The sequence below is a fragment of the Metabacillus idriensis genome, from assembly GCF_050483325.1.
GTDB lineage: Bacteria > Bacillota > Bacilli > Bacillales > Bacillaceae > Bacillus_P > Bacillus_P idriensis_A.
Map to the genome: position 1 here is coordinate 228,315 of NZ_JBCMYF010000032.1, position 48,741 is coordinate 277,055.

The 48,741-nt window shown below is 40.7% G+C and carries 32 protein-coding genes (1 of these 32 cut by a window edge); 5 read left to right on the forward strand and 27 right to left on the reverse strand.

The window, feature by feature from the left end; genetic code table 11:
* Together ABEQ24_RS19070 and ABEQ24_RS19075 are read left to right on the forward strand one after the other, a co-directional pair.
* Positions 1–569 carry the 3' portion of a YigZ family protein gene (locus ABEQ24_RS19070; protein ID WP_430008271.1) on the forward strand. The gene continues 67 nt to the left of window position 1, outside the view, so only the last 569 of its 636 coding nucleotides appear in the window; the start codon falls outside the window, past its left edge; the stop codon is at positions 567–569.
* Between the two features lie 19 nt (positions 570–588).
* Entirely contained in the window at positions 589–1,590 is a 1,002-nt protein-coding gene (locus tag ABEQ24_RS19075; RefSeq protein WP_430008272.1) for an LCP family protein, read from the forward strand.
* A gap of 115 nt (positions 1,591–1,705) precedes the next feature.
* On the opposite strand, the gene ABEQ24_RS19080 is transcribed toward ABEQ24_RS19075, so the two are convergent.
* Entirely contained in the window at positions 1,706–2,788 is a 1,083-nt protein-coding gene (locus tag ABEQ24_RS19080) for a glycosyltransferase family 4 protein (protein WP_430008273.1), read from the reverse strand.
* Positions 2,789–2,923: 135 nt separating this feature from the next.
* On the reverse strand, positions 2,924–4,048 hold the full coding sequence (locus ABEQ24_RS19085; RefSeq protein ID WP_430008274.1) for a glycosyltransferase family 4 protein: 1,125 nt from the start codon (positions 4,046–4,048) through the stop codon (positions 2,924–2,926).
* A gap of 170 nt (positions 4,049–4,218) precedes the next feature.
* On the opposite strand from ABEQ24_RS19085, the gene ABEQ24_RS19090 reads away from it, so the two are divergent.
* Complete coding sequence (locus tag ABEQ24_RS19090; protein ID WP_430008275.1) at positions 4,219–5,451, forward strand: glycosyltransferase family 4 protein; 1,233 nt, start codon at positions 4,219–4,221, stop codon at positions 5,449–5,451.
* A 29-nt stretch (positions 5,452–5,480) separates the two neighbouring features.
* Here the strand turns inward: ABEQ24_RS19090 and wecB are convergent, their stop codons facing one another.
* From wecB to ABEQ24_RS19140, 10 genes are all read right to left on the reverse strand, one after another.
* Complete coding sequence (gene wecB / locus ABEQ24_RS19095) at positions 5,481–6,626, reverse strand: non-hydrolyzing UDP-N-acetylglucosamine 2-epimerase (RefSeq protein ID WP_430008276.1); 1,146 nt, start codon at positions 6,624–6,626, stop codon at positions 5,481–5,483.
* A gap of 280 nt (positions 6,627–6,906) precedes the next feature.
* Positions 6,907–8,124 (reverse strand): glycosyltransferase, encoded by a 1,218-nt coding sequence (locus tag ABEQ24_RS19100; protein WP_430008277.1) that lies wholly within the window; start codon positions 8,122–8,124, stop codon positions 6,907–6,909.
* Positions 8,121–8,855: an ABC transporter ATP-binding protein gene (locus ABEQ24_RS19105; RefSeq protein ID WP_430008278.1), complete on the reverse strand. Its 735-nt coding sequence runs from the start codon at positions 8,853–8,855 to the stop codon at positions 8,121–8,123. The genes ABEQ24_RS19100 and ABEQ24_RS19105 overlap by 4 nt, the downstream gene beginning before the upstream one ends.
* Entirely contained in the window at positions 8,856–9,635 is a 780-nt protein-coding gene (locus ABEQ24_RS19110) for an ABC transporter permease (RefSeq protein ID WP_430008279.1), read from the reverse strand.
* A 455-nt stretch (positions 9,636–10,090) separates the two neighbouring features.
* The gene (locus tag ABEQ24_RS19115; RefSeq protein ID WP_430008280.1) at positions 10,091–11,350 is read right to left on the reverse strand and encodes a nucleotide sugar dehydrogenase; all 1,260 of its coding nucleotides are present in this window, start codon (positions 11,348–11,350) and stop codon (positions 10,091–10,093) included.
* Positions 11,351–11,441: 91 nt separating this feature from the next.
* Positions 11,442–13,070 (reverse strand): glycosyltransferase family 4 protein, encoded by a 1,629-nt coding sequence (locus tag ABEQ24_RS19120; RefSeq protein WP_430008281.1) that lies wholly within the window; start codon positions 13,068–13,070, stop codon positions 11,442–11,444.
* Between the two features lie 26 nt (positions 13,071–13,096).
* Entirely contained in the window at positions 13,097–13,459 is a 363-nt protein-coding gene (locus ABEQ24_RS19125) for a hypothetical protein (RefSeq protein WP_430008282.1), read from the reverse strand.
* Positions 13,460–13,706: 247 nt separating this feature from the next.
* Positions 13,707–15,911 (reverse strand): glycosyltransferase family 2 protein, encoded by a 2,205-nt coding sequence (locus tag ABEQ24_RS19130; RefSeq protein ID WP_430008283.1) that lies wholly within the window; start codon positions 15,909–15,911, stop codon positions 13,707–13,709.
* Positions 15,911–16,918 carry a methyltransferase domain-containing protein gene (locus tag ABEQ24_RS19135; RefSeq protein WP_430008284.1) on the reverse strand — a complete coding sequence of 336 codons (1,008 nt, stop codon included), beginning with the start codon at positions 16,916–16,918 and terminating at the stop codon, positions 15,911–15,913. Before ABEQ24_RS19135 ends, ABEQ24_RS19130 begins: the two co-directional genes overlap by 1 nt.
* Before the next feature lie 183 nt (positions 16,919–17,101).
* Positions 17,102–18,814, reverse strand: a complete 1,713-nt coding sequence (locus tag ABEQ24_RS19140) for an N-acetylmuramoyl-L-alanine amidase (RefSeq protein WP_430008285.1) — start codon at positions 18,812–18,814, stop codon at positions 17,102–17,104.
* Positions 18,815–18,931: 117 nt separating this feature from the next.
* On the opposite strand from ABEQ24_RS19140, the gene ABEQ24_RS19145 reads away from it, so the two are divergent.
* Positions 18,932–19,111, forward strand: coding sequence for a hypothetical protein (locus ABEQ24_RS19145; RefSeq protein WP_430008286.1), 180 nt, complete (start codon positions 18,932–18,934; stop codon positions 19,109–19,111).
* On the opposite strand, the gene ABEQ24_RS19150 is transcribed toward ABEQ24_RS19145, so the two are convergent.
* The 10 genes from ABEQ24_RS19150 to ABEQ24_RS19195 all read right to left on the reverse strand — a co-directional run bounded on the left by ABEQ24_RS19150 (position 19,108) and on the right by ABEQ24_RS19195 (position 40,907).
* Positions 19,108–20,421 carry a UDP-glucose dehydrogenase family protein gene (locus ABEQ24_RS19150; protein ID WP_430008287.1) on the reverse strand — a complete coding sequence of 438 codons (1,314 nt, stop codon included), beginning with the start codon at positions 20,419–20,421 and terminating at the stop codon, positions 19,108–19,110. The genes ABEQ24_RS19145 and ABEQ24_RS19150 overlap by 4 nt on opposite strands.
* A gap of 22 nt (positions 20,422–20,443) precedes the next feature.
* A complete protein-coding gene (galU, locus tag ABEQ24_RS19155) occupies positions 20,444–21,322 on the reverse strand; it encodes a UTP--glucose-1-phosphate uridylyltransferase GalU (RefSeq protein ID WP_430008288.1) in 879 nt (292 codons plus the stop codon).
* Positions 21,323–21,658: 336 nt separating this feature from the next.
* Positions 21,659–23,893 (reverse strand): SpoIID/LytB domain-containing protein, encoded by a 2,235-nt coding sequence (locus ABEQ24_RS19160; RefSeq protein WP_430008289.1) that lies wholly within the window; start codon positions 23,891–23,893, stop codon positions 21,659–21,661.
* 48 nt (positions 23,894–23,941) lie between these two features.
* The gene (locus ABEQ24_RS19165; protein ID WP_430008290.1) at positions 23,942–24,715 is read right to left on the reverse strand and encodes a hypothetical protein; all 774 of its coding nucleotides are present in this window, start codon (positions 24,713–24,715) and stop codon (positions 23,942–23,944) included.
* Positions 24,716–24,775: 60 nt separating this feature from the next.
* Positions 24,776–26,884: a cell wall-binding repeat-containing protein gene (locus ABEQ24_RS19170; RefSeq protein ID WP_430008291.1), complete on the reverse strand. Its 2,109-nt coding sequence runs from the start codon at positions 26,882–26,884 to the stop codon at positions 24,776–24,778.
* A 197-nt stretch (positions 26,885–27,081) separates the two neighbouring features.
* Positions 27,082–31,713, reverse strand: coding sequence for a cell wall-binding repeat-containing protein (locus tag ABEQ24_RS19175; RefSeq protein ID WP_430008292.1), 4,632 nt, complete (start codon positions 31,711–31,713; stop codon positions 27,082–27,084).
* Between the two features lie 457 nt (positions 31,714–32,170).
* Entirely contained in the window at positions 32,171–34,057 is a 1,887-nt protein-coding gene (locus ABEQ24_RS19180; RefSeq protein ID WP_430008293.1) for a cell wall-binding repeat-containing protein, read from the reverse strand.
* Between the two features lie 109 nt (positions 34,058–34,166).
* On the reverse strand, positions 34,167–34,949 hold the full coding sequence (locus tag ABEQ24_RS19185) for an SGNH/GDSL hydrolase family protein (protein ID WP_430008294.1): 783 nt from the start codon (positions 34,947–34,949) through the stop codon (positions 34,167–34,169).
* Positions 34,950–35,098: 149 nt separating this feature from the next.
* On the reverse strand, positions 35,099–36,415 hold the full coding sequence (locus ABEQ24_RS19190) for a cell wall-binding repeat-containing protein (protein ID WP_430008295.1): 1,317 nt from the start codon (positions 36,413–36,415) through the stop codon (positions 35,099–35,101).
* A 142-nt stretch (positions 36,416–36,557) separates the two neighbouring features.
* Positions 36,558–40,907, reverse strand: a complete 4,350-nt coding sequence (locus ABEQ24_RS19195; protein WP_430008296.1) for a fibronectin type III domain-containing protein — start codon at positions 40,905–40,907, stop codon at positions 36,558–36,560.
* A 234-nt stretch (positions 40,908–41,141) separates the two neighbouring features.
* Here ABEQ24_RS19195 and ABEQ24_RS19200 point away from each other — a divergent pair, with 234 nt between their 5' ends.
* A complete protein-coding gene (locus ABEQ24_RS19200; RefSeq protein ID WP_430008297.1) occupies positions 41,142–42,089 on the forward strand; it encodes a LytR family transcriptional regulator in 948 nt (315 codons plus the stop codon).
* A gap of 72 nt (positions 42,090–42,161) precedes the next feature.
* On the opposite strand, the gene ABEQ24_RS19205 is transcribed toward ABEQ24_RS19200, so the two are convergent.
* From ABEQ24_RS19205 to ABEQ24_RS19225, 5 genes are all read right to left on the reverse strand, one after another.
* Positions 42,162–43,937, reverse strand: coding sequence for an SEC-C metal-binding domain-containing protein (locus ABEQ24_RS19205; RefSeq protein ID WP_430008298.1), 1,776 nt, complete (start codon positions 43,935–43,937; stop codon positions 42,162–42,164).
* A 132-nt stretch (positions 43,938–44,069) separates the two neighbouring features.
* The gene (locus ABEQ24_RS19210) at positions 44,070–46,418 is read right to left on the reverse strand and encodes a cell wall-binding repeat-containing protein (protein WP_430008299.1); all 2,349 of its coding nucleotides are present in this window, start codon (positions 46,416–46,418) and stop codon (positions 44,070–44,072) included.
* A gap of 198 nt (positions 46,419–46,616) precedes the next feature.
* Positions 46,617–47,408: a metallophosphoesterase gene (locus ABEQ24_RS19215; RefSeq protein ID WP_430008300.1), complete on the reverse strand. Its 792-nt coding sequence runs from the start codon at positions 47,406–47,408 to the stop codon at positions 46,617–46,619.
* A 102-nt stretch (positions 47,409–47,510) separates the two neighbouring features.
* Positions 47,511–48,032 (reverse strand): competence protein ComK, encoded by a 522-nt coding sequence (locus ABEQ24_RS19220; protein ID WP_430008301.1) that lies wholly within the window; start codon positions 48,030–48,032, stop codon positions 47,511–47,513.
* A gap of 162 nt (positions 48,033–48,194) precedes the next feature.
* On the reverse strand, positions 48,195–48,647 hold the full coding sequence (locus ABEQ24_RS19225) for a hypothetical protein (RefSeq protein WP_430008302.1): 453 nt from the start codon (positions 48,645–48,647) through the stop codon (positions 48,195–48,197).
* Between the last annotated feature and the right edge of the window lie 94 nt (positions 48,648–48,741).

The window sequence follows — 48,741 nt, forward strand, 5'->3', positions numbered from 1 at the left end:
TTATTTGTTATATAAACCGCGCAGAAACCGAAGAAGAGGCGCAGGCCTTCATTCAGCAGATAAAAAAGAAGCATTGGGATGCGACACATAACTGCTCAGCCTATTTAATCGGCGAACACGATCTGATTCAAAAAGCAAATGATGACGGAGAACCAAGCGGAACCGCAGGAGTGCCGATCCTTGAAGTACTTAAAAAGAGACAGCTGAAAGATACCGCAGCCGTTGTCACCCGTTATTTCGGCGGCATAAAGCTTGGTGCAGGCGGACTGATCCGCGCATACGGCAGCTCAACCTCTGAAGCTCTAAACGCAATCGGCATCGTCGAGCGTAAGTTAACGCGCGTGATGCATACTAAGATTGATTATACATGGCTTGGAAAAGTGGAAAATGAACTGAGAAATTCACACTATCAGCTTAAAGAAATTCATTATCTTGATAGCGTTGAAGTTGAAACGTTTGTTGAAGAAGGTCAGAAGGATCATTTCATAGAATGGATGACGGAGCTGACAAATGGCCAGGGCGTAATCAGTGAAGGTGCTCAAATTTATTTGGAACAGCCAAAAATTTAAATGTACAGAGGAGTAACTTATGAATAGGCAGGAAGTTAAAAAAATAAAGAAAAAAAAGAAGAAAAGTGTCTTTAAACGAATTTTATTTTTGTTCTTCATACTATTTTTATTAGTCGGCGGATACGCCGGATATGTTTTTTATCAAACCTATCAGGCAGCAAACAATTCATTTGACGATTTAGGAAGAGATAAATCGAAACTTCGCGATGAGGCGGTCACTATCTCCAACGATCCCGTTTCAATCCTGTTAATGGGTGTTGAAAACTATTCGAGCGGCGGATCTGGAGGACGGGCTGATACACTTATGGTTGCTACCTTCAACCCAAAGGATCAAACGATGAAATTGCTGAGTCTCCCGCGTGATACCCGCGTAGAAATCCCAGGGAAAGAAACAAAGCGAAAAATCAATTCAGCCTATTCAACAGGCGGAAAAGAATTGACGATTGAAACAGTCGAAGGATTTTTGGAAATTCCGATCGATTACTATGCAACTGTTAACTTTGAGGGCTTCAAAAACATCATCGATATCGTTGGCGGCATTACTGTGGATGTTCCTTTTGATTTCACTCAAAACAGTGATGATCCAAAAGCCGAAAAACTCGAGTTCACAGAAGGCCCTATGAAAATGGACGGAAGATACGCACTGGCCTATGCAAGAATGAGGCTGCAGGATCCTAACAATGACATCGGACGCAACGAACGACAGCAGCAGGTTGTAAAAGAAGTGATCAATGAAATTGTATCAGCAGGCACTCTGCTGAAGGTTGACCAGCTGACAAATGAAGTTGGCAAAAACGTTGAAACCAACATGAGAATGTCCGAGCTATTAGGCTTTTACAAAAAGTACAACAACTTTAACACCGATAAGATCGATACAGTTAAGCTAGAAGGCGTCGGTGAATACATCGGCAATGCCGCTTACTGGATTCCGGATGATACAAGCCTGGAAGAAGTCAAAGCTGAACTGAAAGAGCATTTAGAGCTTCAAACATCTCAGAATGATACGTTAGAGAGCAATTAATAAAGAGAATCCCCAGCCATCATTGGCTGGGGATTCTTTCTTTTTACTTTGGTCCAACCCGCAGCCCTTCAGATAGAAAACATAAAAAAACCGCACAGCAGCATGCTATGCGGAATTAATTATCTTTTTGAGGCTTAGGCTTAGCCAGAAGCTTTCTGAATGCATTGATAAGCGGTTTATGGCCTTCCCCGATTAATCCGACGAGTTCAGCTGTAATCTGGATGAAAAACAGCAGGATCATCATTATCAAGAGAGCCATCCACATCGTTGCATTTGAGAAAAGAATAGCCGACAGTCCAAAGCATGCACTGAAGAAGTAAATAAGCAGCACGGATTTTCTGTGGCTGAATCCCATGTCCACTAAACAATAGTGCAAATGCAGCTTATCAGGTGCAGCGATATTCTGTCTGTTCACAAGTCTTCGCACAATCGCAAAGAGTGTGTCGAAAATAGGTATAGCCAAAACAATGATCGGTATAATAAAACCGAACAAAGTGATGTTCTTAAATAATCCCATTGTCGAAAGGATCGCGATGGAGTATCCGAGAAACAGCGCTCCGGTGTCTCCCATAAAAATCTTCGCCGGGTAGAAATTGTGGATCAGGAATCCGAGTGTGCTTCCGATCAGAATGATACACAGCGATACAACCGCAAACTGAAAATTCGTAAACGCCATGATCAGAATGCTTGTCATTGCAATAGACGAAACGCCAGCTGCCAGTCCGTCTAATCCATCAATCAGGTTGATGGCATTTGTGACGCCGACAATCCAGAGGATGGTTACAGGATAGCTCCAGTAATCAAGGTAAATCAATCCGAAAAACGGAAGGGTAATCTTGTTAATGAGCAAGCCGGATGAGACAACGACTGCAGCTGCAGCCAGCTGGCCTGCAAGCTTATACTTTGCCGAAAGAGTAAAGCGGTCATCAAGAATACCAATAATGATAATGATGAAAGCACCGATTATAATCTCTTTCATATACATTGATTCAGGACGCAGGTACAGGTAACCTGCCACAACGCCGATAAATATGGCAAGACCGCCAAGCCTCGGCATTAGGCCCTGATGAATTTTTCTGCTGTTGGGCTTATCTACCGCCCCGATTTTAATCGCAAGTTTTTTTATAAGTGGTGTAATAGATACAGCCACTATAAAAGATACTATAAAAGCTATAATATAATTAGAATAATCTAACATGCTTACACCAACTTGTGTGAGATATTTTCACTTCCTCCATCATAGCAAAAATATATAAACTTGCAATTATTATTTTGTTAAGATTCTGTGCGCTTTATTCTAAGTATGAACTCTTTTTGAACAAAATAATGATGGCTATTGCTGCTTCAGCAATTTTTTATAAAACGATACTAACTTTCTTTCTTCTGTTTCCCAATTATAGGTCGTCTCGAAACTCTTTCTTCCATTTATACCAAATTCTTTTGTCATTTTAGGGTTATCAAGCAGTTCATTCAATGCACCTGCAATGGATTCAGGCTTCTCAGGATCAATTAAAAGGCCGCTGTCCGAATTCTCCACCACTCTCCGGTAATGAGGGAAATCTGAAGCCAAAATGGCAACACCCGCTGCCATGTATTCAAACAATTTATTAGGCAGACAGACCAAATGATTGGGCTCAGGCAAATAAGGAATAATTCCTATTGAAGCTTTTGAGAGATAGGTTTCGATCTCTGAATAAGGCACACTCCCCATAAATTCCACACGGTCGGCAAAACCTGAAGCTTTAACCTTTTCTTTGATTTTCCGCTCAAAGGCTTCGGACTCAAACCTTCCAACAAAAAGAAATCTCGCATTCGGATGCTTGTCCGCCGCTAAGGAAAAGGCCTCTGTTAATTGTTCAATCCCTCTGATAGGGGTAATTCCGCCAAGATAAAGAACCATATTAGGGTCTTTCAGGGCAGAATGATTCAGCGTAAACATTTCCGTCAGAGGATAATTTTCAATCTTGCAGGAGTGATAGCGCTGATATCTCTCCCCTACTTCATCCGTTGTGTAAATTACGCCTGATAAAATTGGAAGACAGATTCTTTCAATTGCCTCGTAGATGAGACGAACAGGTTTTTTCATCCAGCTTTTCAAGTATTTTTTGCTCATAATGGCATTCGGATAATGCTCATGAGCATCAAAAATGACAGGTTTCCCGGTGAAAATACGAAGCAGCACGCCTGCCGGGATAAGCTCTGGATCATGAAAATGATAGAGGTCTGCATTTGTTTTTCTGGCAGCCTTAAAAACCGTAAACGTATGTAAAAAGCGCTTCAATTCCTGCTTTGGCTTTTCAATTGGAATAAGCTTGATTGAATCGTCCAACATTATATCAGGCTTCGGTGCGACAAGAGAAACATCATACCCCGCCTTTACCAGAGACTTGCATTGCTTATGATAAATCCGGCCGTCATATGTGTTATGAACAGACGTGATTACACAGATTTTCTTCATTATATCCATTCCTTTATTAAAGTTATAGCTAACTTCAGCGCCCAGCTTTTCGGTCAGAGCGGATCTAACCAAGGCACTTCCGCTTTTCTCAACTCAAAGTTGTAACTTTCCCAATTATACTTTACACTATTATATTGACATATCCTAATTTTTAATGGAAAGGGATCACTATGAAAATCGTTTATATAACACAGCACTTTCCGCCTGAAATCGGTGCAGCACAAGGCCGTGCCTTTGATATGAGCACGAATCTTTCAAACCTGGGGCATGATCTGCATGTGCTGACGGCCTTTCCAAATCATGAATCAACTTCTAAATTGTACAGTAAAGAGGAGATAAACAAGCTATCCGTTTACCGCTCTTTTCGCATACGTGATACTAAAAAAAGCTCAATCCGCCGTTTAGCCAACTACTTGTCGTTTATGTGCTCAAGCATCATAAGCGGCATGCTCGTTAAAAAGCCGGACATTGTTTATGCAACCTCCCCTCAGCTTTTTCAAGGGGTGACCGGGTACGTGCTGAGCCGCATTCATAGAACAAAGTTCGTTTTTGAAGTCCGTGATTTATGGGTCGACTTCGCAGAAATTTTAGGTCAGTTTAAAAACAAAAAATTACTGAATCTTGCCCGAAAACTTGAAAATTTCATCTATAAGAAAGCCGATCTGATTGTTGTCGTCACACACGGCTACAAAGATCGTCTGATAGACCTGGGTATTTCAGCAGAGAAGATCATTGTCATTCCAAATGGCGTGAATCCAAGTGCCTTAAAACCTGTAATAAAAAGGAACGATGTGAAAAAGGACTACGGGATTGAAGATAAATTCCTCGTCCTTTATACAGGCAATATTGGCGCAGCGCAAGGTCTTCAGACCATCATTTCGGCTGCGGTAAAGCTGAAAAATGACCCTTCTGTCTGCTTTATGTTCATAGGTGACGGCGTTGAAAAAGAAGCTTTAATGGAACAAGTAAAAGCAAATCATTTAACCAATGTGCTTTTTCTGGACAGCAAAAGAAAGGAAGAATTGGCTTCCTACTATGACAGCGCCGATCTTGGCATTGTCAGTTTAAAAAAGCATCCGTTATTTGAAATCACGATTCCTTCCAAAGTGTTTGATTATATGGCTGTATCACTGCCGGTTCTGATCGGAGTTGAAGGTGAAGCAAGGGAGATCGTCGAAAAAAATCATGCCGGCTTCACATTTGAACCTGAGAATCCGGAAGACTTTATCCGCGCACTCAAGCTCGCTCAAAGCCAGCCTGAAACACTTAAAGACATGAAGAAAAACCTGCGTCACCATCTCCTGCAATCATTTAACAGAGAAACACAGGCAGCAGAGCTTTCGGAAGCCCTGCAGAACTGTAAAGAATCTCATAGCATGAACCATATAAAAAAGACGACCTGATGTCAGAATCAGGTCGTCTTTTTTGTCCATCATACCTCAAAAGGCACAGGCTTTTCATCACGCTTTTTAAAATAATGCAGAATCGCTTCCACAATACGTCTTGAAGCTTCTCCGTCTCCGTATGGATTAGAGGCTTTCGACATCTCTTCATAGCGTTCTTTATTGTTAAGCAGCTCATAAGCAAGCTTATAAATGGTTTCTTCATCTGTTCCTGCAAGCTTCAATGTACCTGCTTCAATTCCTTCAGGGCGCTCAGTTGTGTCGCGCAGAACAAGTACCGGCACTCCAAGAGATGGCGCTTCTTCCTGTACGCCGCCCGAATCGGTAAGAATGATGTGCGCTTTAGAAGCGAAGTTATGGAAATCATAAACGCCAAGCGGCTCGATCAAATGAATTCTAGGATCGTTTCCGAGAATTTCATCTGCCACTTCACGAACAGCCGGATTTAAATGAACCGGATACACGACCTGCACATCATCATGCTCTGTGATCAGACGCTTAATCGCACGGAACATGTTGCGCATTGGCTCTCCTAAATTCTCGCGGCGATGCGCTGTTAATAGAATCATGCGGTCTGATCCTACTTTTTCAAGCACTTCATGAGTATAAGTTTCCTTAACAGTTGTTTTTAAAGCATCAATGGCCGTATTGCCTGTTATGTAAATCGTCTCGCCTTTTTTATTCTCCTGAAGCAGATTTGCCTCTGCTTTGTTCGTTGGAGCAAAATGAAGATCAGCGATGACACCTGTAATTTGACGGTTCACTTCTTCAGGGAATGGAGAGTATTTATTCCACGTTCTGAGTCCTGCTTCTACATGGCCGACAGCAATTTGATTGTAAAATGCAGCCAGGCTTGCTACAAATGTTGTCGTTGTATCACCATGAACTAGTACAAGATCAGGCTTCACGTCTTTCATCACTTCATCTAAGCCTTCAAGCGCCTTTGTCGTCACACCTGTCAGTGTCTGACGGTCCTTCATAATGTTCAGGTCGTGGTCTGGCGTAACTTCAAACAATTCCAGTACCTGATCAAGCATTTGACGATGCTGGGCCGTTACAGTAACGATTGAATCAATTTCATCCGGATACTTTTCAAGTTCAAGCACAAGCGGCGCCATTTTGATGGCTTCAGGTCTTGTACCGAAAATAGTCATGACTTTTAATTTACGATCCATATATACGAAACTCCTTTATAGTCCATTTTAGGCAGCTATTGTTCATTATATCACGTGCCTGAAAAGAGTATTTTTCTTTATTATTAGGATTTCATTACATTTTTATCAGAAAAGCGGAATCGCCTGTTTAGCTCCGACAGACAGATAAGGAATTGCCAGAAAAGGCGCTTTTTGCCTTTACTGGCAATTTCGTTCTGGCCGAGGAGTTAGGCGATGGAGCTAGACATCGAAGTGCAAAAAACTTTTTAAAAAAGATGTGGTGCCTAAACCCCCACATCCACTACGATAAGTCCTCATACATCTGAATCAGCTTTTTGCTTTCTGCCTCCCAAGTTAAAACCTCTCTTGCACGGAGACAGTTTTGCTGATAGGAAGCATATTGGTTCATAATCTCTAAAATGCCATTTACAATGCCTTCTGGCGTTTCGTCTGCCAGCACACCGGTTTTGTACTCATCAATAATGACAGATTTGCCGGGATGATTGGAAGAAACGGCGGGAACGCCTGCCTGCAGGTATTCAAAGATTTTATTTGGTGTTGAATAATAGTTATTTTTAGATACCTTCTCATACATCACAAGGCCGATGTCAGCTTTCATGGTGTAATGAATTAAATCCTCAGACGAAACCTGATCGTGAAAAAAGACCCTGTCTGACAGTCCAAGTGATCCAGTACGGCTGACCAGCTCATCTTTCAGTATGCCTGAACCAATCATCACCAGTTTATAGGTTTCAGGAAGCTTAGCCATTGCATCGATAATCAATTCCAGACCGCGGTACGGAGAAAATCCGCCTTGATAGAGCAGAATCGTATCCTTTTCATTGAATGGATAATCCCAGTCAATCGCTTTCTCCTCTTTAAGGTCATGCTTGTGAAAAAGAGGGATATTTTGAATGAGCACACATGGTTTTTCTCCATTTTTTTCAAACAAATAATCTCTCAGATAAGGATTTACAGTAACAAGATAATCGATTTTTTGAAAAAGCCGTTTTTCCATCGCATAACCTGCGATGCGGTCAAGCTGATTGCGCCCGGCCATCTCATTGAAGATTTCATGTGAATCATAGATAAGCTTCGCAGAGAAATCCTTTGACAGCATTTGCCCCTGCCACAGCGTATTTAAATCATGACAATGAACAGCGTCAATCGAGATGTCTTTCAAATGTGCTTTGACCTTTTTATAAAACTCATAGTAGGCCAGGTAGTCTTTAGGGATTTTGACAAGCGGCAATCTGGCCGTGCGGACGATCAGCTTCTTCACTGCCGATTGCCTTGTTTGTGCACTTGCATTCCCTTTAGACATAGTAGCTTTAATGCTTTTAACGGAAATGCCAATCCGAATTAAATGAATGTTTTTATGTAAAAAAGGATCAGGCTCCTGGAATTCCCTGACGCAGGCTAAGTATACGGCATGTCCTGCTTCAGCTAATGCCAGGGCCTCTCTTTTTACTCTCGCATCATAAGGAATATCCTTATACAGCAGCATGAGAATATTCATTTTCTTGCCAGTTTCATAAACTCATCATATTCCTTGACGATCGGACCTGTCTCGCCGACTGCCTTTTGTTCACCAAGGTGGATCCATACAACACGGTCACAGATCGCTCTTACTAGATTCGATGAGTGGGTTACAAGAATAACCGTTCTTTCTTGTTTGATTTTCTCCATAATCGCTTCACGGCATTTTTGCTGAAAAGCTGTGTCGCCTACGCCCAGAACTTCATCAATGAGAAGAATCTCAGGATCAAGTGAAATAGCCGTAGCGAATGCAAGCCTTGATTTCATCCCTGCAGAGTACGTGCGCACAGGTTTATAAATAAAATCGCCAAGCTCGGAAAATTCAATAATATCATCGATTTTTTCATCAATCGTTTTCTTATTATGACCTAAAAGCAGTCCATTCAAATAGATATTCTCAATTCCAGCAAGCTCCGGCTGAAATCCAGCTCCTAATGAAAGAAGAACCGGGTGCTCTTCGTCCATGATGCTGAATTCGCCTTTATCAGGTGAAATCAGTCCGCTGAGCAGCTTTAACAGCGTGCTTTTTCCAGAACCGTTACGTCCGATGACGCCAAGAACCTCGCCTTTTTTCACTTCGAAGTTCAGGCCTTTAAGCGCCCAGAAGCGGTCATCTTTTTTATGAAGATTCAATAGTTTTTTTAATGGTTTTTCTGTATGCTCCGGATAAGATACCCAGAGATCTTTTACTTCAATTATATTTTCACTCAATTAAATCACCTTAGCATATTCTTTTTCATTTTTGTTTAACAGGCGTATTCCCAAATACAAGATAGCAAGTGAAAGAATGGTCAAGATAAGCATCGGTAAAAATTCAGGAGGTCTGCCGTAAATCAGTACGTCTCTATAGGATTCCAAAAATGTTGTAAAAGGATTCAAATAGAGATATGGAACTAAACTAGCAGGTACGTCTTTCATTTCAAACAATACAGGTGATAGATACATTAAGACCCTTGAAATATATTGCATCATATTTTTCACATCCCTGATAAAAACGCCAAGATGGGCAAGGAAAATCATCACGCCTAATAGGCAGAATGCATTTATCAAAAAGATGAACGGGAAATAAAGAATATTCCATGAAAAGTCAATTCCGTATATCGCCAAAAATAAAATAAGCACAACGGCGCTGATTATAAATTTAATGCAGTTAACAAGTAAGCGAACGATAATAAAAATAATTTTCGGTACATATACCTGCTGCAGGATATTCCCTTTAGATGAGATGGCGTTCGTTCCATCTACAAGAGCAGCCGTTACAAATTTCAGCGGAATTAAGCCAGTAAAGATAATCACTGCATAATTCTCTCCGCCTCTATCAAGGATAACCACGACCAGCAAGTAAAAAATGGCCATATAAAAAACCGGATCCAAGATCCACCACAGAAAACCAAAGTATGTTCTTGAGTTGTTTGCTTTAAAATCAGAAGCAGTCAAGTGATAGATCAAGTCTTTGTTATTTTTTATGGCCTTTAATGTATCTAATAGCATAAGATGTTCTCCTAACTAACAAAATGTTGCACCTTAATAATAATATACTTAGTTAAATCACCTTTCAAGTTTTACAATGAAATGTAAAAGTTTTGACATGATTTGAAACAGGTGTGTGCAAAATGGTGATGGATTGAAGTTGTAATTGGGTAACCATTGGCTGCGGTTGTTTCCTCTTTCCTGCGAAAAAACCAAAATTGTGGAATCATAGCATGCGGTTGATTCCTCTTTACGGCATATGAACCCAAAATAGAGGAATCACAGCATATTGTTGATTCCTTATTCCAGCACAAAACCAAATACAGCCCCAAAGTGTCTTTTCTAGCAAAAGATCACTTTATGATTTTCTGCTTAGTACCTGTCTCCAATACCCATTAAATTCCCGCTTCAAAACCTTGCATCGAATAAAAAAAGACCATAAACGAATATGGTCCAATTTTACATTAAGATGTGTGTTACTTTACAAATTTATAAAGGTTGCCGAAGTTGATGTATGTGATCTCTTCAGGGCAATTCTTCAAAATGTTTTTCGTGTCGAAAATTCTTTTTGTTTTCATGCCTGTGAAGTCAGCTGCATCAAGTGATTTGAATTCGTTGTGATCTGTCAGTACTAAAACAAGATCAGAATTGTTTACAGCTGTTTGAATGTCTTTTTCTACCCAGTCTTTTTGAACATGAGGATCATATGCGATCACTTCGTTGGCACCAGCCATTTTCAGCTGCTGGTAGATGTCCATTGCCGGACTTTCACGGATGTCATCTACGTTTCCTTTGTATGTCAGACCGAATACTGTGATTTTTTTATCGTCTAAGCCGCCAAGCATTTTAGATACATTTTCTACGACAAATGATGGCATAGAAACGTTGATGTCACGTGCCTGGTAGATCAGCTTTGCTTGTTCAGGAGCTTCTGCAACGATGAAATAAGGGTCAACCGCTAAGCAATGTCCGCCAACGCCCGGTCCAGGGTGATGAAGGTTAACACGCGGATGCTTGTTAGCCATCTCGATTACATCAAGTGCATTGATATCAAGCTGTGTACAGATTTTCACAAGCTCGTTTGCAAGGGAAATATTCACGTCTCTGAATGTATTTTCCATTAATTTTGACATTTCAGCTGTCTTCGCATCTGTCAAAATCAGTTCGCCTTCAACAAATGTGCTGTACACTTTTGCTCCTGCTTCTTTACACGCTTCTGTCACACCGCCGATAATGCGGTTGTTGTGAATGAGCTCGTGCATGATTTGGCCAGGCAGTACGCGCTCTGGGCAATGTACTAAGAAAATATCTTCGCCGATTGTAAAGCCATGCTTCTCAAGCAAAGGTTTTACATGGTCGTCTGTTGTACGAGGCGCGATTGTTGATTCTACGATGACTGTATTGCCCTTTTCAAGGTAAGGAATCATCATTTCAGTTGCGCTTAATACATATTTTAAATCTACAGATTTATATTGATCATCTTTATTTGGAGTTGGAACAGCAATAATGAATACATCTGCTTTTTCAGGCTGTGTTGATGCTTTGAATTTGCCAGATGCCATAACCTCTTCTAGTGCATCTTGCAGGCCAGGCTCTTCAATATGAATTTTACCTTGGTTTAATGAATCTACAACATGCTGCTGAACATCTACGCCAAGCACGTCTACGCCATGCTTTGCAAACATAATAGAAGTCGGCAGTCCAATATAACCAAGACCAAGTGTTGCGATCTTCATGTGAATTCTCCTCCAGTTGATAGTTCATAAAATTCTCCTTTTACCACATTACAGTTTTGAAAACATCATGTCAATGATGAAGTCGCGGCTGCTATTGGAGAACTTTTTCGTTAGATGCTTCTGTTATTTCCTTTACTTCCGCCCGGATCATTTTGTCCTTGCCGCACTGATATCGGACGCGGTGTGCAGCTTCTTCTGATTTCTCAAGAAACGTCTTCGGATTATAGTACAGCTCTTCGATTGCCTGAGCCAAGCCCAAATAATCTTCCTTGTCTGCTAAGAATCCGCACGTCTCATCAATGAATTCAGGGATTGCATACACCTTGGTCGTTACCGGGACCAGCCCGCTCGACATCGCCTCGCCAAGAGAAACTCCCTGAGAATCCATTCTCGATGGCCCGAGGAAAATACCGTGGCTCTTATGCTGCTTCGCAATCTGTTCCTGAGACAGGAAATGGTTGTGCAGGTGAACATTTGAAAGACCGCGGACCGGCTCCACTTCCTTGTCGAACAAGGGTCCTTGTCCAAAAATATTAAATTCAAGCTCACCAAAAAATGGCTGATCTTTCAGGGCTAATATCGCTTTTACCATTAAATCATTTGCATAAGTCCTTGATGCAAATGGCCGGATCGTCAGAATTCTTTTCCTCTGTTCAGCTGACTTCGGTTCATAGCGGTATAGCTGATCGTCGATGACATTGTGAATAATGCTGTAATTTTTCACAATGGCATTTGCATCTTTTTCTGCAACATTTTCCTTATACCATTTCGAAACGAAGATGAACTTTATGGTGCTATCATTCGAACTGTATAATTTATGCATAAAATCAAGCTGGCGCTGATTGCCCGGTGCCTGATTCAGAGCAGAACGAAGGCCTTTGGAATCTTTGTAAAAGTTAAACCATCTGCGGTACCATTTTGTCGTTTCATATCCGTGAACCCAGATCAGCTTAGGTGTAGTTTTTGCATTCGATTTATGGACTGCTTCATACATCCGTTCAGTGATGAAATGAAATAAGATTTTTTTATAAGAGCGGAAATCCAATAATCGTGTCAGCTCTTCATCGCCGCTCATGTAAACAGGGATACCCTCGTATTCATAGTAGCCGATGCTCGGTGACGTATTGAGCCTGAAAATCGCTACATTGATCCCTCTTTCTTTATAGGACAAAGCTCTCCGGTGAATAAACATATTCTGATAATAATTGTTTTTTTCCGGATAAACATTTGTGATCAGCAGGTAATCAACATCCGCACGGGCAGAGAAAAGCTCTTTTTTGCTGACCAATGGAGGCTGGTTATAGGACTTTAATGCAAACTCCGATAAAACGGCTTCTCCGTCACCTGATATTCTTAAACCAACGGCATAGCTTACTGCTGATTCTGGAAACGTCACAATCATTTCGCAGCCTAAAGGGTTGTAGACACTGAAGACTTGCTTGTCATTGCTGTCAAAGCCGACGATGACCTGCTGCAGCTGAAGGCTTCCCGAAGTTTTTCCATCAAGCTTCGCAGTCATTGTAGCATCAGGCTTTAAACTATCTTTGTAGATCTTTTTGTTATCCTGATAAATGATGATGGGCGGCGCCTCTTTTTTCTGCTGAACCGACTTGATTGCAAGACCGTCTTTTTTCTGGATCGTGACAGCATAAGTTGAGTTCGTTTTTTCCGGCCATTTATCCAAATAGCTGTATACGTCAGCTGGATCGATTTTTAACACTCATTCCTCCCCCTGTCCCTCTAGTCTTATTTATTCCGCTTTCTAAGCTGCCAGTATTTCAGCTGCAGCTTGCCGAGCTTTGATTTCTCAAGCTTTGATAATCTTGCTTGCAGGTCATTGATGGCTGCTTCCTGCTGTTTGATGGTTTCTATGATCACTTCTGGCTTCATATCCATAGCCTTAAAGGATTCTAATTCCTTTTTGCCGAGGATTTCGCCAATTTTTTCTCTCATTTCTATATCATCGGTAATAGCGGACAGAATTTCTTTGAATTCTTCCTCCATTTCCTTCTTATCTTCAATAAGCCTGTTCGATAGTTGTACCAATGCATCGTACTCTTCTTTATTCACTTCAATCATATCCTGCTGCGATCTCGTTTGGCTGTTCATCTGTTCAGCTCCTCTCATCTATAACAGAAGATTTTAAATCTTTATCCCTACACACATTTAACCAAAGTTCCTGGCCTTTTAAAAGTAACAAAACCGTTACAAGACAATTATTCCAATTTTTAATGATATAGATGATACTTATATTTTCTCTTGATGTGCCCTTTTCATTCTGTTTACAGCTTCCAGTTCAGGACAAAAGAAAAAACAGAAAAATATGAAACGGACTCATACTTTTCTGTTTTCGGGATTATTTATTGAATTTTTTATGGACCATTTTTTCGTAAACTTCAGCGGCAGCCTTCGTATTGTTAAGCGGAGACAGGAATGCTGCATGCTCGCTTTGGCTGAGGACGCTGCCTTCTTCGTAAATCGCCCAAATATCAGATCCGCTGCCAATGTAGTCACTCAATTTAGAAGGCAAATATGGATTCACCTCTTTATTGTCCTTCGTAACAGCATCGTTTACGATCAATGTATCGAATTTCGTACATAAGTTAAGGAAATGATAAAAATCGACGAAATCGTTCACGATAATATTGTCTTCAAGCGGATCGTTTTCAAGCTGGCTTGCAAGCTCATCAGGTTTTGAAGTGAAAACATGAATAAGTACGCGGTCCTGCACATCAGCGCCAGCAGCTTTCAAGCCATCAAACATGTCGTTTAGATTACGTTTGCTGTAAAAATTGCCGAAGTAAGCAATATTGACGTGTTCATCTGAAATAAGCGGATATTCGAATTCGTTTAGATGATAATAGCGCTCAGACAGCGTCGGATGCGGCTCAATCACAGCTTTTTCCCTGATCATAGGTTTAATTTCTTCAATCGGGAAGGAATCAACCATATAGTTCAGCTGATTGATGTTCGTGAAAATCAATTCATCCGCAAAAACATACGGCAGATATTCACACCAGAAAAAGAGGCTGTCTTCGCTTGAACCTGGTGCTCCCGCTTTCTTCACGCTCTCTTCTATTTTCTTCAAGTAAGAAGCATCTGTGACTTCAACTTGTCTCTTTTTAGCTTCAATATCGTATAAAAGCGGATCAGAAAATTCAGCAATCCATTTCGTTTCAGGATGCTTCATTTTGAACTCATAGGCAAGAAAGTGTGAAGCAACCCACATTGCGCGGCTATAAACTTCTTTATGTACACCATTTTTGGCAACAAGTTCATCAATTTCAGCCATGCCCATATCCACAAACTTCTTAATCGAATTCCAATTTGAAAAGCTTGGAGGAGATTTTATCGGCAGACGGGTGCTGATCAAGTCATCCACCATCTGGTTCAAGGACAAGTTTTTATTTCGGACAGAGTCCATCGTATTATAAACAACATCCGAAATCTTCCCAGACACTCTCATCCGTTTAGCCATTACATTTCCTGCCGTATCATTATACGGAGGGAAGCAATAGGAAATGACCAGACGTTCCACAAGGTCCTTATTTATTAAGTGATATGGGAAATAGACCGGCTTCACATCAGATATTTCTCTGATGATGTCACTGTATTCCTCTGGATGTGCTTCATAGTATTTTACAATAAAACTGCTTTGAGCATTGATTTTCCGTTCAACGAAATCTCTTTTCGTGGCTGACAGTTCTTCCTCAGCAAGGATTTGATTCAGCTTCGCAATAACCTGCACACGCTGCTTCACGTTAAAATCAAAAGTCATTCCCTGTCTTGAAACGGAATTAGCTCTCAGTGTACGATAATAAACAACTTGTTTTGTAAGGGGTGCAAGCTCATATTTCAAGTCATTTTTAACAACTAGCTCTGTGAAAAATGCAATGTCTTCTCCGCTTTTTAATGATTCATCAAAGCGGTACTTTTGCAAATACAAAGTCGGAATTAATTTGCAGCCGTTGATTGTAAGAACGGTATGCAGCTTGTAATAGGCGTGCTGTTTGCTGACAACGGACTTCATAATTTGTCTGTTGATCACGTTTGAAGCCACCACTTTTCCGTCCGGCTCAACGTTGAAGATTTGTGAAATCACCATAGTGTCAGGCTTTGCAAGCTTGTACATTTCTTCTAAATAGTTCTTTGAGAAGTAGTCATCATCATCAAGGAATGTGCAATATTCACGGGATGCAATGGAGATTCCTTTGTTTCTCGCAAGTGATGCTCCTGCTTCTTCTAAAACAACGACGTTAATATTCGTAAGATTTCTCTCAGCAATCAGCTGATTGATGAGTTCTTCTGAACGGTCTTTTTCCCCGTTAATGATGACAATGACTTCAAATAATGAAGGATCAAGCGTTTGATCTGCCAATGACTCAAGGCACTTAACAATGACATCTTCACCTTTATAGGTAGGTAAAATAATGCTGATCCCTTTATCGTAAAGAGGCTTATCATTCTTGCGCACGATCTCCTCTTCAATGTCATACCCCAGTTTCATTGCTCGTGTTAGTCGGACTCTCTCTAAACGTTTGAGTATTTCCTCTTTAAGCATTATTTCCTACCTCTTCCAGCTATTTTTTTCTTTAATTCCCAGAACTTCAATTGAACTCTGCCGAATCTGGATTTTCTCAGAACATTATAGCGATGTTCCAGGTTTGCTGCTTTTCTGCTTAGCTCTTCAATTCTCTCTGAGCGGCTGAGGGCAGCTTTTAACGCTTCCTCTTCACGGTTCAGCAGTTCAACCGTTTCAATTTGCAGCTGACGGATATATTCATCCTTTTCACGGCTTTGCGTTTTCAGCTCTTCATATAAAATCTTCATTTTTTCAGCTGATGCTTGATTCTTCTGCAATTCCTTCATTTCTTTTTCCTCTCTTGCTGATTGTCCCATCAGCGTGCCGATGCGCTGAAGATACTCTCTTTCAAGCCAGTAAAAGCCCTGCTCCAATTTCTGCGTGCTTTCTGCCGAATAAAAAGACGAATTGGCATCTTTGGAAGCTGTGCAGATAACGCCAGTCCATTTCCCCAAATAATCAAAGGACTCCACTTTAAAATGAGCGCCCAATTGTTCTGATAGTAAAGAATAGTAATAAGTGCGTTTATGATCCAAGTAATCATTAATGCCAAATGGCACAGTTACGATCAATCTGCCGCCCGGCTTCAAATGAGACGCCGTTTTCTTTAAAAAAGAATCCGGGTCACTGATGTGTTCAAGGACTTCGGTCAATAAAATGGTATCATAGTCATTTTCTATATCATGATCCGTCATGAAGTTTGACACCTTGAATGATACGGATGCCTGTACAGACGGGTGTTCTTTGCCAAGCTCTGTGTTTGCATATTCTATTGATTCATGAGAGATATCGATTCCATCTACTTTTTTGCCTTCCCGACCTAATAATATGGCATTGATGCCCTGTGAGCAACCAATATCAAGCACTTTGCTGCCTGTAACATGTGTAACAATCCAATTTATGCGCTCTCTGGTTTTCTTGCTGAAATCTGTTCCTAAAGCTCCATAATATGCTTCATTAACACGATCTATAATAAGTTTACTCAAAGAAACTCCTCCAATTAATTATGTAAAATGGCAAAGACGTAATTTTTATTCTCGATGGTGCTAGTTTTTGCAGAATTATTCTATGTATTCTGTAAGGCCCTACTTATTATATCGAAAATTGTCTTTCGGCAACAACCATAAAAAAAACCGGCAATCAAAAACGCTGATGGCCGGCTTAGACGATTAGTTATTTTTCTTCCATTGATAAAAGTCGTTGACTCCCTGTGCAATCGCCTCGGCAGCTGTATCTCTGCCGCTGTTTGTTTTAAATATAGAAGCATCATTTTTGTTTGAAATAAAGCCCATTTCAATGAGCACAGATCTCGTATAATTTTTATCAATGACATAGAAGGCTTCTTCTTTTATGCCCCGATTTGTCGTTTTTAAGGCAGTTACTAATCTTGATTGAATAAATGCTGCAAGTTTTGCACTGTCTGCTTTTTCTTTGTCAGTCATAGATGCCGTGCTAAAGCTGCCGCTGCCGTTTGTAGCAAACGTTTCTGTTCCATTAGCAGATGTTGCCGTGCTTGAATTCATATGCAGGCTGACAAAAACGCCTGCTTTCTTGCTGTATGAAAAGTCTGTCCGTTCGTTTAAAGAAAGAAACGTGTCATCTGATCGGGTCATATGAACGTCATAGCCTAATTTCTTAAGCTTGTCAGCTGCAGTTTTACCCACTGCCAAAGTGACATCTTTTTCCTGCATTCCGTTTCCAATGGCTCCAGGATCTTTCCCGCCGTGACCAGGATCGATCACAATGACCTTGTTCAGCTCTGTTTCTTTAGCAACAGGCTCAAGAGTGAGATATTTTGCTGAGACATATCCTGTTTTTCCGCTGTATTTAACAGAAACCCAGTCATCTTTAAGTTCCGCAGTGTTCAGCACTTCTACTTCTTTTCCCCGAGGGATTGTCAGGATAATGGAAGAGCTTGTACTTTTATTCGTGCGAAGACTCAAATTTTCGCGTACATAGTAAATTAGTTCCTCTGGTGCAATTTCTTCTACATCGACTGGTTTATTTACAATATCAGATGATTTTAAGTATCCTGTTTTGCCATTATGATTAGCTTCAGCCCATCCATTAGCGATTCCGCCCTGTCTGATCTTTGTTTGATCGTTGATTGTCAGTGAGGCGAGTACAGATGAACCTGTGCTTTTCGACGTATAAACTTTTGTGTTTTTATTTGCGTAGTAGGTAAAGTAAACAGGTTTGCTCGAGATGCTGCTGTATGGTCCATACCCTTTTATCCCATTGTATTCGATTCTGCTCCAGCCGCTGATGACACTGCCTTTTTTGACTTTCACAACAGAACCTGGTGCAATTTGTGTCTTAGGTGTTTTTGTATTTCTCTCGTTATATAAGGTGAAATTTTTAACGGCATAGTAGGTAAAATATTCAGGCTGGGATGATGTCAGTTTTGAGTAATCAGCATAATACTTTTTTCCTTTATGATTGATTTCCACCCATCCATTTAGAACCGTTCCTTTAGCAACTTTAATGACAGCATCCTCTGCTATAGATCCGTATCTTTTCGTCTGGGTCCCTCTGCCTTCGTAAAAACTCACAGGTTCCTTTGTATAATAGGTAAAGTAAACTGGCTGTGAAGGCTTTTTGTTTGTAATATCTGCAGCCTTGGCATACATGGCTTTGCCGCCAAGCTTAATTTCAGCCCATCCGCTGCTGATTCCGCCTTTTTTAATGGTAAAGGCAGTCTGAAACTCGACTCTTCCCGCTTTTGAAAAACGATCTCCAGGTCCTGTCCGCGCTTCAAACTCATTTTTTGCATAGTATGTAAAGGCAACAGTTGTGGCTTCTGCTTTTTGAGGCGTCCAAAATTCAATTATTCCTGCAGCAAGTAAAAAAACGGCAATCACACTGACTAAAAGCTTTTTCATTCCTTACGTTCCTCCCGGGTGTTTGTAAACTGGCAAACTGCCCGGGACTTACCGCACAGCCTGCTCAGTTTATATATCGAATCAATCCGGAAAATCTTTAGGGATATTTAGAAAATAATGTATGGATTTTTGTTGGGAGACAAATGGAAAAAGGAAAGTAAATCATTGAAATCGGCAAGTATTTCACTCTTTTCAGAAAGTAAATGGACCATTCCGGCAAGTATTTTTGCCGTTTTGGAAAGTATTTCAGAAGCCAGACCAAAAAAAGACCATCCTCAAGCGTTTGAAACCACTTAAGAACGGCCTTTTATTACTTCTTTGCGTCCTACTGAAACATAAGTCATCCATTCAGGAATATCTCTCAGCGGATAGATGTTTCTTCCATCAATTAAGATAGGTGTGTTCATTTTTTCCTGATAGAAGTTCATAGGAAACGTTCGAACTTCATCCCACTCCGTCACAATAAATGCCGCATCTGCATCCGTGATTGCTTCAGCAATAGTACTGCAATATGTAATCGATTCCTTTAACACTTTTCGTGCTTCATTCAGTGCGATAGGATCGTATCCAGTAACGAGTGCACCTTCCGCAACCAAATTCTTCGCAATAACAAGCGAAGCAGCTTCTCTGACATCATCTGTATTAGGTTTGAAGGCTAAGCCGAGAAGAGCAACTTTTTTCCCTTCAAGAGAACCCAAATGCTTTTTCGCAGACTCGATTAATTTTAACGGCTGCCGGTTGTTTACGGTGATGACCGAATTCAGCAGATCGAATTTATGCTGCACGTTGCCGGCTAATTGAACTAATGCCTTTGTATCTTTCGGAAAACAGGAGCCGCCATATCCGATACCTGCTTTTAAAAATTGCGAACCGATTCTTTCGTCTTTCCCGATGCCTTCTGCCACATCTTCAATGTCGGCGCCTAATTTTTCGCAAATATTGGCGATCTCATTGATAAAGCTGATTTTCGTTGCCAAAAATGCATTCGCAGCATATTTAATCATTTCCGCACTTCTAATATCCGTCCTGACAACCGGAATTCCAAGCGGTTTGTAGATTTGTTCAAGCTTATCCCCGGCATAAACGGAACGTGCTCCAATAACGATGCGATCTCCGTGAAAAGTATCATGGATGGCAGATCCTTCTCTCAGAAATTCAGGGTTTGATGCGACTTCTGCTTGGATGGATGGCGCCTTATACTGATGCACAATCTCAAGAATATGTTCATTCGTGCCGACGGGAACGGTGCTTTTCACAACAATAATCACATCATTTTGAATCTGTTCGGCAATTTGCACAGCCGCCGCTTCCACATACGTCAAATCAGCAGATCCGTCTTGCTTTTCCGGCGTTCCGACAGCAATGAAAATGATTTCGCTTTCCCCATAAGCTGTGCGGGAATCGGCGGTAAAAGACAATCTTCCTGCCAGGACATTTTTCTTCATTAAGTCCTCTAGCCCAGGTTCATAAATAGGAGAAACTCCATTTTTCAGAAGATCAACTTTCTTTTCATCGATATCCACACACGTTACATGATGGCCGATCTCAGCTAAGCATACTCCCGTGACAAGCCCGACATATCCAGTTCCAGCAACTGATATTCTCACTGAGTAATCCCCTGACCTTTCTCTATCCGTTTGAAACTTTATTTTTTATATACTGTAGAATATCTTCTCTCAGCTCGCTGTTATCCATGGCAAAATCAATTGTCGCCTGAATAAAGCCAAGCTTGTCTCCGACATCATATCTTTTGCCGCTAAAATGAAAAGCCGTTACTTCTTCTTGATGGGCAAGTTCTTTTAGAGCATCTGTTAATTGAATTTCTCCGCCTGAACCCGGCTTAAGATTTGCGAGAATGTCAAAAATCTCCGGACGCAGGATATACCGTCCTAAAATTGCCGTATTGGAAGGTGCATCTTCCCGCTTTGGTTTTTCGACTAAATCTTTGACTTTATAAACATTTTCAGCCATTTTTTCATTTTCATTGTAGCTGACGATCCCATACTTCGAAACATCTTCAGACTTTACATTTTGTACACCGATCACTGTGCTTTGAAATTGATCATAAACATCAATTAATTGCTTTAAGCAAGGAACCTCAGATTGAACAATGTCATCACCAAGCATAACAGCGAAGGGTTCATTGCCTATGAATCTTCTGGCGCAATAAATCGCATGCCCGAGACCAAGCGGCTCTTTTTGACGGATATAATGAATATTGGCAAGCTCCGAAATGCCCTGAACCTTGCTGAGCAAATCCCATTTCTCTTTTTTAATCAGCGTCTCTTCAAGCTCATAGGATTTATCAAAATGATCCTCAATCGCGCGTTTCCCCCGACCTGATACAATCAAGATGTCCTCAATTCCGGAAGCAACGGCTTCTTCGATAATATATTGAATGGTTGGTTTATCTACTATAGGCAGCATTTCTTTAGGCTGCGCCTTCGTAGCAGGCAAAAACCTTGTACCCAAACCCGCAGCCGGTATGATCGCTTTCTTCACATGCATGTCTCTACCCCCTGGTTATGTCAAAAGTCTCTCTCTCTTTATATTACAACATCAATAGAGTCTATTCCTTTAACGTTTTATAAATCTTTGGTAAACAAGAAAAGCGGAATCACCCGTTTAGCGCAGGCAGACAGATAAGGATCCGGCTGAAAAGGCGCTTTTTACCTTTACAGAAGGATCCGTTCTGGCCGAGGAGCTGGGTGATGGAGCTAGACAACACGAAAAGCGGAACCGACTGGGCAGACTCAGGCAGACAGATAAAGATCCGGCAGAAAAACAGAAAAAAACTGACTCCAAAATACGTCTTCCAACGTTTTCAGAGTCAGTTTCTATTCTTTATTGCAAGAACCAGTTTTGCAGACTGCTGCGGGTTTGATCAGAGATGGCCCCTTTTCCGCCCAGGTAGTGAATGTGCGGGATAAATGTCATGTGATCATAGATGTAGCTTGAGACATGCAGCGGAACGGCATCTTTTTCTACGAGAATGATAGGTGCGCGGTCGTTCGCTGCCAGCACTGAACCAGGAAGAGCATCAATAAACTCTGTTCCTCTTGCAAAGAAGACTTTACGATTGTCCAGGTTGTATTTTTTCACGATATTTACGCTTGTTTCATAGCGGTCTTCTCCGTACACGCGGTCAACATTGCCGGCACCTACTAAAGCTTCAAGCTGAGATTGAACCTTAGCAGATACAGCTGTCTCTCCCCCGACAATCGTTACTTTGCGGACACCGCTTCCGCTGATGTAATCTGAAACGGCTTTTGGAACAGTTTCTGCTTTTGTATAAAGAATCGGCATCTGCTCAGCTGCTGCATAGGAAGCAATGGACAAAGCATCCGGCGATTCACTGCTGTCAGAAGTAAGAAAGATTGAGCCTGAATGGCCTACTTGTTTAGCAACTGCTGCTGCCGTATCATATCGCTCTGAGCCGCTGATGCGGTGGACATTTGCTGCGATTCCTTTCAGCTCTGCTTCCACTGAATCAGAAATCGCTGATTTTCCGCCAAGAATATAGATGTTTGCAGGGTTCAGATTCCCCAACGTTTGTTTAACAGAATCAGATAATTCATTTGGATTGGATAATAGCAATGGTGCATTGTATTTTTTGGCAAGAACGCTTCCAGTTAAAGCATCAACCGGGTTGTCTCCGCGTCCGATAAAGACCGTGCCGGCAGATGCCCATCCGTATTCCGCAATGGCTGCACTTGTGTCATAGCGGTCGTCGCCTCCAATTTCCACAATGGCTTGATCGATATAATTATCATAGTTTGTGCCGGGGTAATAGAAATTGGTAATTTCCATATAATTTTGCTTTTGATCGGACATGGCTTTAGCGCCGTATTGGCTCATTCCGACTCCATGGCCAAAGCCGCGGCCGTTAAACGTGTAGACACCTTTTTCAAATGTCAGGGAATCAATTAAATGACTTTTGAATTCTGCCGCGCCAAACATAGAACGCAGGGTAGAGATGTTTACGTTTGTACCTTCTTTTACGGCTGTTTCAAGCTTGCCGTCTTTCATCTGATAGGTGCCATTTGCATTTTTGACATAAAATTCAATGCGGTAGCTGCCTGTTTTTCTGCGATCTCCGCTTGTTTTTTCATTAGAAACAACAAGCTTTGATACTTTTACAATTTTAAGGTCTTTGCCCGTGTAATTTTTATCTGTTTTAAGCCATGTCTTGAGATTGTTTGCATACTTCTCGTCTTTTTCCTTAACAGTCCCCCACCAATTTGCAGGCTTCGTTAAATCAAGAAGAGCAGGATCCAGCTGATTTTCATTCACGCTGATTTTCCAGGGTGTTCTAGGATCATATGGATCATTTTTTGCAGGGAAATAAGACAGCGGCGTTCCGCTTGTCCATACATTTGCATTATTTTCTGTTTTACCGCCGTTGCTTGAGCTGTAAAGAGCATCAATCAAGCTGCCATCCATTTTCAAAACTTGGCCTTTTGTGCGATTTACCGCTTCATTCGTATTTTTATATAGGGATGATGTCCAGATATACCCATCATATTTTTGAAAGCTAACCGTATCATCAATAGTTTGGTTTATTCTTTTTAACGCGTACGTTCTTGCTGTAACAGTTTGAGCTTTCAATGCCTCAACAGACCAGCTTGCAGGCATTTCCCCAGGTACGACGCCTTTTAAATAATCTTCAAGAGGAAGCTCATTTTCCGGACGGACGTACTGACTGTTTTCAACCTTGAATTTCATTGTGCCTAAATAAGATCGGCCATTGATTTTTATATAATTTTCTGTGCCGTATTTTGCAGGCATAAACGCTGCAGAACTGTTCAGCGTTTTATTCTTGACGCTGCCATTATACAAGACCAGCCTGCCGCTTTCATTTTTGACTTTATAGGTATGGCCGTTTTTTAATTTGAAATCATTTTCTCCGGCCAAATAGTATTCGCCTTCAACTTGAACCGTCACTTCTTTAGCATTGCCGACATAGTGTTTGAGATTAACAGACACTTCTGAAGGATTACTATTAGCAGCAAACGTATTTTCTTCCGCAAACAAAAAGAATAGAGTTAACGCAACAATTGACATAAAAGCCTTATTCAAAAGTAGTTCCTCCGCTATGTTAGATTGAGAGCTTCTAGCATTAGCAGTTTATTCCACAGAAGATAAACTTGACTCACCTTTATACCCATTTTCACCGGTAAGTTCAAAATTTTCTTTTACTAGTCCGAGATTAGGAGCGTAATATCTTGTAAAAATGGTTTCCTCGCCTACTACTTCATTTGATATTTTCTGAATGACGAAAACATTCTTCTGTTTTCCGTAAGGCGTTTCGACAACTGCTGATTTTTCTAATAGTTTCCAATCAGCTCCGCTTCCGAGCAGCTTTTCATTCATATTCGGCTCAAATGAGTCCAGTATACTCAAACTATGATCCTGCAGTTCACGATCCTCATACACTAAGGTAATTTCAGAGTCTGTCCATTTAAAGATCTGAGTGGTGGTTGAATCACCCAATGTCAGAGCAATTTGGACATATTCTTTATTAGCTGCTGTCACATTTTCTGTGAGTAATACGGCTCCGCCTTCTTTAAATTGTTTTTTTGCTCCCGTCTCAGGACGATAGTCCAAATATGGACCTGCCGTACTTTGTTCACTCTCCTTTTTTTTATCGGTATTTTCTGGAGATTTTTTAGGCTTTTCCTTATTTTCTTCTGAACTTGCTTCCGGTTCACTTGCTTCATTTTGATTCTTTTCTTGCTCTTTAGCCGGTTCCTCTTCAGCAGGAGGCTCTGCAGCTTCTTCTTTTTCAGCAGGCTCAGTTGCAGAAGGATTCTCTTCTTGTTTGCCCGCTTCTTCATCATTTGCTGCACATCCTGATAAAAAGAGAAGAATCAGAGAGAAAATAGTCAGCATTTTTTTCATGATTATCACCCTTAACTTAAGAAAGATTCGGGCGAGTAGTGCGCCCGAATCCATCCTGAATTATCTTACTCTGTTAAAAATCTCACCGGTTATCGCATCAGGAACAGCTCCGCCGATCAGCGTCACTTCTTTCATATGATGTTTGCCGCCATACTCCATGATGTAGGTTTCGAGAGATTTATTAAACGTTGAACCTGTCAGAATCAGCGGTGCCTTTGTCACTAGAGATAATGGCGCTGCCGCTAATGCATCAGGGAAATTGGCCCCTGTTGAGACTAGAATCGAATCTGAGTTTAGATATGGATCAAAACGCCAAAGTACTTTTGCAAGTGTCTCGTAGCGGTCTTTGCCAGCTAAGCGTGCATAGCTTGATGGAGCTGCGTTCTTCACCTGTGCATCAATATTAGAAGTGAGAACGCCATTTCCTCCAAGAATCAGTGCCTGCTTGCCTTTAAGCTTCAGTCTTGCTTCACTTGATAGACTGTTTGTATCAGAGAGCATAATCGCCCAGTTTTTCTGAGCAGCAATAGGCGCTGCGCCGAGAGCATCTGGATAGTTGCGTCCCGATGTGACAAAGTAGCCGTCAACGTTTCCGATTTGATTCAAAATAACCTGGTTTGTTTTATATCGATCGGCTCCGCTGATTCTTTCAACTGTTAATTTCATTGATTGAAGCTGTGTTGCGATGCCTTTTGAAACGGCACCTTCACCGCCGATAATAATTGCTTTTTTTGCTTTTAAACGGGTAATTTCATTTGTTATGTAAGAATCCATTCCATTTCCTTTAACTAAAAGGATTGGCGCTGCCCCGTGCTTTCTTGATAATGGACCTGCTGAAAGTGCATCTGCGTATCCTGTGCCTGTTGCAATGATTACGGTTTTATCCGGCTTGCTGTCTGCAAAGCCTGCAGGATACATTTTCTTTGAAACATGAATCGCTGTTTGATAACGATCTGCACCTATTAATTTTGTTAATGGGAGCTTTCTCGTTACTTTATCGTTTACGATATTAGTAAATACCACTTCGCCAGAAACTTTATTTATCACTCTCGCATTAGGAGAATACTGACCTGCAACGTAACGGGCATGCTCAAAATCAACATAGCTTGATTTCTTTGCGCCATTTACATATAAATCGTATTTGGCCGGAAGGAAGTTCGACCAAAGTGTAAAGCCGTTGCTCTTATAAACGAGTCTCGTATTCTTGTAGCTTTTTGCAAAAGTCATCGCTTCACTTGAAGTGTAGAACTCTCCTAATTTCCCATTCGTTCTGTGGTGCACTTCATATTTCGTGCTTGTTTTGTAGATGTCTTTTTGAGCATTCTTGTCGAACACTCTGACTGGCTTCGTTTGTTTTTTGGCAAATTGCAGAGCCTGATCCTTTGATTTCGTCGTTAATAATTTATGATTGCTGGAATCGTATACTTCATAGACTTTAAAGTAATTTACGACAGATGAGGCAATTGCCTGTGCTGCTTTATTTTGAAAATCCGATGTTTTAATGCGTGCTTCTTCTTCACGGTTCGTCATGAAGCCCATTTCTACAAGGACCGCAGGCATTTTCGCATTGCGGATGACATAGAAGCTTTGATCATCGGCAATTCCTCTGTCAATTGACCCTAGTTTAGCTAAAACAGTCGGATGGATTTCACCCGCTAAACGCTGATTATCTGCTAAGTATTTGATTTGCAGGGGATCATGAGGATATTCTTCCTTTGCGTGGTCAACACCATTATAGTAGTAGGTTTCGTATCCTTTTACATAAGGGTTGCTTGGATGGGCATTATGGTGAATGGAAACAAATACGCTGTTGTCGTTATTTCCTTTTGCAAACTGATTGGCCTTCTGCATTCTTAGATCAAAATCACCGCCATCTGTGCTACCGTCCGCTTTTTTTAAATATGGTGCAAACTCCATATCCGTATCTCTTGTTAAGTAAACTTTAATACCGCTTGTTTTAAGGTAATCCCTTACTTTTTGCGACACAATCAGATTCGCTTTTTTCTCGCAAAAACCAGTCGTGTTTCCTGTTAATCCGCATGTACCGCTGAATTTCCCGCCATGACCCGGATCTATCACAAGGACTTTTTCCGCAAAACTTGTATTCGGGGCGAGTAAGAGCATTAAAAATAGAAAGATGCCCAGTGCCCATGACCTGCTGCTTTTCATCATTCACTCTCCTTTTTCTTCATTATTCGCTATTACTCTCCTATTATAGCACCCGTATTCTATCAATTTTTTAAAAATATGGGTAATGAGGATAATTAGTGATTTAGACATTATCAACATATAGCACTTTTGGCAGGCAAACAAAAAAAGCTGCCGGGCCTATAAGCCCAGCAGCAGGATGGTCATTAAATGTTCTATTATTGGATCAGTTTATGAATTTCAGAAAGGACCTCATCAGATACGGCACCCTTTCCGCCAAATACTTTCACTTGTCCAATTTCATTTCCTCCGAAGAAATTTTTCACTTCCGGAGATAATGTTTTGCCGACTAGGATGACTCCGCTATCATGCTTAGCGGCTAATGCTGCACCAGCTAAAGCATCTGCAAAGTTTTGTCCAGTTGCAGCATAGACTACGTCTAATGAAGGTTCAAAGAAGTCTGCAAGAGCTACACTTGTTGCATAGCGGTCTTTTCCGTAGACTCTTTCAGCATCTGGAAGCTTCTTATATACACTGTCAGAAAGAGCACCTTGGCCCCCGACTACCAATGTATGTTCAACTCCCAAATCTTCCAGGACCTGACTTGATGCTGCTGGAAGCTTATCTTTTTCAGACAATACGATCGGCATGCCGTACTGACCTGCATAAGAAGCAACTGCCAGTGCATCAGCAAAGCTTGTTCCATTTACTACAACTGCATCTTCTGAACCTTCCGGAGCTACTTCTTCAGCAATGGCTGCAGCAGTTGCCCATCTGTCTTTACCGAAGATGCGGTCGACTTCAAGACCCATGTCATTTAATTGTTCTTCAACTTCTGCAGAAACGGCGCCTTTACCTCCAAGGATGACAACTGTTTCTGCTCCAAGCCTTTCAAGCTCAGCTTTCGTAGCTTTTGATAAGCCTTTTGAATCTGTTAATAAAACTGGAGCATCATATTGAGCTGCAAGCGGAACACCTGCCAGTGCATCAGCAAATTCCTGTCCTTTTGCAAGGAAGACAAGCTCAGAGCTTTCCCATCCTTCAGCACTGATCGCAGCTGCTGTCGCATAGCGGTCAGCCCCGCTGATGCGGCTCACTTTATCATCTCCGCGGTATACTTTTACTTCTTTAACCGTTTTGTGTCCTGCCAAGTCAACAGCTTCTACTGTGAACGTGTTTTCACCCGGCTGAAGCGCAACTTCTGTCTTGATTTCTTTCTCAATGCCTCTCATTTCGTAAGGCTCTCTCAGCATGTTGTAGAAGACCTCATCTCCATCAACCACTACTCGAAGCTCTTCGAAATTATCAGAAACATTTGTTGTTAATGTCGCTTTTTCTGTTGCAGCACTTACACTTGCAGGTGCGTTTACAGAAAGTTCAGGTGCAGTCGTGTCAACGAAAAATTGCTTTAAGAAAGAAATTTCGTTGCCTGCTTCATCTGTACCTGCGATGCGGATTTTATGGAATCCATCTTCTAATGTAAGAGTTGTTTCAAACTCATAGCGGTTTGTTTCAGCATTCCATTTCAATTCAACTGATTTGCCGTCTACCGTGAAGTTTGACACTTTAGACTCATCTGTTACATAGCCTTTCACAGGAACTTCGCTTGTTTTATATGTTCCAAGGGCTTCAGGAAGCTCGGCAATGATTGAAGGAATTGTATCATCATTGACGCCTTTGAATTCCTTTGCAGAAGTGTTGCCTGCATTGTCAGCTGTAAGAACCGTTACAGTTGAACCTGTTGCAAGATTTTCAAGCTTGTACTCTTTTGTTGTCGGGGCAAGCGTTATTGGATTTCCATCTTTATCTTTTCCAAGTACAGACTGACCGTTAACAAGTACATCAAAGTATGCAACACCTGAACGCTCATCGGCTGCATCAAATGTTACCGTGTTATCTTTAAATGCTGCATTTAACGTTGGCTGAACCGTATCAACGATTACAGGAACCTGAACCTTTTGAGGCGCTTTTCCTGCATAATCTACAGTTGCAGCAATTTCAAAGTAATACTGCCCGTCTTTCACAAGAGCGTTTTTCACTTTTCCATCCCATTGATTTGCAGGGTTTAAAGTGTAAGGCGTGTATCTTCCGTCGTAATAATGCTTGCGCACTTCAACTTCCGAACGGATGGTACGCAATTGGTTTTTGTTCTCATCGAGTACATTGTATTTCACTTCTTTAGCATTGCGCAGGAATGAAAGAATCGGAATTAACTCATCTTTGCTGCCATCGCCATTTGGTGAGATCGCAATTTTACGGGCGTCGAATGGAACTTTCGCATTGAATGGATCAGATCCAAGGTAGTCAAAATTCTCTCCTACACGCGAAACCACTCCAGCCTCACCATAGAACGTTTCGTTTTCTAAATCAAAGTTCATCGCATCAAGAATTGGAGCCTTGCCCCAGTCTCCATTGAAACCTACATAAGGTACTGTAAGCTGTGATAAACCTTCAGCAGAGAATGTGACGAATCCTTCTACAAAGTATCCGTTTTTGAAGACATCCTTCACTGGTACAGGCGTTTCAAAATCATCGCCTAAAACTTTTGCATTTGTTGTATCAAGCGTTACCTTAACTGTTTTTGTTTCACCGGCTGCAACCTCTACTTTAGTAGTGTCTTTACCGTCTACTTTAATAACAGCATCCAATAATTGTTGCGCTTCAAGCTCATCATAGTTATATCCAAGAGATCCGCCGTTAGCGAAATCTGTTTGAACATTTGCTTTTACATCGTAAGAAACAGCTTTATCGCTGAAGTTTTTAAGATCAAGTGAAAACTCCACTTTATCGCCGACTTCTTTCAGAGCCACTTTTCCTTCACCTGTTTTTGATTCTGTGACAACTGCAGGTGTATTAAGAGCAGAATAGAGTTTCATTAATCCCGCACCCTGACGGCGTGGAGAGTATGGATTTTCCCATCCAAGCGCGTCATTCACCAATCCTTTGTCGATTACAGGCTGAGACGTATTCATTAAGATGTTTTTCGCCATTAACACGCGATCTGCACCTTCTAAATTGAATAACTCGTCTACACGCTCAAGCACAATCGCAGATCCGCCGGCCACGTGAGGCGCAGCCATTGACGTACCACTCATAATACCATATTGATTATCATTAAATGTTGATAAGATTTTTCCGCCCGGAGCAGTGATTTCAGGTTTGAAATCCAGGTTCGGTGTCACGCCCCATGAAGTAAAGGCAGACATTTTACCTGCTTCAGCATTCGGCGCAGCTACTTTATCATCACCAAATGTTACTTCAAGCTTTTTGCCTTCTTTTGCTTGCGCTTCAAGGGCATTGCCATCCGCAATGCTTAATGAAACTAAAGGAAGCTGCGGCTTATCAAGCGCCATGCTTACATAATCGCCATGTGCAGGCAATCCGCGGATAATAACACCGGCAGCGCCTTGTGCTTCAGCCGTTTTTTGGATATTTGCATAGAAATATCCGCCTGAACGAACCGCAAACACTACTTTACCTTTTACATCTTTGCCTTCATATGCTGCCGGCTGGCCATCTCCGACATAGACAATATCAAGTTTTTGACCTTTAAACTTTTCAAGGAATTTCGGGCCGTCCTGTTTTTGGTATCCAATTGTTCCAAAATCAGCGCCGTCTACTTGAACTTTCATCGCCTCAAGATCAATGGTTGAATTTTCAATGGAAGCAACCTGAAGGGAATCATAAGAAAGACCCGGAGATCCGACTACTCCCACATCTGGATTGCTTGCATAAGGATTTGCCCAGGCATTTCCTAAATGAGCTGAGTTGCCAGCGGAAACAGACATGACTACTCCGTTTTCAACTGCTCTTTCGATTGCCTTCTGTTCAGGATCTTCCGGCAGCACGAATGATGCTGTTGAACCTAAACTCATGTTCAGTACATCTGCACCTAATTGAATCGAATCATCGATTGCTTTTACATAGATATCACTCCATGTAGAAGGCATTTCAGGGTCATTTCCGAATACTTTCAGAGCTAAAAGCTGCGCCTCAGGAGCCACGCCTTTTAAGCCTCCGTTGTCTTCATCCCCATTTGCACCAACTGTTCCGCCAACGTGCATTCCATGCATCGATGCGCCAGGTCCCAAATCAAGAATTTCTTCATTCTCGTCCATATAGTTATATCCGTAAGGCACTTTTTCTGTGTAATACTTTCCTGGCAGGTTAAGGTCAGAAACAGCATCACCTACAGAACCTTCTGTTAAAGCAGGCACTGTATCTTCACTTAAAATCATGTCTCTGTGACTTGGATCAATCCCTGTATCAATGATACCAACGATCATTCCTTCGCCGTCATAGCCCAAGTCCCAAGACTCGCGTGCTTCTACCAAGTCTTTGCTGTATTTCATTTCAGGCTCTGCAGCAGGACGCTCGTATTCATGAGCGATCGTTACTTTATGAACGCCTGTCAGTTTTTCAAGCAAAGCAATTTTTCCGTAAGCAACTTCTCCAGAGAAGCCGTTGACTACAGTTGTAAACTCCTGCTCGAATTTCATTCCAAGGTTTTTTGAAGCGATTTGGTTTTTAACCGCTTTTTGCTCTTTCAAAGCGTTCGCTTTCAGCTCATCCTGCTTTGATTTTGCAAGAGCATCAAATTTCTTTCCTTGCTTTGTTGCATATGTAATTGCGGGCTCGCCCTCGACTTCGACAATTACACGAACTTTGTCAGTACTCTTATATTGTTTATCAGCGTCTGATTTTTTAATAGATTGCTTGCCGGCATTTTTCTTAACTTCAGTATTGGCATTGCCCTTTTGCGGTGTCGGAACCGCTGCTAATGCTGCATTTGAGAAAACTAACAAGAAAGCGAACATTAAAAATAACGATCTTTTCAGTTTTACCTTCAACTACTTGACCCCCCTAGTAATTTAGCAGTGCATTTCACTAAAAAAATACTATTTTATCCCTCCTTTAACATATATAGAAATTATTTACTCTTTTATTCTATTTGTAAAATATTGAATAGTCAAACATTTATAAAAACTTTTATTCGTTAGTATATTAAAGACAAATTCCGACAAAATCCAGGACCTTAAGATGCTTGCTGTGCATTGATGCATCAATGTTTTAAAGCGGAAAACAGAAATGAAAGCCGGCAGCTATGCATTTAAACAGGAATTATAAATATCCAATTATTTGTATATCGGAATAGAGTTTAGGCGGAGGGAAAAAAGTCCTGCTCCCGTTCGACTTTAATCAGGCAATTTTCAACACTTTTCCCGGGGAATTATTTTTATTTGACGAAATTTTTAATAGAAAATAAAAAAACTGTCAGATTTGGATCTGACAGTCTGGCAGAAAGATTTAATTTTTTAATAGGTTGATCATTTCTTTTTCGATGTCAGCATTTACTGCTCCCTGTCCTCCAAGAATAGTAGCTGCTTGATACTTGCCGATTAATGTTTTTGATGATGTATCGTTTACAAGAAGGACCGAAGCATTATTCTTTGATGCAAGAACAGCTCCTGAGAGAGCATCCGGGAATTGATCTCCCCTTGCTGTGAAAATTTCGTTTTGTCCAAGTTTTAATTGCTCTGCAACTTGAATGCTCGTTTTGTAGCGGTCTTTCCCGCTGATTCTTACTGCACCTTTGCTTTTCAGCTCATTAAATACCTGGGCTGAAATTGCATTTTCTCCTCCTATTACAACAGTCTTCGTTACGTTAGTTAAAGACCCCTTAATTTCATCTGGAATCGCAGTTACTTCACTAAGCAAGATCGGGTATCCTTTTTTGGAAGCATAAGCCGCAACAGATATGGCATCAGGAAAATTCCTTCCTGTTGCAACAATAGCTGTAGTTGATGGAAGACTTTCTGCGATTTTTGCCGATGTTTCAAATCGGTCTTTACCCGATATTCGGGTAACGGATATACCTGACCCTCGAAGTTCATTTTCTACTTCTAACGGGATGGCTCCTTTTCCGCCCAGAATAATGGCTTTTTTGACTCCTAATCTGCTGATTTCCTGTTTAGCCGGCAAGTTATACTTTGATTGAATTGTTTTTGATTTGCCATCCACTAAAAGAAGCGGAGCACCGTATTTTGCAGCTAATGGCGTGCCTGATAAAGCATCAGGAAAGTCCGTTCCAGTCGCAAGGACCACTGTATCAGACTGCTTCCAGCCTTCTTTAGAGATTTCTGCAGCTGTATGGTAGCGGCTTGTGCCTTCGAGTCTGGTTAAGATTCTTTTTAAATAGCTGGATGCCACATATCCTTCAGTTTGAGAATCCTTCACCTGAACGGGATACCATACGAACTGATTGGAAGATCCGGTACTGCTGTCATAAACAAATTCTCCAGCAGGTTTTACCAGTATACCTTTGCCTGCTTTAACTATTGGTGCAGACCCTGTTGCCCCCTGACGGATTTTCGGGTCAGCAGCATCTTCGTTAAACGTGATGAGAGTATCGTTTTGTTTAAATAAATGCTTTGTTTCTGTCATGTGAGCATTAAGTCTAAAATCTGTTTTATTAAATGTAATATTTTCTTTGGATCCACAAGGATAAGTGAAATCCTCAGGCTGCATATCTATCAATGCAATCTTGGTATTGATATCCTGTATGCCTTTGCCGGAATCACTTTTAATCAGTTCATATAGCTCTTCCTGATAAGCTCCTGTATTTCTCTCTCCATTGCCTTCGCATACTGCAAGAGGACTGTTCCCGGGTTTAATTCCGTTGTATCGCAAAGCGGAAAAATACCATCTTTCCAAATATGTATTTGAATCGTCTTTTTGGACGAGAGGTGCAGGCTTATTTGAGCCGATAGGCACTGTCAGGTAGTCTTTTAATCTCTTAACCCCTGAGTAGATATTGAAAATCGCATTGTTTTTCAAATTTTCTTCATCTGCTGCGGGGTAAACCGTTATCTGCATAATGCCAATTCCGCCATCACCAGATATAATAGGATCCCCATTTTTAAATTGCTGCCAGTCGATGCTTTCTTTAGTCGCAACAGCTTTTACAATTTCCGCAGGGACTTCAAGTTCCAGGGAAACATTCGTTAATAGACAATTTCCTGTTTGATAGGGAATAAACTTTCCATATTGTGAGAGCGGATCATAGCTGCATTTCTGACTGACTTTCTGCTGAACACTGCTGAAATCCGAAGTTGCCGCCTCTGACACTGCCGGCACCGCTAAAACAAATACAAACGACATGAACATGAAAAGGGCGATTTTTTTAAAATACACGTACCTTGCCTCCAAAGTTTAGATTCTAGTAAAATCTTAACATACAATCCAACAGTTTTTGTATGATTTTCCAAATTAAGATAAAAAAATAGACCCCTTTTAATAGGATCTATTCCGCGGTTTTCACAAAGTATTTTGTTAAATAGTCTGCCCATATCTTGTTTCCCTCAGCATTCGGTGCTGCTTGATCTTCAATTAGAAGAGATTTTATCTTTTCATCTTTCAGATCTGGCCAGCCTTCCCAATGATGAAGAAATGTCAGTTCTTTCCCCTCAACAAATTCTTTTAATGCATCCACTTCTTTTGGATAAAAGGTTGCATTAAAGATTGGATGGGATGGCTGAACAAAAATAACGGCCTGCGGGTTCTTTTCTTTAAAGTCTGCCACAATTTCACCGACATTTTTCAAAGTATTCTCAAGACCTACACTTCCATTATCGTTTAAAGAAAAGGGTTCAAATAATAAGATATCCGGCTGAAGTTTATTCACTTCTTCACCGTGGTTTTCATTGATAAATGTTCTGGTTGTGCCTTCTGGATAAGATAAGACTTGAAGAGTGAACATTTCCTCCCCATATGCTTCCTGTAGGCTAGTTTTCAATAGTGCAGGCCAGCCTGTGCTCTGTACAGAAGTGCTCTCTGAACCAACTGCCACAATTTTTAATGATTTGCCGTTTTCTATTGCAAGTTTCATTTTTTCTTTTACCGGTGCCGGCAGGTTAGCAGCTTTGGCCATCCATTCAGGCTGTTCTTCTTTTACTGCTGTTTCTTCTGTATTTGAATCTTCCTGCTTTTCTTGAGCTGAGCTTATTTTCTGTTTCCAGTGATGGTTGCCTAGTACAAGTGCGCATACCGTTAAGATAATGACACACATTGTAATTACTTTACTCATGTCAAAGTTCCTCCAAAATCTACAAAGTTCTACATTCTATCATAGTTATCTATATGTAAACCTGCAAGAGAATTAAAGGAAATTTATTATTAATTTATCAATATTTTACTATTGTTCCCAAAACAAAAAGCAGCGAAAGAGATCGCTGCTTAATTAATCACACTTTTCACACCTAAGTAACGAGGTTCAAAGTATACGTTATCCATTGAGGAAATCGTTACGCCTTTTGAAGAACTAGCATGGATAAACTCATTGTTGCCGATAAAAATTCCTACATGAGACGGCCCTGCTTTATAAGTTTCAAAGAATACAAGGTCTCCCTTTTGCGGAACGGCCACTACTGTTGCGCTGTTCCATTGATCAACCGTTGTTCTCGGCAGATCTACCTCATGCTTGTCGAACACATATTGTGTGTAGCCGCTGCAGTCAAATCCTGATGTTGTTGTGCCGCCATACTTGTAAGGCACGCCTTGCAGGGATTTTGCTGTTTCAATAAGCTTGTCTACTGGAAAATAAATCGAGGTAAGCACACTGTTGCTGATTGCACTTGTTCCGCCGATTACGGTGACGGTTTGTACATTTTTCGAATCGATTAATTTTCCAATTTCAGCTGGAAGAGCTGATGAATTTGTAAGCAGCATCGGAATGTTTTGTTTTGCTGCATAGATAGATCCAGTTAAAGCATCAGCATATGTAATGCCTGATACGAGCAAGGAACGCGACGCAGAGAAGCTTGCAAACTTAGTGGCAACTTTTGCTGATGTGTCATAGCGGTTCGCTCCTGCAATCCGTTCTGCATACGGAAGCTGTGACGCTGTACCGGATGCAATAACACCTGTACCGCCAATGACATATGATTTCGTAAAACCGTTTACATAGTTTTTCACTGATGCCGGAACACTGGTTTTCTTGACCAGCAGGATGGGTGAGCCCTGCCTCGCAGCAACCGCAGATGCTGAAAGACTGTCCGGGAAATTGCTGCCGTTTGTAATAAATGCTTTTGTAGATGCAGATCCTAATTTTTTAGCTATAGCCACCGATGTTTCGTAGCGGTCTGGGCCCGATATACGGGTTACAGTAAGTCCCATATTTTTCAGTTTGCCGGCTACGGCTGCAGAGACTGCACTTTCACCGCCGAGTATGTATACATTTGCAGCATTTAATCTATCAATTTCTTCAATAATTGCTGAAGGGATTGCGTCTTTTCCCGTAAGAAGGATTGGCGCATTCAGTTTGTAAGCAAGCGGTCCTCCTGCTAAAGCATCAGGAAAGTTGTTTCCGACTGCAATGACAACATTGGATGTGCCGTTCGGAAAAGTCTTCTTTGAAACTTCCACTGACGTTTTATAACGATCCTGACCATAGATTCTGCTTGTAGTCCCTGCTTCTGCCTCTTTAGGCTGGGAGATCAAAAGAATCATCAAAAGACTGAGACAGCTCAACATTGTAATAGTTATTCGCTTCATACCATTCTCCTATGATGTTTTTACCCTTTCATATTATATAACAGAATAATAGTCTGACAGTTTACAAGTATGTTACAAATTGCTGCTTCATTCGATGGAAGACAACAAAAAAACAGCGTTTCCGCTGTCTTTTGCTGACTCTTTATGCCTTTTTTCGACGCGCTGCATACAAGGCAGCACCCGCCATCATGAGAATGGCTCCAAAAAAGACGGACTGATACATGACAGTTGCTGTTTTTGGAAGTTCATTTTCTCTAATGCCAGAAGCAGGTTTTGCTTTCTCCGGCAAGATTGGCTCATTCGTATTTTCTTTTTCCGGCTCATCTTTACCCGGAGTTTCTTTACCTGGATCCGGTGTTTCTCCTGTCTCAGGCTTTTCAGATCCTAAAACAAACACCAGTGGATTTTTCAAATAGTCTATCTCTTCTTCAATTGTAAATTCATATTCGTATTCAATGCCTTCACTGTAAACGAAGAGGCTGTAGGCACCGGCTTTCAAGTTGAATTTCCCTTCATCAGCCTGAACGTCATTAATCAGCTGGCCAAATTCATCAGAATAGCCTTCAAATACAACGTCTTCATTGTTTTCATCAAGACCCTCTATCAAAAACTCTGCTTCACTGACCGGCTGTTCTTCCTCGTTGATCAAATAAAGCTCAGCTTGCTTCATGCCTTCTTCATCCTCAGGCAAAGTGGTTACTTCAATTGACGCAGCGTTGCCAAACTCTTCACTTTCACCATAGACTTCAATTAGATAGGTTGTATCAGGTTCCAAATCAGTTAACTCGTATGAGGTAACAGAAGCAGGCAACGGCTCTTCCTCTCCTGTAAATTCTCCATCAACGATGACAAAATAAGAACCTTCTGTTCCTTCGAACATTTTATCCCACGAGAATGAAATGGAATGCTGAGTCACGTCCTCAATATGAATTTCAGGATAGTGCGTGATGTCGATCTGAACTGTAACGCCTCTCTCTCTCAGCTCCTGTACGACGAGATTAGCGTCTGAACCGGATGACAGATCAAGTGTGCTGATTCCATACAGTGAGACAAGACTCAAGCTTTCAAGATTCAACAGCTCATCAATAGCTGTTAATTCTGTTCTTTCTAAGGTGAGGACTTCCAATGAATGAAATTGATCGATTCCAGCTAAATCTTTCAGGGGATTACGGGATATCTCAAGGAACATAAGTCCTTCTAAACCATCATCTCCAAAGTGTTCGATCTGATTATCAAACAATACCAATACTTCTAACTCATCAAGCTTAGAAAGCACGGAGATATCAAGGATCTCATTTTGAGAAAGATCCAGATAATCAAGCTGTTCCATTCCCTTTATAAACGAAATATCTTTGAGCTGATTCTTTCTGATTGAAAGGGAAACAAGGCTTTCCATTTCAGCAATCTGTTCATAGCCATTAATCTTCGTATGTTCGATTGTTAAATCGAAGATCGGCAGTCCGCGGAGCGGAGACAAATCGAGTTCAGACTCATTGTTTAAAAGATATACATACGTTAAATTTGCCGCATATTCCATGCCTGTCAAATCTTTGATATCCATATCTGCAAGGAATAATTCCTCAAGGCGCTCCATATCGCTCGCACGGACATCACGGTTTAGACCAAGCTGTTCTTTAATGATTTCTCTTAAAGTACTGTCTTTGAATTTCACAACAGGACCTGTTGGAGCAGCCGCTGTTGTTTCAGTTGTTTCGGCGCTTGCAATCAGTTCACCATCTGAATCATAAGCCTGCACCTCAATGTCATAAGAAGTCTCAGCCTGAAGACCTCTGATCCAGTAGCCGTACTCATAGCCATCGATTTTATCTGCGGCCGTTTTCCCGTCGACTGCTACTTTGTAATGATCAATCTCTTTTTCCCCGAAGTAGTCCCAAGAGATTTCAATCGAGTCTTCTGTTGCTCTAGTTGAGTAAACATGAAAAGCTTCCTCTTCTTCAAACTCGTACTCAACATAAACACCCTTATCTCTAAGCTGCGTGATGACATCAAAAGCTGCAGATCCATCAGATAGATCAAGCGTTTCTATATCAAATAAGAGAACATATTCCAGAGAATCAAGCGCAAGCAATGGATCAATGCTTTCGATTGAAGTGGTGGACAAGTCCAGGAAAGAAAGATTTTTTAATGCCGTAAGCTCCTCTACATCTGTAAGAGATAAATTCTCGCTTACACTGAGTTCGGTTAGTCCTGTTAATCTTTCAATCCCTTTTAAGGAAGAAAGATCATTCCCGCCTAAATAAAGGGATGCTAATTGCTTTAACTCAGGCATTCCTGAAAGATTTTCTATATTATTGTAAGCAAGACCCAGTGCACCTAACTCCTTCAGAGGGGAAAGAACGGATAAATCTTTTAATCCAGTATCAGAAAGGTCTAAATACTGCAGGTTCGGCCATTTTTTTAAGGATGAGAAATCCTGAAGAGGGTTTCCGTCTAAAAGAAGGAACGTCATTCCCGTCAGGCTTTCAATCGGTTTTAAATCTTTAATAAGATTCCCCGATAGACCTAGCATGTTTAAATTTTTGGCTGTTTCAAGGCCGGATAAATCACGAATATCAGCACCCGTCAGGTCAAGCTCAGTCAGATGCTCCATATCGCTCTCTACAATATCCCGTTTAAAGCCGAAGTATTCTTTCATTGCTTTTTTAAGATTAGCATCTGCAAAAATCACTTTTTCCCCGGACGGCGTTTTTAAAGTAGAGAACATGCCGTTAGTGAAGCCGAGCAGTTTTCCGTCTTTATTAAAAGCCTGTACGGCGAAAGAATACTGAGTATCCGGTTTTAAGTCTGCTGCTTCATAACGGAAGGATTTCTTGCTTGTTTCTATTTTTTCTTTTTCCCCATCAATCGTCACTTCATAATAGGCAAGGCGCCCCTCACCTTCATAATCCCATTCAAGAACGGCGTTTGTATCTCCCGGCTTCACTTGATTGATATACATATTCAAGCTGTCATCGTAGACAAATTCCACCGATTCTTTAAAGAGGCCGGTCTCATCAAGGATATCGATGTAGGCAGGTCCGTAAATAATGACCTTTTGAAGAGACGGAAGGTCAACAAGCCCTTTTATACTCTTAATCTCTGTATAAGAAAGGTTGATTTCCTCGAGCTGTTTAAATGTTGCTAAAACAGACAAATCTTTAACGCCTGTAAAGCTTACATCCAAGAGTTTTAATCCCGTAAGGTTCCCAATTTGCTTTAGATCCTTGAAGCTTGTGTCTCCAAGCAGCAGGCTGTGGAGATTTGTCAGCGAATTCAGAGGAGAAAAATCAGCTGCAGCAGACATCGTTAAATCCAGGTACTCGAGCTTCGCAAATGTTTTTAACGCCTCTAAATTTTTCAATCTGTTTCCAGCCAGTTCTAAATGCTGCAAATTCACCGCATATTCAAGGCCGGATAAATCCTTAATTTCATATGCAGAAGCATTTAAATAAGTCAGTTTCTCTAAATCACTTTCCGTGATATCCCGTTGAATACGAAGCTGTTCCTGTACCGCAAACTTCAGGTTTTTATCTTTGAACTCGATCGTCTTCCCTTTAGCTGCTTCCTTCGTTTTTCCTTTAACGGCTGCTTCACTGATCATCTTTCCATCTTTATCGAATGCCGCAGCTTTCACTTCATATTCAGCAGCCGGCTTCAAATCTGTAAAGATATTCTCTGTTTCTGCTGTTTTCTCAAACATTAATTTCCCATCGAGATACACATCATAGGAAACGGCGCCGTCTAGAAACCAGCTTGCTTCAAATGATGAATCATTCACTTGGTAAAAGAACACCGTGTAGTTTGGTTTTTGTGCCGCTTCTGTTTGAGCGCTTGTTTCTTTCGTTTCAAGCAGCTTATCCCCCGCTATCACCTTCATGGTAAATGCGTAGGTTGTCTCAGGCGTTAAATCCTTAGAAACGTATTCGCCTGCCCCGCTGAAGCTTTGAACAAACTTGCCGTCCTGAAACAGCTGATATTCCACAGCTTCTGTGACATTGTATGTTGGCCAGGACACGATAATAGAAGTGCCTTCCACTCTTGCATTTAGTTTGAATTTATCATCAATCACAACCGGTTCACCCGGATCAACAGGAGTGCCGCTGTCATCGTTCCCTTGTTTATATACAACAGTAATCGCTTCTGTCTGAACAGAATCGTCCCCAGCAAGCTTTACAAAATATGTATACGTTTCTTTTTCTTTCACGTCTTCATCAATGAATTCGTACGTTCTAGCAGTTGAACCATCTCTATTTTTCAGTTCATCTACAAGTTTGGCTTCAATCGCATTGTCCTGGTCATTTTTCTTCAGGACAAATGTTTCAGGTTCTGCCGATGCTGATGTCGTTGTCCACAGCAGCTGAATCCCTTTTCCTGTGTTTTTAAACGAATGAAACCCGATAAGTGTCGTCCCTGCTTCAGCTGCCGCCGTATAAGGCAATGCCATGGTAACAAGCAAAGAGAAAATCATGAAGATCGACAGCATTCTTTTCATAGTAATTTCGTAATCCCCCTAGTTTCTTATAAACATCTAAATCTATTATAGTTATGGAAAATTCGATTGTATATTTGTATTTATAGACAAAAATCTACAAATAGATGAAACTTTCCGCTCATGAACAACGTCTCATAGTGTGATATCACTTATTTTTACAAAAAAAGTATTGTTTACCTGATTCGGTAAAAATATAATGTGTATAGGCTAATAAATTTTTAAAAGGATGGTATTATGAGAGAGACTCGAAACAAAAAGCGCAAATGGCTTTGGATTGTCCTCAGCATTATTGGATTGCTCGTGCTGGGTACTGGAGGCTATGCCTTTTATTTGTATAAAACCGCATCAGACACTGTTGCAAAAATTCAAGAGGATATCGGAAGAGACGTATCTGAAAAACGTCCTGAAGCTGTAGCTTTCAAAGAAAAAGATCCTATCTCTGTCCTTCTATTAGGTGTTGATGAGAGAAAAGGAGACCGCGGACGTTCGGATTCTTTAATTCTATTAACAGTAAATCCGAATAAAAAATCCATGAACATGGTAAGCATTCCGCGTGATACCCGCACAGAAATCATCGGAAAAGGCAAAGAAGATAAAATCAACCATGCCTATGCATTCGGCGGCACGGAAATGGCCATTAATACCGTTGAGCACTTCCTTGATGTACCTGTTGATTATTTTGTAAAAGTGAACATGGAAAGCTTTAAAGATATTGTAGATGCTGTCGGCGGAGTAGACGTGAATAATACGCTTGATTTTACACAAGACGGCAAGACATTCAACAAAGGCACGATTTCATTAGATGGGGAAAGTGCATTAAGCTATACAAGAATGAGATATGAAGACCCTCGCGGTGATTTTGGCCGTCAGGAGCGTCAGCGTCAAATCATACAGGCTGTTATCTCTAAAGGAGCAAACATTTCTTCTCTGACAAAGTTTGGGGAAATGTTCAAAGTTGTCGAAAATAACGTGAAAACAAACCTGGATATGAACGAAATGTGGAGCATTCAGGAAAACTATAAAGATGCGCGCAATTCTATGGAACAGTATCAATTAAAAGGAAAAGGCGATATGATTGGCGGCATTTATTATTATATCGTTCCTGAAGAGGAAAGAACCGGTTTATCCAACCAGCTGAAAGAGCATTTGGAGCTTGAACCTAGTACGGCATCTTCAAATTAATAGAAAGAAGCGAATTTCATTTGAAATTCGCTTCTTTTTTATGGGATTAAATTTTTACCATTTAGTCTAAAATCAGCTGTTTTCCTTCGCCCATTTCATCAGCTCAGGGTGTTTCGACCAAATATATTCATTCTCATAAACATATTGGACAGCTTCGTTTTTGTCTCCCATTCCATAGGAAACAGGAGGTGCCGGCAGCTTTTCTTTGCCTGTCAAAAAGTCGAACACAAATGGATTAACCTTCTTCGCTTTTTCTGCCAGCTGCTTTAATTTTGAAGTAGTCCCGTTTACAGCATATTCAAGCAATACTCGATTATATGCTCCTGATGCCATATGACTTTCATCAAACTTCTTCAGCAGTTTTTCAGCCTGCTTGTACATCCCTAAATCCATGTACATGATAAAGAGTGTGTAGCGGACGCCCTGATTATCATTTTGATTTAGTTTAATCAAATCTTCACATTGCTTAACGGCTATATCTAAATGACCGACTGCCGCTTCAAGAACTGCATAATTGAACTTAGACCTCATATATGGTCTTGTTTCAGCAAGTTCCCAGAACATGCCTTTATTCTGTTTGAAATAGTCGCTGCCAAGATCTGTTTCACCAGCTTCCATCCCTTTTTTATATAAAAACAGCTGTTTCTCAATGTCATGCTCTGCTTCTGCAAGCATATTGTAAGCTTCAGGATGCGGATAAAGTTCTAACGCCTTTTTTGAAAGCTTTACTCTCTTTTTCGGTTCACTTTCCATAGCTTTAAAAATCAGTTCCTGGGCTTGATCACGATTAATGATCCGCTGTCTGCTCACCTTTTCACCGGCAGTCTTCAAATCAGCCTCTAATTCCCCTTTTATTTCACGGTAAAGCTTTGAAAGAGAGCTTGCACTAACTTCATACATTTCAGCAAGTTTTTTCTGAGTCAGACCTTGCTTATGAATATGCTTTTCGACAAAATAGTGCATGGCTGCTGCATAAATTTCATGCTTATTTATTGAAGGCTTTTCCCGGTGGAAATAAGTGTGCATGGTTTCAACCGCCAACTCACCTGCTTCTGCATAAATTCCTTGTCTGAGAATGTTATTTTCTAAAATGAGTGCCGCTGTTTCATAATTTATATCATCCCAAACAAGTGCTTTTTCCGGCTCAGCTGTTTCCTCATCCGGCTCAGGCTCTGTCAGCATTGAAATGATCATCTCTGGATAGTTAGCACCCATAAATGCTTCGTGATCAGTGAAGTCACTCTGCCTGAATAAATCTAATGTCAGCTCTGTATTGTGTGCTGTTTGATTTTTCTCAAACTCAAGCTGCATCAAATAATAAGTGTGGTACTCTCCATACGGAAGCAAATAGCCAAGAAGCATGCCGCTCTCTTCGAAAGAGGCAGCTCCCTGTGCCACTTTGACTTTCTTTTCTTCATTTGAAAAGATGTCTCTTACCGTAATCCACTCGTCATCCATTTTGCTTTCAATGACAGAAAAAGATGGTGCCGCTTCTGCCCATTGTTTAAGCTGGGACAACGTAGATGGCCGAACTTCTTCTTTCTCTTTCTTCTCCACAAAGGCCTCAATTGCCCTTCCGTGAACAAATGGGACAGAAAAGACAGCCCACATTAATAGTGCACCATACACATTTTGATGTTCGTCCCGATCCAGCTTACCCATTTTTTCTTTAACGGCATCATCCATTTGCCTTGCAAAATTCGCAGAAGCAAATTCCATTAATTCGACCTGAAGCTTCTCAAGCTCCTCATGGCGGATAGCCTCAAGTGACGTTTCTTTCTTCATACAGCATTTCTTATATTTTTTCCCGCTGCCGCAATGGCATGGGTCGTTGCGTCCAATATCCATAGATAAACTCCTTTTATTGCTTGATTCCCTTGTCTATTGTGCCAGTAAATTGATTAGAATTCAATGTGCGCATCAATTCAATGTATATCTAATAGGAAAAACCGCAGAAATATGATCTGCGGTTTACAATAATTATTGTTTATTCATAGAGAAAGTGTAAGGGATAAAGATACTTGAATGATGATCAGTTACTCTAATGTAGTATTTCCCTGCTTTAAGGTTAAGATTTACACTTTCCTCACCTTTAGCAAATTCGTCATAGTCTGTATTTAAATCTGCAATTTCTTTCCCATATTGATCAGTAATAACATAATACCATGAGGCATTTGATTGGTTTTTCATTTTAATAATAAAATTTGACTGTTTTTCTACTTGGAAATAATAAAAATCACTGTCGTTATACTTTGATGATAAAGATCCTTGATAAGTCTTATTCAACTCTATTTTATTTGCCGTTTGTACATTATCATTAATTTCCTTTTCAAATGAATCGCCTGCAGTAAAATTCACTTTAAATTGGTAAGGCTCTCTTTCAGCCCCATTTCTAATTTCGATATAGTAATCGCCTGCAGGCAATCCAACGGGAATTGCCGTTTCGCCTGAAGCATAATCGTTTCCAGCTGTCTCAAATGAAGCAAGGTCTGTGCCGCTGCTGTTCATTACAGCTACGTACCATCTTGAGCCTGGTTTCTGCTTCACGTTCACTGAAATATTCCCTGCTTCTTTAAGAGTTAATCTGAAATAGTCAACATCATTGTAATAATTTTCAATGTTACCTGTGTAATATTGATTTAATTCTATTGAATTCGCAGCTGCTGTATTGTCATTAAACTCTTTTTCATAAAAATTGCTTTTCGTATACTTTAAATGAAATTTATATTCCACTTGTTCAGAGCCGTTATTAACTTGCACATAATATGTTCCTTTTGGTAATCCTATATTAAAGTTCGAAGTACCTGAAGCAGAACTCCCGCTTATCGTTTCAAGATCGCCGTATTCTTTTCCATTGCCATCCATGATAACAGCATCCCATCGGGAACCGGACTTATTATCCACTTTCAATTCAACGTTTCCTGGCTGGTCTAAAGTAAACTTATAATAATCCGTATCATTATATACATCCTGGATGATGCCTTTATAATCTTTATTCAGTTCAACAGGACTTGATGAAGCTAATGTATTATTAAGTTCTTTTTCATAGTAATTGCTGTCTTCGTAGTTAATTGTAAACGTATAAGGTACCTTGTAGCTATCGTTAATACCATTTACTTTAAAATAAAATACACCTGCAGGCAAACCGACGCTTTTGTTAGTGAAATTATCAATACTTGAACCATCTTCTGTTCGGAAATCAAGATAAACCTTTCCATCCTTATCTATCATTTCACCTTCCCAGTAATGATCGGCATTTTGCTTAAACTGTACGGTAACATTTCCCGGCTTAGCCAAGGTAACTTTAAAATAATCTGACTGATATTCCGTTGTCTGCAGCGTATAACCTGTATTCACCTTAATAGGAGCAGCTTTCTGAATTGTATCATTCACATTCAATTCTTCAATCTTCTGAAGCACTGCATTAGAAACAGCCCCTTCGCCTCCAAGGGAAACGACAGTTACGAATGTTTTAACTGATAGAAGATTTGTCATCGCTTTTGGAACCTGTTTTGGATTGACAAGAACCATCGCTCCATTTTTCTTTGCCGCCAGTACCGAACCTGTTAAAGCATCAGCAAAGTTCATGCCAGTTGCCACATATGCGTTTGATGCATCCGGCTGGTACTGCTTGATGATTGCTGCTGCTGTATCGAATCGGTCTGCACCCGAAATTCTTTTCCCATTTGGCGCTTGTTTGATGACAGCATCACTTAATATAGATTTCCCGCCGACAAAAATGGTTTCTTTTTTCCCGTTTAATTCTTTTTTTGTAGGATCAGGAAGTTCGTTTGTTTTACTTAAAAGAATTGGATATCCTTTTTGAGCAGCATACGGAGCAATCGCCAATGCATCCGGGAAATTCATGCCATACGCTACTACTGCTTTGTCTGTTTTTCCAAGCTGTGCTGCAATGATTGCCGCAGTTTCATAACGGTCCTTACCGCCCAGTCTTGTAAAAGTAAGTCCAAGAGATTTGAGCTCTGTTTCTACCTTTTTTGTAATGACATTTACACTTCCAAGAATAATAGCTTTCTTAGGTTTCAATCTTTGAATCTCTGTGATTGTAGATTTGCCTAATGTGTCTTTTTGAGACAGCAAAATAGGAGCGTTCAGTTTATAAGCAAGCGGGCCGCCTGCAAGAGCATCAGGGAAATTGTTCCCGATTGCAAGGACAACGGTATCTGCTTGAGACCAGCCGTTTTTAGAAATGTTAACCGCTGTTTCATAGCGGTCTGCACCCTTAAGGCGAGATGCAGCTGAACCTTCTGCAATAAAAAAGGTAAATGATAAGAGAAAAGCCAGTGCCAACATGAACAGTTTTTTCATTACGTTTCCTCCAATTTAAATTGATATTACTAGATATGTAAAATATGTTAAATAATTAACATTCTATAATTTAACACAACTTTAGAACTATGAACATATACACATTAAAATTTTGTGAGAATTTATTAAAAATATATAGAAATAGTTTCTATTAAAAAAAAGCATCTTCAATAGATGCTTCTCAAAATTAAATCCTGCTTAATTTTTTTCCACGTTCCCCATTAAAGAAAGAACAGTCACCTCACTCCTAACCCCAAACCGATAATTCCAATGCGCCTGTCCAATCCCTTTGGAGATGTAAAGATAAGACCCTCCGACTTTATGTAAGCCCTGGTATATCCCCCGCCTCGCAAGCTCTCCCTTTGAAATAAAGGTAAAGAAGAATGGAACATTAAACTGCTTTCCATGCAAGTGCCCGGAGAGCATTAAATCAAATGGATCCGCAACTTCAGCTATATCATTAGGGTCATGACATAGTACAATTCCAGGCTTACCGGATTTCACTTTAGAAAATGCTTTAGTCAATCCAAGCTCATCTTCTCTATAAAAATCCAACCCTATCAATGTGAAATCTGGAAGTTCAATCGATTCATTCACAAGTACCTTTACTTTGTTTTCTTCGAGCCATGGCCGCAGACGCGAACTAAGCTGAAAAGTACGATAATCGTGATTGCCAAATACAGCATAAACTTCAATCCCATACTCATTAAAAACATCCAGGTAAGGTTTTATACGCGGAATATGCCGTTCTCTTGCAGTAAAATCACCGGTGATAAACACATAATCAGGTTTTTCCCTATGCAGCAGTTCTTTTATTTTTTCAGGATGAATCCGATTTCTTTCAATATGAAGATCTGATACCTGCAGAATTTTTTTATCAATCCCAAGCGGGACCTCTATATGTTCAACTTTCAGCCACTTTGTAGGCATTACAAATAATAAATAAAACAGCCCCATGCATCCAATTAGACCAATCAATAATTCAGCCATGCTATACCCCATTTTTTTCTATTTGTTCTATTTTACTAAAGACAAGCATCATTTAGTATAAAAAAACAGCCAAATCCCATAAAGGAACTTGACTGCTTCCATTTAATAAACTTCATAGCCCTCATAGGTTTCAGCTAAGTGAGCCGTTAAATCCCACATTTCCTCCTGACGGTCCAAATAAGTCAGAACGAGCTGCTGGGCATATCCGGCTTTGGTTAAATAGCTTTCCACACTCCCTTGAATCTCAATTTCTTCTTTGTTTCTGCATTCAATCATCGTTCTGTTATTTTTCTCGAAAATCTTCTTCACATGATGATAGGAGACCCATATGCACTCTTCGCTGTCTGGAGATAATGTTGGCACCATACAGATTCTAAAGCCTGGCGACAAACAAACCGGCAGCATCTTTTTGCCCGGCAAAATTAATTTCGCTGCCTCTATCATCCCTTGGTACGATGCACCGGCATGGATACAGCTGCGATTCATAATTTCTCTTGGGGACATTTTCACAATCAGCTTTTTGTACAGCTCATGAACAACGGACCACAGCTCCCCATTTTCTGTGTACATCGGTTTCACTGCCATCGTCTCTCTCCAAACTGCATAGCTTTCTTTCATCAGCATTCTCTCCACCTCAATCTTCTGTATTTGTTATGAAAAATTTTCCACATTGTTATTTTACAAAAAAATTAAGAGAAGGAAATAAGAAATAGGTAAAATTAACTAGAACTATACATTACATTTACAATGTATTTAAATAAACAAAGAGACCTCCCATATGGAGGCCTACTCATATTCCCACACAATCTTCCAATCTCCCTTTTCTTTCACAACATATACATCCTGCATCACATCGAATGTCCCGAACTTGCTTTTGAATGTCTGTCTTACCTTGATGAGACGCGCCTCATTAAAGACCGGTGACCCTTTTGCCATCCTCCACCTTCGAACCTTCTTCTGCTTCAAAATTTCAAAAGAAAACGTGTTAACACCGTAATGACTCATATAGATATGAGACCGCTCTGTCACATAAGCATTCTTTGTAAACCGGTCCTTCATCAGCGGATGAAACAGATCCCAGGCACCGCCGAAGTTCCCAGTCTGTTCAGCTGTATAAAAGAGCTGAACCGCCTTTTTCGGAGAGGATGGAGTGAAGAGATGAAACAGCCCGATGAGAAGAAGAATGGCAGCTGCGATCATGGCTATTGGAATAAGAGGGAAAGGTTTACGTCTTCGCATTTTATCACCCTTTTGAGCATGTCTAAGAAAGTGTATGAGGGAGAGTTAAAGATAATACGAAAAGGTTAATAAATAAAACATACTAACATTAGTA

Bases quoted from the DNA above. Each gene is read 5' to 3' on its own strand.
- ABEQ24_RS19075 (WP_430008272.1), top strand. From the start codon at position 589: ATGAATAGGCAGGAAGTTAAAAAAATAAAGAAAAAAAAGAAGAAAAGT.
- ABEQ24_RS19190 (WP_430008295.1), bottom strand. From the start codon at position 36,415: ATGAAGCGAATAACTATTACAATGTTGAGCTGTCTCAGTCTTTTGATG.
- ABEQ24_RS19145 (WP_430008286.1), top strand. From the start codon at position 18,932: ATGTATGGATTTTTGTTGGGAGACAAATGGAAAAAGGAAAGTAAATCA.
- ABEQ24_RS19100 (WP_430008277.1), bottom strand. From the start codon at position 8,124: ATGAATATTCTCATGCTGCTGTATAAGGATATTCCTTATGATGCGAGA.
- ABEQ24_RS19165 (WP_430008290.1), bottom strand. From the start codon at position 24,715: ATGAAAAAAATGCTGACTATTTTCTCTCTGATTCTTCTCTTTTTATCA.
- ABEQ24_RS19200 (WP_430008297.1), top strand. From the start codon at position 41,142: ATGAGAGAGACTCGAAACAAAAAGCGCAAATGGCTTTGGATTGTCCTC.
- ABEQ24_RS19185 (WP_430008294.1), bottom strand. From the start codon at position 34,949: ATGAGTAAAGTAATTACAATGTGTGTCATTATCTTAACGGTATGCGCA.
- ABEQ24_RS19090 (WP_430008275.1), top strand. From the start codon at position 4,219: ATGAAAATCGTTTATATAACACAGCACTTTCCGCCTGAAATCGGTGCA.
- ABEQ24_RS19115 (WP_430008280.1), bottom strand. From the start codon at position 11,350: ATGAAGATCGCAACACTTGGTCTTGGTTATATTGGACTGCCGACTTCT.
- ABEQ24_RS19085 (WP_430008274.1), bottom strand. From the start codon at position 4,048: ATGAAGAAAATCTGTGTAATCACGTCTGTTCATAACACATATGACGGC.
- ABEQ24_RS19215 (WP_430008300.1), bottom strand. From the start codon at position 47,408: ATGGCTGAATTATTGATTGGTCTAATTGGATGCATGGGGCTGTTTTAT.
- ABEQ24_RS19125 (WP_430008282.1), bottom strand. From the start codon at position 13,459: ATGAACAGCCAAACGAGATCGCAGCAGGATATGATTGAAGTGAATAAA.
- ABEQ24_RS19130 (WP_430008283.1), bottom strand. From the start codon at position 15,911: ATGCTTAAAGAGGAAATACTCAAACGTTTAGAGAGAGTCCGACTAACA.
- ABEQ24_RS19220 (WP_430008301.1), bottom strand. From the start codon at position 48,032: ATGCTGATGAAAGAAAGCTATGCAGTTTGGAGAGAGACGATGGCAGTG.
- ABEQ24_RS19140 (WP_430008285.1), bottom strand. From the start codon at position 18,814: ATGAAAAAGCTTTTAGTCAGTGTGATTGCCGTTTTTTTACTTGCTGCA.
- wecB (WP_430008276.1), bottom strand. From the start codon at position 6,626: ATGGATCGTAAATTAAAAGTCATGACTATTTTCGGTACAAGACCTGAA.
- ABEQ24_RS19205 (WP_430008298.1), bottom strand. From the start codon at position 43,937: ATGGATATTGGACGCAACGACCCATGCCATTGCGGCAGCGGGAAAAAA.
- ABEQ24_RS19170 (WP_430008291.1), bottom strand. From the start codon at position 26,884: ATGAAAAGCAGCAGGTCATGGGCACTGGGCATCTTTCTATTTTTAATG.
- ABEQ24_RS19110 (WP_430008279.1), bottom strand. From the start codon at position 9,635: ATGCTATTAGATACATTAAAGGCCATAAAAAATAACAAAGACTTGATC.
- ABEQ24_RS19195 (WP_430008296.1), bottom strand. From the start codon at position 40,907: ATGAAAAGAATGCTGTCGATCTTCATGATTTTCTCTTTGCTTGTTACC.
- galU (WP_430008288.1), bottom strand. From the start codon at position 21,322: ATGCATGTGAAGAAAGCGATCATACCGGCTGCGGGTTTGGGTACAAGG.
- ABEQ24_RS19225 (WP_430008302.1), bottom strand. From the start codon at position 48,647: ATGCGAAGACGTAAACCTTTCCCTCTTATTCCAATAGCCATGATCGCA.
- ABEQ24_RS19210 (WP_430008299.1), bottom strand. From the start codon at position 46,418: ATGAAAAAACTGTTCATGTTGGCACTGGCTTTTCTCTTATCATTTACC.
- ABEQ24_RS19080 (WP_430008273.1), bottom strand. From the start codon at position 2,788: ATGTTAGATTATTCTAATTATATTATAGCTTTTATAGTATCTTTTATA.